Here is a 57443-nt window from a genome sequence, read left to right as displayed (position 1 = left end):
ACGCCGTCGCTACTTTCGCGCGCCGTTTCGATGCGATGTACGCGTCGCTTGATCTGCTGATTAATAATGCCGGCGTTATGGCGCTGCCGACGCGCCAGACCACCGCCGACGGCTTCGAGATGCAGCTCGGTACCAATTATCTCGGTCACTATGCGCTCACGGCGCGTCTGCTCCCGGTGCTTCGCCGCAACAAGGCGCCGCGTGTGGTCAATCTCAGCAGTCTTGCGCATCGTTCGGGCCTCATCGATTTCGACGATCTTCAGGGCGCGACATTCTACAAGCCGTGGAAAGCCTATCAGCAGTCGAAGCTCGCGATGCTGATCTTCGCGATCGAGTTGCAGCGGCGCAGCGATGCCGCGGGCTGGGGTCTGATGAGCAATGCCGCGCATCCCGGTTTCGCGCTCACCGATCTCATTCCGAACGGCCCCGGCAGAGGTGGCTTGATGGGGCTCGGAAGCCGGTTGCTGCGTCCGCTGAGCCATTCAGCCGCCGCCGGTGCCTTGCCGACATTGTTTGCAGCCACCTCACCCGATGCGAAGCCAGCTGGCTATTACGGCCCGAACGGCGTCTACGAAATGAAGGGGCCGCCGGCTCCCGCGAAGATCATGCCGCGAGCTCAGGATGCCGCCGTCGGCGCGCGGCTGTGGGAGGTCTCAGCTGCGCTCACCGGCACGTCGTTTGATCAGGTCGCAATTGCCGCCTGATTGCGTCGCGATCGACTGTCAGTCATCCAAAGGAAGTCTCATGAAAGTCATTCTGTTCGGTGCGACCGGCATGGTCGGGCAAGGCGCGCTGCGCGAATGCCTGCTCGATCCCGATGTCGAGGCGGTGCTCGTGGTCGGCCGCAGTGCGACTGGCCAGCGCAATGCCAAACTGCGTGAGATCACGCATACTGATCTTTTTGATCTGTCGGCCATCGCGCCTGACCTGACGGGCTATGACGCCTGCCTGTTTTGCCTCGGGGTCTCTTCGCTGGGCATGAGCGAGCCGGACTATCGCCGGATCACCTACGACATCACCCTCGCGGTGGCGAACACGCTGGCGCGGCTCAATCCTGGCATGACCTTCGTCTACGTGACCGGCCAGAGCACCGACAGCACCGAGCAGGGCAGCGTGATGTGGGCACGGGTCAAGGGCAAGACCGAGAACGACCTGCTCAAGCTGCCGTTCAAGGCGGCCTATATGTTTCGCCCCGGTGGCATCCAGCCGCTGCACGGTGTGCGCTCGAAGACGGCGTGGGTTCAGGCGATCTATACCGCGACCGCGCCTCTCTGGGCGCTGCTGGTCCGGATCGCGCCAAAATACGTCACCACGACGGAGAAAGTCGGCCGCGCCATGATCCGTGTGGTTCGCAACGGCTATTCCAAGCCCATTCTTGAGACGCCTGATATCAACCTAGTCGGTGTGTAAATGGGCCGATTCGGCCCTTTTTCAGATTTGCTGCCGGCCTCATCGAAAAACCGCAAATTTCGACGCTTTTGCTTTAAAGAGGCCATCCGCCCTATAGTCAGGGCACAGCAATCAGCGGGAATCGGTATGGATCGCATTCGCATCGTCGGCGGCAGCAAACTCAATGGCACGATCCCGATTTCGGGCGCCAAGAACGCGGCGCTGCCATTGATGATCGCCGGTCTGTTAACCGACGAGACGCTGATTCTCGACAACGTGCCGCGTCTGGCCGACGTCGCGCAGTTGCAGCGCATCCTCGGCAATCACGGTGTGGACATCATGTCGGCCGGCAAGCGCCCGGGCGACCATGAATATCAGGGCCAGACCCTGCATATCTCCGCCGCCAACATCATCGACACGACAGCGCCCTATGAGTTGGTCTCGAAGATGCGCGCCTCCTTCTGGGTGATCGCGCCGCTGCTGGCGCGCATGCACGAAGCCAAGGTATCTCTGCCCGGCGGCTGCGCCATCGGCACCCGCCCGGTGGATCTCTTGATCATGGCGCTGGAGAAGCTCGGCGCCGAGCTGACCATCGACGGCGGCTACGTGATCGCCAAAGCCCCCGGCGGCCTCAAGGGCGCCGAGATCGATTTCGCCAAGGTCACCGTCTCCGGCACCCATGTCGCGCTGATGGCCGCGACGCTGGCCAAGGGCACGACCATTATCAACAACGCGGCGTGCGAGCCGGAAATCGTCGACGTCGCCGACTGCCTGAACAAGATGGGCGCGCGCATCTCCGGCGCCGGCACCACGACGATCACGATCGAGGGCGTGGCCAAGCTGAATGGCACGCGCCACACCGTGCTGCCGGATCGTATCGAGACTGGCACCTATGCCATGGCCGTGGCCATGACCGGCGGCGATGTGCAACTTTCAGGCGCACGGCCTGAATTGCTACAGTCGGCGCTCGACGTACTGGTCGAGGCCGGCGCGACGGTGACGCCGAACAACGACGGCATCCGCATCTCGCGCAACGGCGCGGGTATCAAGCCGGTGAACGTGTCGACAGCGCCATTCCCCGGCTTTCCGACCGATCTGCAGGCGCAACTCATGGCGCTGATGACGACAGCCACGGGCTCCTCGCATATCACCGAGACAATTTTCGAGAACCGCTTCATGCATGTGCAGGAGCTGGCACGCTTCGGCGCGCGAATTCACCTCGACGGTGAAACCGCGACCATCGACGGTACGGCCAAGCTGCGCGGCGCGCCCGTGATGGCGACCGATCTGCGCGCCTCGGTCTCTCTGGTGATCGCCGGCCTCGTCGCGGAAGGCGAGACCATGGTCAACCGCATCTATCATCTCGATCGCGGCTTCGAGCGGCTCGAGGAAAAGCTGTCCGCCTGCGGCGCTACCATCGAGCGCATCAGCGGATAGGATTCTCTCAAAGGGGTCGCCGTGACGGGTCAACGCAAGCTGATTGCACTGGATGCCGACGACCTCGCGGTGATTTCCGCGCATGTTCAGGATGCGGCTGTCAATGTCGGCGACATTATCTGGCGGCAGAGCGAGAAGCGGCTCGTGGTCGGCATGAGCCGGCTCGACTGGGATCAGACGATTTCAGGGGAAGTCACGCCGCGCCGGCTGGTCTCGGCGCTGCGCTTCGACCGCGTGCTGGCCTGCAAGTCCCGCGATATCGATCTCGAAACGCCCGACATCGCGCTGGAACTGTTCGGCATCGAATTCCATGCCGCCGAGCCTCCTGGCGGTAGCGTCGTCCTGATCTTCGCCGGTGGGGGCGCACTCCGGCTGGATGTCGAGTGTCTCGAGGTCGAACTGGCCGATCTCGGCCCGGACGATCTGACCAGCGATGCCGGCACCGAGGCCTCCGGTCTGGACGCCTGATCCGCTATTCATCGTTTCCATGGCAGCACAGGGTTGACGGCCCTTTGTCGCCGCGCCATTGAGCAGGGGGCCTTGGCCGGCAAGGCCCCGCCGGAACACCAGAATGCCAATTCGTATCGATACCGCCAGCGCCGATTTCACCCAGCGCTTCAATGCCTTCCTGACCATGAAGCGCGAAGTCGCGGCCGATATCGAGGCGGCCACCCGCGCCATTGTCGACGATGTCGCCGCTCGCGGCGACGCAGCGCTGCTGGAGGCCACCCGCAAGTTTGACCGGCTCGACCTCAAGGCCTCGGCTCTGCGCGTGACTCCTGCCGAGATCGATGCCGCCGTGGCCGCCTGCGACGCAGAGACCGTCGAGGCCCTGACGTTCGCCCGCGACCGCATCGAGCTGTTTCACAAGCGCCAGCTGCCCAAGGACGACCGCTTCACCGATGCGCTCGGAGTCGAGCTTGGCTGGCGCTGGAGCGCCATTGAAGCTGTCGGTCTCTATGTGCCCGGCGGCACCGCCGCCTATCCATCGTCGGTGCTGATGAATGCCGTGCCGGCCAGGGTCGCCGGCGTCGAGCGCGTGGTGATGGTGGTGCCGTCGCCGGACGGCAAGCTCAACCCGCTGGTGCTGGCCGCCGCAAAGCTCGGTGGCGTCTCCGAAATCTACCGCGTCGGCGGCGCGCAGGCCGTGGCCGCGCTCGCTTACGGCACCGCGACCATCGCGCCGGTGGCCAAGATCGTCGGTCCCGGCAATGCCTATGTGGCCGCTGCCAAGCGCCAGGTGTTCGGCAAGGTCGGCATCGACATGATCGCCGGTCCGTCGGAAGTCCTGGTCATCGCCGACGATACCGCCAATGCCGACTGGATTGCGGCGGATCTCCTCGCGCAGGCCGAGCACGACGTCAATGCGCAGTCGATTCTGATCACCGACAGCAAGTCACTGGCCGACAATGTCGCGCGCGCGGTCGAAGCGCAGCTCACCACGCTGCCGCGCGCGGACATCGCGCGCGCGTCGTGGGACGAATATGGCGCGATCATTCTGGTGCAGGCGCTCGATGACGCCGTGCCGCTCGCCAATGCCATTGCCGCCGAGCATCTCGAAATCATGACGGCCGATCCTGAGGCGTTCTCGCTCAAGATACGCAATGCCGGCGCCATCTTCCTCGGCGGCCATACGCCGGAAGCGATCGGCGACTATGTCGGCGGCTCGAACCACGTGCTGCCGACGGCGCGCTCGGCGCGGTTCTCCTCGGGCCTCGGCGTACTTGACTTCATGAAGCGAACATCGATCCTGAAGTGCGGGCCGGATCAGCTGCGGGCGCTGGGACCGGCTGCGATGACGCTGGGCAAGGCCGAAGGCCTCGATGCCCACGCACGTTCGGTCGGATTGCGCCTCAATTTGCGATGAGTAATGCCCCTCCACCAGAGGATGACAGCAACAACCGCATCGTCGCGGTGACGCTCGATGAGGAATCGATCGGCCGTTCCGGGCCGGATATCGAGCATGAGCGTGCGATCGCGATTTATGACCTGATCGAGCAGAATCTGTTTGCGCCGGAAGGCGCGCATGTCGGCCCGTTTACGCTGCATATCGGCATCACCGGCAGCCGGCTGATGTTCGACATCCGCCGCGAGGACGGCACGCCGGTCGTCGCGCACCTTCTGTCGCTGGGGCCGTTCCGCCGCATTGTGAAGGACTACTTCATGATCTGCGACAGCTACTATCAGGCGATTCGCACTGCTACGCCCGACAAGATCGAGGCCATCGACATGGGCCGCCGCGGCATCCATGACGAAGGCTCGCGGACGCTGCAGGAACGATTGGCCGGCAAGGTGCGCGTCGATTTCGAAACGTCGCGGCGGCTTTTTACGTTGATCTCTGTCCTTCATTGGAAAGGCTAGTCGCTGATGGCCGCGCCGCCACGCGCGCGTACGCCGCAGGCGGTGTTGTTTGCCTGCGGCCAGAATAGCGTGCGCTCGCCGATGGCCGCCAGCCTGCTGCAGCAGATGTTTCCGCAGGCGCTGTATGTGAAATCCGCCGGGGTGAAGAAGGGCGAGCTCGATCCTTTCGCAGTGGCCGTGATGGCCGAACTCGGCCAGGACATCTCCAGACACAAGCCCATGACCTTCGAGGAACTCGAAGACTGGGAAGGGCTCAATTTCGATCTCATCATCACGTTGTCGCCGGAGGCGCATCACAAGGCGCTGGATCTGACACGCACCGATGCCGCCGAGGTCGAATACTGGCCGACGGTGGATCCCACGGGAACCGAAGGTAACCGCGACCAGAAACTGGCGGCCTATCGCGAGGTCTGCGATGGGCTGCTGCTGCGGATTCGCAAACGTTTCGCCAAAGGCGGCGCTGCCAGCGGTTAAATAACCGCACCGCGGTTGTCGAAGCAGAGCCCTTCCGATAGGTTCCGGCCGCATTTCCAGGATCATCGCCCCGCATGCTCGGCCGCCCCAAATTCGTTCTCGCCTCCGGTTCGCCCCGCCGCCTCAGCCTGCTCAATCAGGCCGGGATCGAGCCCGATGCGCTGCGTCCTGCCGATGTCGACGAGACCCCGAAGCGGGGCGAATTGCCGCGCGCCTGCGCCAATCGTCTAGCCCGAGCCAAGGCGGAAGCCGCGCTCAAGTCAGTTCAGCTCGACGACGAACTCCGCGGCTCGTTCATTCTTGCAGCCGATACCGTGGTGGCCGTCGGTCGTCGCATCCTGCCCAAGGCGGAACTGGTCGATGAGGCTTCGCAGTGCCTGCGGTTGCTGTCGGGCCGTAACCACCGTGTCTATACGGCGGTCTGCATCGTCACCCCCAAGGAAAGCTTTCGGCAGCGGCTGATCGAGACCAAGGTGCGCTTCAAGCGCCTTAACGAAGAAGACATCTCGACCTATATCGGCTCTGGCGAATGGCGCGGCAAAGCCGGTGGCTACGCCGTGCAGGGCATTGCCGGTTCCTTCGTGGTCAAGATGGTCGGCTCCTACACCAATATTGTCGGCCTGCCGCTCTACGAGACCGTCACACTCCTCGGCGGCGAGGGCTTCCCGATCCGTTTCGGATGGTTGAATGCAAGCTAAGGCGTCCAAATCCGGCGAAAAACCGTGCCCGATCTGCGGCAAGCCCGCGGTGGAGGCCTCCAAGCCGTTCTGCTCCGAGCGTTGCCGCGACGTCGATCTCAATCGCTGGCTGTCGGGTTCCTATGCGATTCCCGGCAAACCGACGGATGACGAGGACGCCGAATAGGCTTGACGGGCATTCGCGCTGTCCAAGCCGGTCCGAAGCGGTCATTTCCCATTGTTTTGACGGGAAAATCTTCGTTCACAGAAATGCCATCGGGCGGGTGGACAGGGCCGATTTGCCTGACTATAAACCGGCGCTCCCTGGACCTGATCCGGGGCGGCGCCCAGGTAGCTCAGTTGGTAGAGCATGCGACTGAAAATCGCAGTGTCGGTGGTTCGATCCCGCCCCTGGGCACCATTTGTATGTCCCCCAGCTTCCTCCTCTGTCCGCTGATGTGCTATAAGTGCTTGAATTAGAGCGCTTTCTCGTTCGCTGACATTCGCGACCGTCCGCCGGCAGCCGTTGTTTTTGTTGGTATCGCTGTTGGTATCCCGTCGATCGTGTGTTGGTAGATTGACTGCGGGGACCTAATCGATGCCGCTTTCGGATGCCGCCTGCCGTGCCGCCAAATCCGCCACCAAGCCCTACAAAATCAGCGATGGAGGCGGGCTGCATTTGCTTGTTGAAAAGAACGGGTCGCGGCTTTGGCGACAGGCGTATCGGTTCGACGGAAAGCAGAAGCTGATTGCGCTGGGCGCCTATCCGGCGGTCAGTCTCGCCGATGCCCGCGCCAGTCGGGACGCGAACAAGGTGCTTCTGGCCAAGGGCATCGATCCGTCCGCGCAGCGCAAGTTGGATCGCAGCGCGGCGCGCATCGCACGCAGCAATACCTTCCGGATCGTCGCGGACGAACTGATCACGAAGTTCGAAGCCGAGGGCGACGACCCAAAGACAATAGAAAAGAAAAAATGGCTTCTCGGCTTCATCAACGCCGATTTGGGTGATCGACCGATCGCCGAGATCAAGGCGTCGGAATTGCTTGATGTGCTTCGAAAGATCGAGAGGCGAGGGCGATATGATACGGCCCGACGTGCCCGCAGCATTAGTGGTCGTGTCTTCAAATATGCGATTAGCACCGATCGCGCCGAGCGCGACCCATCGGCTGACCTAACGGGGGCTCTCATAGCGCCAAAGGTCAATCACCGGGCCGCCATCACCGAGCCGAAGGCCGTCGGCGCGCTTCTCCGCGCGATCGACGACATGGACGGTCAGATCACAACACGCGCGGCGTTGCAGTTGATCGCCCTTACCTTCGTTCGGCCGGGCGAACTGCGGCACGCGGAATGGAAGGAATTCGATCTGCGGGACGCCGTCTGGAACATTCCGAAGGAAAAAATGAAGATGCCGCGGCCGCACAAGGTGCCGCTGTCTCGACAGGCGATTGCGATCATCAATGACCTTCGCGAAGTCACAGGCACGTCGCCCTACTTGTTTCCGCAGATCCGCTCGTGGCATCGTCCGATTTCCGATGGGACGCTAAACGCTGCGCTTCGCCGGCTTGGGTACACGAAAGCGCAAGTGACTGCGCATGGCTTCCGGTCGACGGCGTCGACACTGCTGAACGAAAGTCGCTGCTCGGATGGCAGGCGCCGTTGGGATAGCGATGCTATCGAGCGTCAGCTAGCGCACCAAGAGGAAGACGAGGTTCGTAGTGCCTATAATGGCGCCGAATATTGGGAAGAACGTGTCCCGATGATGCAATGGTACGCGGATTACCTGGATGACCTCCGCAGGTCCGGAACCGTTCTGCCGATCGCGAAGGCCCGGCGATCCCGATCGTCGTCAGCATCCTAGCCGTCGAGCCTATCTGAAGATATTCGAGGCAACTGAGGCGCCTATTCGCGCGGGCGATCGATGGTCGCATGAATTTCCGCCGTCGTTTGCCCGAGACACGCGCGCTGCGATGATCGGCACCACGAGCCCCAATGGAGAGGCCCTCAAAATGGCGAACTGGAAGACCTTCACTCGTGCTAGCGAGAACGCGACGATTCACCTTCATCGCGCTCATCATTTCATACGCATAAGCGCGAAATTTCTACTCACCCGGTGGGGCCGAATGACCTAAACCGAGCGCGCTCTGACGTTGGCTTGAAGTCAATGCCTTCCAAAAACAATGAACCTTGCTGGTCTCCATCGCGGCGAGGTCATCCATGTATCGTTTCTTTTTCAGCGTGACGTTGAAGAAAGAGGGATCATGGTCGATGCGATTTCGACGCAATCGCCAGAACACCACGAATGCTTGCTTTGGCGTTAGTTTCTTATTCGTTAGGTAATATTCCAACGCCCCCGAGAGGATCTCTGACTTCTCCGCGCGTGCAAGCTGTTGAAGAGATCTGATGCATGAATCCAAGCGCATCTTTTGCACCAACTTGTCCAGGCGTCGCTTGGCATCTGCGGGAGTTAGTCGCCTTCCATCTTCGTAGACCGCAACGTTGAACTGAAGGATACAATGAGAGCCGACCTCGAGCGAATTGCTCGTAAAGTCGTTCTGAATCTCAAAATGGTAGCGAAGGCCTTCCTGTCCGCAGAGCTGGCACGTCTCAATGGGCTGCTCATGATCGTGAGTGTGACCTGTGAAGCGCCATTCTCCGAATGCTTTCGGCAGGGTATCGGCGATTGAAAGAGGGAGAATGCTGTCCCTGACGCGTTGACTGAACGTCATCGCAGCCTTCCTTCTGTTTCTGTTTATCAACGGCTAGCTTCTCGCGAGGTCACCTAGACCCTCCAGCGTCGGTCTCAATTCAATATACACGCAAGGCGTTTACTGTCTATAATTGCAACAAGTAGGAAGCTGTCGCCAAACGAAGCGAGATGTAGGCTTCTGCGATGAAGGAGATCACCGGCTTGTCTACGGTCTCGCGCCGCAGCGGCCATACCGAGGTTTCAATCTGGACATTGGGCCGCAAGATGCCCTTGCCCTCGGCGAGGGCTTTGTAAGGCAACTGGTATTTGGTGTAACGCCCTTCATACATCGTGACGCGATGGTCTTTGTTCTCAGGATCGAAGTCAAAGCCCGCGCCCAGCAGCGCATCGGTAATTATTTTGCGCAATTTGCGGAGCTCGCCGCGCGTCGTAGCCTTATCGCGGACGATCTTAAGGTCGACATCTTCCGACATGCGCTTGGTAAGCTTGTAGGCGCGGCTTAGTGCCGTGCCGCCGCCGAACACGAGGCGGAAATCGCCGGTGTCGACTGCAGCAATGGCAGCCAACGCCTTGACGACATACCAATCCTTCTCGACAAGCGCCGGGCCCGGGAGCCCAAAATACTCCTGGACTTCGAGCAGCTGTTCGAGGGTTGGGTTATCGCTCAAGAACCAGCTCCGCGTTGCGGTAACGTAGATGACGTGAGAAGCGACCTTTGACCCGCACCACCGGGTTCACGGGGATCTGCGTCGAGCGGCCCTCATTATACGCGCGTTCGGCTTCGGTCGGCTCCCATTTAACGCCGAGCTTGTCGAGCGCCTGACGTGCCACGCCGACGAAGCCGTCACGGCTATAGAGCATCGGCTTGCCGCTCAGGCTCGAAACGGTCGCCCGCCCGTAGACGCCATAGCCGAGCCGCACTAAGCGGCCATCGTCCACGAGCTTGCGTAAGACGCGCAGGACCTGATCCTCGCCGCCGAGCGTCTTGAATTCACGCGTCAGGAACACGTCCTCGCCCTTCTTGCGGGCGATCCGCTGTTCTATCTTTTCGCGCAATGTGCGCTTGCGAGGCATATTGGTCCTCCTTGCAAAAACCCGACATTGACTATAGACAAAAACCCGACGTCATTCAAGAAATAATGTAATGAATTCAATAGTATAATTGATATCAATGACTTAGGTTAGTCATTTCACCCGCTCGGTCCGTCCAGCGCCTGCGGCACCAGCCTAGCAGAGCGAAGCCAGCGACTCGGCGTACACTGGCGCAGGCGAAAAGAAAGATTATCGGGTAGGGCGGCCAAGCGATGTCCAACAAGATCAAGGGAAACATCCTCGAAGACCTGGTTGCGATGAAGCACGAGGTGCCAGGCGATGGAGTCAACCCGCCGTTTCAAACCGCCCTGGACCGTGATCCGGGAGAATTCCAAGTGCTACACCGTCCAGGACGCCAATGGCGTGACGGTGGCCTGGCTGTATTGCCGCGACCACTCGCAGCGTTACAGCTTTGGCGCTAGCAAGCTCACGTCGGAAGAAGCTCGCCGGATCGGGAAGGCTATCAGCCGCATCCCCGAATTCATGACACAGCGTCAGGGCTTTCACCCGCGCGGGGAAGGGCTACGCTGGCGGGCCGACCGACCCCTATCACGTCGCCTTGGAAGACACCCACGTTCGCGCCCATTGGGCCGAAATCGATGTGCTGTGCAAACTCAACAGTCTGCCCTTCAATTCGACCGGCGAAACCATCCAGAGCGATGGAGTGTGGAAGGTCTATGAGTTCACCTGGCAAATGGACGCGATCCTGTTTTGGGATCGCTTCCAGGGCCGCTGGCTGCGCGGCGCAGAGTTTCATTATCCTGAACGCCGGGCCAATCTGCCATTCTTGAAACCGCTCGCAAACTGGCCGAACTTCAATCCGCGCGACACGCGGTAATGCATCGGTTGATCGCCGTACCACGAGCCCGGACCGCGTCACGAAACCAGCTTCGCCGTATGTGGTTCAGGCAGGGACGGTTATTCCGGGAGCTCTCATCACCGGCATCCGCTCAGATTTGCCCGGGCAGATCACGGCGCAGGTGACCGAAAATGTCTATGACACACCATCCGGTCGCCTGCTGCTGATCCCACAGGGAGCTCGTTTGATCGGTACCTACGACAGCCAGATCGCGTTCGGTCAGTCACGTGTGCTGCTGGTCTGGACGCGCTTGATCATGCCCAACGGCCGTTCGATCGTGCTCGAACGCCAGCCAGGCGCGGATGCAGGCGGCTATGCGGGTCTGGAGGATGAAGTCGACAATCATTGGGGCGCTCTCTTCAAGGCGGCACTCCTGTCGACGCTCCTAGCAGTTGGCAGCGAAGTGGGAGCCGGCTCCGACACCGGCAATAACGGTGACATCATCCAGGCCCTTCGCCGTGGATCGAGCGATAGCTTCAATCGAACTGGACAGAAGATCGTTGAACGCAATCTCAACATCCAGCCAACGCTGACGATCAGGCCGGGATTTCCGGTTCGCGTGATCGTCAATCGCGACCTCGTACTTGAGCCTTACAGAGGGTGAGGAATGAAGATGGCCAAGCTCAAGATCGGAGCGCTTCCGAATGACAAGCCTGTCAAGGTCACCCTTGAACTGCCGGCTGCCGTGCATCGAGATCTCGTCGCCTATGCGGGAGCCCTCGCACGTGAAACTGGTCAGCCGGTCGATGATCCGTCAAAGCTGATCGCGCCCATGCTGATGCGCTTCATGGCGACAGATCGGGGATTTGCGAAATGCCGTCGTGCGGCTCATTCACCAGTCGCTGGCGACGGGTAGCGCTCGGCCAACAGCTTTAGGAAGCCATGAAGGGCTGGGTTTTCGTTATCGCCCCGCCAATGTGCCGAAAAATCTAGGTAGCTCGGCCGTGTCCCGTCGCGCAATTCGCGATAAACCAAACCCGCAAAGCTGGCGCCGATATCGGATTCCATTACCAGGCTGATCCCGAGCTTCATACTGATTAGGCTCTTGATGATGCCCCGACTGACGTCGTGACGTTCTATTTGAGGCCTGTCCCCAGGCAACGGGAGCTTAGAAATCAGGACGTCCTCAAGTTCGTGTCCGGGGTCATAGTGGCTCAGCAAAACTGTTTGATTCCGAAGGTCGGTCCACAAAACGACGTCACGTGTCGTCAAGGGATGATCCTCTGGCAAGGCGACCAGGATCCGCTCGCTCCAAAGCGGAAGGGTCTGACTTCTTGGCAGAGGCGTCGCGCCGGTCACGACGAGAATGTCGAGTGTTCCGTTGCGTAGCGCAGTCGTCAGGCGCGTTTGCGATCGTTCGACGGTGACGAGTTCGATATTCGGAAAGTGTACCTTGAAATCGAGTAACGTCGCACGCAGGTTGCCCGCCGAAAGAGACGTGCAGAATCCGACCGCTAATTTACCGGTATCTCCGCGCTTGGTTGTTTTAGTGCTGGCAACGAGCGCATCAACTTGCTCCAAGATTGTTCGTGCCGTCCTGAGAAATTCGCGGCCCTCTGGGGTTGGCTTCACGCCTCCGCTCGATCGCTCGAACACAACGACGCCAATCGAGTGCTCGAGCTGGCGGACAGATCGGCTCAACTGCGATTGACGAAGCCGCAATACGTCCGCGGCTTGCCGAAAGCTACCAATGTCCGCCGCTGTCACGGCAAATTGCAACTGCTGTAGATCAACGGCCAGCAGTCGGGCGTCAGGTTTCCGTGTATCGTTTGCCATGGTTCTCTCTGCCATGTTTTGATATTCGATAGCTCGTAAAGGGAAATTGCGCGACGTCCGTGTCAGGCGTCGCAGGGAACGCTCGCGGAGGCTCAATAAAAGTGTCTCAGGCAGCCATAAACGCGACGGGAGCCCACAGCACGGGTCCTTGTAGGCCACCGGCAGTTTGTACGCGCGCCAAGGCATGAGACGAAACCTCGAGATAGCCCGCAACGGCCACGGTGCTGCCAAGCGGGCGAGGCTTGCCTATCCGCCGCAAAGGCCACCCGGCGCGGCGCAGGATCCGCTCCATCCGGACGTCGGTGACGGTGACGATCTCGGTAAGCTGTCGCGACAGACCGAACTCGATCATGCCCGCGAAAAGTTCGTAGGTCGCCGTTGCCAGGCCGTGAGCGCCCTTGGGCGCGTCGGCCACAACATCGAGCGCAAAGCGGCTGCTTTCCCAGATAGTGGAGCTAGCGGGAGCGGGTGCTCCGTCCAAGAGAACGGGAAAGGTATCGCGAAGCATCGTGGCGCCGGTGGACGGAAGCAAGCGCACGCAGCCTTGGATGCGCCCATCACCACCACGCTGTAGCAAGTAGCTTGGCTGAAGGGCGTCGAAGGCGTCGATCTCCATATCGCCGCTGACCCGGACGTCCCAGTCTAGTCGCTCCCTGAAAACGCGGTAGCGCAGGCGGTGCATCTCCGCAATCTCACTAAGAAAATTACCGAAGTACTCCGCCGTTATAACGTGCATCATGATCGCCTCCTCGATTGCTGATCTCTCAGCATTGGAGGCGAATTTTTGCGCTGGCGCATCCTGTGCAGATGTACAGGTTGCGCGGTGGTTAGATCAGGGCATCATAGGTCTGGAGGAAGCTAGGCGCGCGACAGCTTGGCAAATCGAATGAACGCCGAGCTTCGCTTTGGCATTTTCTAAGTGAAAGACGGTCGTGCGACGTGTGATGCCGAGGATGCGTCCGATTTCCCAAGCGGATTTGCCCTGTGCCGCCCATCCGAGGCATTCGAATTCGCGAGGCGATAATGACACGCCACCGATGATCCGATCGGGAGCGAGTTTATGCCGAACATGTGCATGAAAATACATTGCCATAAGCTGAAGCGCTTGTTTGTGTGCTTCGATGCGCCGAGTAAAGGCGGTACCGCGTCGCGTGTCTGCTGCAAAAGTAACGGCTGCTACTGGACCGCGACCATCATGAATCGGAACAGTAAAGCCACACGCGATCCCAAATCTAGCGGCGTCCTCCAACAGCTCCCGCTGCGGACGAGAGAGTATGCCAGTGCTCAAGTCGAGCCCCCATTGAAAGGGCTCAGTATCTTGAAGCGCCTGCGTGATCACGGGATCAAAGCGCTCGTAGCGATTTTTCAAATACAGCGCCGTCCATGTGGGCGGATACGTCGATAGAAGTTGCGGAACGCCGCCCTTTTCTCCTGAAATGCGCAGATAGGCGAAGCAAGACAGGTCTAACGCGCGGGTCGTTTCCTCCATGCCCTTCTGTAGTTCTGCGGCATCGGTACTTTCCGTCAGGCGATCGATAAAGGTCTGATAAATGCGATGCATTGGAGCGCTCAGGCCGGAGTTCGAAACGTCTTCGTCTCTCTTTTTCAATTTTCGGGATTTTCCATCACTTCCTTAGGCAAGCCATTGCCAGCCTAAAAAGCGGGGGATCCATATAGACTTGGGGCGCCCGCCGCTGTTTGTCCGACCAACCGATGAGCGGTTCGAGAGTCTTCTAATGGGGGCGACGTACTAATCTCGATCGACGCAACCCGAATTGTCCTCTCTCAATTCTCGCCTTCGGATTCGCTTCATTCCGTTGTGGAAGGGAGTTCGTGAGCTCTGGACACGGTTGCGAGCGGTTAATGCGAAAAGCGCGCTCCCAGGCCCCGATTGCGGATCTCTACTAGCCACAGAGCGTACTGGTAGTACAATAAAAAGCGTATTGTAACAATAAAAAAGCGTGATAGTGTGATCGAATTGTAACTCGAAATCGGGGGTCTCGCGGTGATCAAAAATGTTTTGAAAGTGACGGGTCTGGTGGCTGCTCTTTTCTCCGCGGCGCAAACACTGTCCCCGCCGTCCGCCCGCGCCCAGGAAGCGCTCAAAATCGGAGATCTGTCGTCCTATAATCGCTGGTCAGCATTCACTGTGCCTTACCGGAACGGCTGGCAACTGGCGGTAGAGCAGATCAACGCTAACGGAGGTGTGCTAGGGAAGAAGCTCGTCGTCATATCGCGTGACGACGGCGGGACACCGACGGATGCGATCCGTGTGGCCGAAGAGTTGGTGACGCGGGAAGGTGTTTCCGTGCTGATGGGAACCTTTCTTTCCAATATTTCGCTGGCGGTTGCGGATTTCGCCAAACAAAAGAAAGTTGTGTTCGTTCCGGCGAATTCAGCGACCGATGCGCTCTCGCTCGATAAGGGCAACAAGTACACGTTCCACTTCCGCGCAAATGTCTACACGTACACAAACATGCTGGCCGAGCAGGGGAGCAAGCTCGGTCTGAAGCGTTGGGCGATCGTCGCGCCAAACTACGAGTATGGCCAGTCAGCTGCGAGCGCGTTCAAACGTCTGCTCAAGCAGCGGCAACCCGACGCCGAGATCGTGGCCGAGCAGTACCCTCCGCTCGGCAAGGTGGATGGCGGTGCCATCGCGAACGCGCTGGAGGAAGCCAAGCCAGATGGCATTTTTAATGCGCTGTTTGGCGCGGATCTTGGTCAATTTGCGCGCGACGGCCTGGCACGTGGGCTTTTCGATAAGCGTACTGTTCTCAGCCTAGCATCCGGTTATCCCGAATATCTCATTCCGATGAAAGACCAGGTTCCTGTCGGCTGGATCACGCACGGGTACCCGGCGGCGGAAATTGCCGATCCTGCGCACAAGGCGTTTATTGGGGCCTATCAGAAAAAATACAATGAATTGCCGGGCGCATTCGCGATGCAGGGTTATGTCGAGATGATGTTGATCAAGGACGCGATATCGAAGGCAAACACTGTCAACCCCGATGAGCTCGCAGCCGCAATGAAGGGCATGAAGTTCGACTCCATCGTCGGTCCCCTGCAGATCCGCGCGATCGATAATAAAGTCACCATGGGGACGTGGATCGGGAAGCTCGCCGTAAAGGACGGAGTGGGAGCCTTCGTCGACTGGTCATACAAGGATGGCGCGAACTACATGATTCCGGAAGCGGAAGTGAAGGCCGCTCGGAAGGAATGACGCGATCAGCGCCGCGCAGTCGTACGTGCGCTGTTGCCTTTGCAAACAGTTGCATGTCGTAACGACGCTAAAATAGCTTGGGCGCTTCGGTCACATGTTCGACACGGAGCGCATAAGTGGATGTTCGAAGCGACCGCCAGCGACTGGAAATCGGTGTCAATTTCTGCGGCGAGCTCAGCGCAAGCCTTGGACTTGGGTCATGTCGCGGATCCTGAGGCAATGAAATGAAAAAGACGATTGATGTTCTCGTTGTTGGTTGTGGTGCGATCGGACTGTCGATCGCGCTGAATCTCGCGATCAAAGGTGCGAAAGTATGCGCTATCGATCGCGTCGGGCCAGGAAAACAGACATCCGCCCGTGCGGCAGGGCAGTCCGTCATTGCTCAGACCGATCCGGGCATGGGAAGACTGATGCATAGGAGCATCGCATCCGTCGTTGAATTCGAGCAGCGGACCGGAGTTCCGATCAGCTATCATCAGGCCGGGAGTATCAAGTATGCAATGGCCGACTGGTCGGCCGAGCAGCTCGAGCGCGAGGTGCGCAGGGCGAACGCTCTCGGCGCGGTGGTCGATTTGATCCTGCCGTCCGAGGCCGAAAAGCTCGCGCCTCACACCGACGCTAGCCACTGCCGCGCAGCATGGTATGCCCCCGACGACATCTATTTTCATCCACCCGACATGCTGGACTCTTTCCATAAGGCGTGCCTGCGATTTGGCGTCGAGTTCAGATTTGGTCCGGATGTAAGCAATGTTCTGACGAAGAACGGCGGAGTAGTCGGCGTTGCCAGCAGTGAAGGCGATATCTATGCGGACGCGGTCGTCATCGCCGCGGGACCTTGGACCAGCGGCCTGCTGCAGGGTATCGGTATCGCGCCGCTTCCGCTGCTGTTCGTCAGGCATCAATATTCGATTAGAAGCGGCATCGTGGGCATACGTCCGGACCTGCCGACTGTTCGCATTGTTGATCATGCAGTCTATGCCCGGCCGGACGGTGCAAATCTTCTTTTCGGCACGTACGAGCCGCTGCCGGAAGTAATTGATTCCGTTCCGGATAGGACCGAGGGCGTTAGCCTCGATCCAGCGGCAACCGAGATGGCCATCGACAAGGTATGCCACATATATCGGGGACTCGATCGGTCCCGTATTGAAGAGATGCGAGGGGGCGTCACTGCGATGACGCCGGACGGCCGCTATTTGATCGATGAGGCGCCTACAGCAAAGGGGCTGTTCTTTGTGACCGGTTGCAACGTCATGGGGCTTTCCGTCTCGCCGGCGGTGGGTGAAGACATGGCGGCCTGGCTGACGTCCGGGCGCCGGCCGGATGATCTTTCGCGGTTCGCGATCACGCGCTTCTCGGCGGACAGGCCGTCGAACGAAGATATCCGGAAGTCGGGCCTCAAGGAGTACGAAAGCATCTATCGCGACGCAGAAGCTTCGGAACACGTGCGGAAATACGGCCACACATCACTGGCGGCAAGCTAGATGACAGGAATTTCCACTACGAAGCTCACAGGGCGCTTCTATGAACGGCCAAAGACGATAGGTGAAGCTGTCGCGTTGTTGGATGAGGCTGACATCTGCATTTTGGCAGGCGGAACCGATCTCGTAATCATGCGGGCCGAGGGGATGGTGATTTCGTCCCATGTCGCCGACATCAAGCACATCGCTGGAATGTCGCATATTTCGACTGACGACACGGAGATCGCCATCGGCGCAGCGACTGATCTCGACGGCCTGGCGAGATACTTTGCGGTATCGCCGAACGCTATCAGTGACGGTGCAGCTTTGGTTGGCGCCTGGCAGACCCGCTGTCGAGCGACTATTGGAGGCAACATTTGCCGCGCCTCACCGGCCGCCGATACACTTTGCGGCACTCTGGTTCATGACGCCCAGTTCGAACTGGTTTCGCGGTTTGGAAGACGACTGGTGGCCGCGCGCGAATTCTTCGTCGGACCAGGCAAGACATTGCGGAAACAAAATGAACTTTTGACGCGGATCATTGTAAGCCCCGACGACGGGGCGTCGGCCTACCTGAGGTTTACCTATCGCAACGCAATGGATCTGTCGGTCGCTGGTGTCGCCGCCCATATCACCCTCGAGGGCGGAATTTGTACGAAGGCCTCGATCGCAGTTGGCGCATGTGGCCCGACCGCCTTTCTGGTCCCTGAAGCGGCGGGAGCCTTGATAGGCAAGCCGATAGAAATCGCAACTGTCCAGCGAGCTGCCGAGGCGGTGGTTGCGAGAGCCTCACCTATCGATGACGTGCGTGGCACACGAAAGCACCGGCTGCATGTCCTCCATCCGTTGACGTGCCGGGTTGTCCTGCAGGCTGCGGTCCGGGCCGCTGACAAAAAGAGTTTGCCGCAATGAGCAACTTCGCCGTCAAGTTGAATGTCAACGGAAGCATTCGTGAAGTCGCGGTCGATTCTACGACGTTGTTGATAGAAGCCATACGCTCGGCCTTTGGGTTGACCGGCACGAAGCTGGGATGCGCCAGCGGAGACTGTGGCGCCTGCACCGTTGTCATGAATGGAAGGGTGGCAAGTTCCTGTCTCGTCTACGCCATGGAATGCGATGGTACAGAGGTGCAAACCGTTGAAGGCATCGCTCAGACACCCATTGGCAGAATGATCGTTGAGGAACTGATCGCCACCGATGGGTCGCAATGCGGCTTTTGCACTCCAGGCATTGTCGTGACCGCAACTGTGCTGCTCGACCTGGGCGATCGCGACCACCTCACTGATTCCGACATCAATACGGCCCTCGCCGGCAATCTATGCCGGTGTACCGGGTACTTTCCGATCAAGCAGGCGATCCGCAGGGTTGCGGCAAGGCTTATTTCAGGGCAGTCGACATGACGATCATCGGTACCAGGCTGGTGCGCCGCGATGCGCGCGAAAGAATCTGCGGAGAGATCAAATATACAGAGGACTTCACACCTCCGAACGTTCTCCATGCTGTCATTGTCCGCTCATCGGTCGCATCGGGACGCATCCGCCATATCGATACGTCAAAGGCCGAACAGGTTGAAGGGGTTGAACGTGTCCTGACGGCGCGCGATGTTCCGGACAAGGGATACGGAAACTATCTCAAGGATCAGCCGATCTTCGCGCGTCACATTGTACGGTATGTGGGTGAACCAATCGCAATGATCGGAGCCGCGACGCTGGCGGCGGCCCTTCAGGCCGCCAAGTCTGTTGAAGTCGATATCGATCCGTTGCCGGCCGTCGTTGATCTCGACCTGGCCGCACGCAGTGACGCCCCGATGGTTCATGGCGGCACAAGCAACGTTGTCGATGTGGCACGCATTACGCGTGGCGACGTGGCAGCGGCGTTCGAGGGCGCCCATGCTGTCATCACGACGAGGATCGAGACCCACAGGGTTCATCAGGGCTATCTGGAGCCCCGGGCGGTGATAGCTGCGCCGTCCGGCGCCGGATTACAGATCATCATGAGCACCCAGCAACCATTCGGAGTGCGCAGCGTCTTGGCTGAGCTGTTCGATCTGCCGATCAGCGAAATCGAGATTCGGGTGCCGGCGGTGGGTGGTGGCTTCGGCGGGAAGCTTCATGTCGGTTTGGCCCCGCACGCCGCCGCGATGGCGTTAGCGACGCAGAGGCCCGTAAAGCTGATCTGCAGCCGCACCGAAGACATGCAGACCGGAAATCCCCGTGAGAACTCCATCGTGGAGATGACGAGCGCTGTCGAAAGGAACGGGAAATTTTTGGCGCGCCGTTGCGACGTGCAACTCGATTCTGGCGCCTATGCCCTCGATATTCAGGGACTGAATTCGATGGCGGCGTTCTTCTCGACCGGGCCGTACAATATCGAGAACCTCGAAATCACCTCGCGCGGGGTCTATACGAATACGGCGCCGACAGGGTCGTTCCGCGGCCCGACCGGGCCGCAGATGGTCTATGCCGGTGAAATGCATCTCGACGAGATCGCCGACGCGATCGGAATCGGCCGGCTCGACATCCGCCGTCGCAACTTCATTAAAAGGGGAGAGCGGGGGCCGACTGGTGACCTCATGGTCGCAGATGTCACCGTGGAACAATGTTTGGACGTCGCCGCGGCCCGCCTTGAGGCTTTCCGAGCTGATGGTCAACGGTCACCGGATGGGCGGCGCCGTGGCTACGGAATCGCATGCACCTGGTGGTGCACCCTCGGAACGCCGTCGTCGGCATTCGTCGAGGTCCATGATGACGGTAGCGCAACTTTGTCGTCGGGCGGGACCGAGATTGGCACCGGCGTTATTTCGACGACGCTGCCGGCAATAGTTGCAGAAGTGTTGGGTGTCGATGCAGGGCGTGTCACGTTAAACAACGGTAGCACGCGAGATGCACCTTTTGAGTCTGGATCGCGAGGTAGCCGGACGCTGTTTTGTACGGGCAACGCAGCGCTGCTGGCCGCCCAGGAAGCAGCCAAGCAGATCAAAGATGAAGCTGCGGAAATGCTCGGCCTCGAGCCTGAAGACCTCGTTCTGCGCGATGGACGCGTCGAAGCCAATGGGACCTCGAACGCTTCGCTGCCCCTTGCTGAGGTCGTGATGTCGGCCAAGATGCGCAGTGGTCCGGTGCTGGCGTCGGGCCGATATCGCGCCAAGCAAAGCGCCCTTCAGGGCTCCACGCTAGACAATGTGCGCTTTGCCAGGCTGGGCGAGGCGACGTTTCATTGCCATGCCGTCGAAATCGCCCTCGATGAAGAGACCGGGCGCATCGAGGTGCTGCGCTATGCTGCCGTGCATGATGTCGGCCGGATTCTCAATCCGGTCGCAGCGCGTGGTCAGGTAGAAGGCGGGATCGTCCAGGGCATTGGTTATGCTCTTACTGAAAACCTGGAACGCGGCACGAACGGCGCCGTTCGCAACGGCAATTTCCACGACTACCGGATGCCCACCATCGCGGATGTCCCGGCCGAGATCGAGACGATCTTCATCGAGACCAACGAAGGCGCGACGGGTCCTTTCGGCGCGAAGGGAGTAGGGGAGCCGCCGATCATTCTGCCAGCCGCTGCGATCGGTTCAGCGATTCGCGATCTGCTTGGCCGTCAGCCTGCGCGCCTGCCTTTCGATGCGGCCTTTATGGCGGGCTTCCTTATCGACGACAGAAGCGCTGAGCGCGAATGACCTGGCGCAAAGCGCTTCGATCGTGAGCCTCGCTCCGGACTATATGATCGTGGCTGAAAGCCTTGGCCGGCCACGCATGACTTCTTTTACCTTCATCAATTGCGTCTTGAGCAGGTCGATATCGTCTCCGCCGCCCAATGAAATCCTGATGAAATTATTGTCGGACTGTGGCGAGACGGCAAAATGAGCGGCGGGCGAAACACGCACGCCGACGGCGTGAAGCTGCGACACAAAATCGTCAAGCCGCCACGGCGAAGGGACCTTTTGCCAGACATGGTAACTCGGCAGAGACGTGCCGGGCTTCTGTTCAACGATGTCCTGGTAAAGCTCGAGCCGCCGGCCTGCCTCTTTGCGATGGGCCGCCAGACAACGTTCGGCCATGCCGTTCTCGCGCATGAATTCGAACATTTCCGCCCAAAATGTGGGGGCGGTCCACTGCAGCGATACCAGCGCGTTTTGCAGGCCAGGTACCAGCTGCTCGGGGGCGACAAGTGCTCCCAGCCGGATTCCGGGAGACAGACATTTCGAAAGGCTGCTGACGTGGATCGTCTGGGAGCTGTCAATGGCTGCAAGCGCCGGGAGTTCCTCGCCCGACAGCACGCCGTAAATGTCGTCCTCGACGACGAGCGCATCCGCTTTCTTGCAAATCGACAGGATCTCCCGGCGACGCGCCAGCGACATCGTCGCGGTGGTCGGATTCTGAACGACGGCGGTGCAGAATGCCAGCTTTGCTCCGGTCTTTTTCAGTTGGTCTCTCAAGGACGCAGGCTTGAGACCCTCTGCGTCCATCTCGACGCCTTCGATACGGACGTGGCACAGGTCAGCCAGTCGACGGATACCCGAGTAGGTCCACTCCTCGCACAGCACCGTATCCCCGGGGCGCGTCAATGCATGGAAGCATGCCGCAAGCGCGTGCTGTCCGCCATGAGTGAGCAGGATCTGCGACGGTTGAACCGAGAGTTTGCGCTTTCGAAGCCATTTCGCCATGCTGGCGCGATGATGTTCCGAGCCCACGCTCGGTTCGTAAGAGAGCAACAACTCCGACGCGTGCTTTCCACCCATATGTTCGAGGGCAGCATCGAGAAACGGCTTCGCCGGACCGGACGGGACTGTGTTGAGGCTCAGATCAGGAACAGGGCGATCGGCTTCGGGAAGGCTTTCGCCGATGCGTATAAAGGTGCCGCTGCCCGTTCGGGCAGTGACAATGCCGCGGCGGGCGGCCTCCCTGATGGCTTTAGTAATCGTCGCTATCGTGATGTCGAGTTGGCCGGCGATTTCGCGTTGCGGCGGCAACCTGTCGCCGTGTTTCAATGCGCCGCTGGCGATGTCATTTTCGAGCGCCTCGACGAGCGCCAGATATTTTGGTTTGCTCGAGTGGCCAATATTCGGTCGCCAATTCATTTGACTGTTCAGTCCTGATCCTCGCACGTCCCGACGGGCCGCCGATCGCCATTACGGCCATTGCGCCACCGTACCATAACAATTATCCGGTATTCCAGCTTCGTTTCCCAGCTGGTCAGACTATCCACCTTGAAAGGAATCTCACTGTTCAAACGGCAAGAAATGTGCCTTTTACATCTTCATCCGTCAGCAGGCTCGAAGCGGTGCCGGTATATCGGATGTGGCCCCTATCAATGATGTAAGCCCGGTCGCTTATCGCTCCGGCAAAACCGATATTCTGCTCGGAAAGCAGAACGCTTATCCCCACTTCCTTCATGCGAAGGATTGCTTCCGACATTTGGTCGACGATAACGGGGGCAATCCCTTCGGAAGGCTCGTCGAGCAGGACAGCGATTGGATTTCCCATCAGCGTTCGAGCGATCGTCAGCATCTGTTGCTCTCCGCCCGACATGAAGCCGGCTTGCCGCTGTCGCATCTCGGCCAGATTGGGAAATATTTCGTACAGTCGTTCCGGCGTCCACGCGATTCTGCCAGCTTCAGCGGAGCGTCGCCCGACCTCGAGATTTTCAGCGACGGTCAGGTCGGTGAAAATGCGGCGCTCTTCCGGCACATAGCCAAGCCTCTGGCGCGCTATCTGATAGGGCAGCAATCGTGAGATTTCGGCTTCGCGAAAGGCAATGCTGCCACTCGCTGACTGTATGAGACCCATGATCGTCCGAAGCGTCGTGGATTTTCCGGCGCCGTTGCGGCCGATCAGGGCGACGACTTCGCCGGCTCGCAATTCGAGGTCGACGTCGTACAGGATCTGGGCCGGGCCATAGCAGGCGCAGACCTTGGCAAGCTTCAACAGCAATGTCGATGGAGCTGGAGTATGTGTGGTCATCACCGTGCCTTCTTCGCTTGCTGGGCTGCAGCGGAGCCGCTTTCGCCCAGATATACTTTCTTGACGTGGTCGTTCTGTCGCACTTCCTCGGGGCTGCCTTCAGCAATGATCTGACCCCTGACCAAAACAAGAATGCGGTCGGCGTGCGTGAACACGGAATCCATATCGTGTTCCGTGAATAGCACTCCCATGTTGCGTTCTGCAGCCAGCCTCGAGACAAGGTCCATCAAACCTGCCCGCTCGCGGGGAGCCATTCCCGCGGTCGGTTCATCCATCAGAAGCAGCTTGGTTTCGCCGATCAGTGCGATCGCCAATTCTGCCCGCTTCACGTCGCCGTAGGACAACGTACTGCTGAGGCGATCGGCAAAGTCAGCCATATGCGTAAGAGACAGTATCTCCAGCGCTTCTTCGCGAAACAGTCGCTTTGCATTCGGTAGCGCGGCGCGGGATCTGCCACGATGGGCCGCCATCGCAGTCTGCACGTTTTCGACGACTGTCATCGACGAAAAGATTGTCGCAACCTGGAAGGTACGTCCGACGCCTTGCCGGAAGATGCCTTGCGGACTCATGCCGGTAACGTCCAGCCCATCCAGCCGGATGGTGCCGTGATCGGGAGTCAGTTGTCCCCCGACCATCGAGAACGTGGTGGACTTGCCGGCCCCGTTCGGTCCGATGAGCGCTACGAGCTCGCCCCGGTTCAGGTCGAAACTGACGTTCCGGGCAGCGTGCACGCCGCCATAGCTCTTCGAGAGCTCCGATACTTTAAGCAAGGTCATGGACGTCTCCTGCCGGAATCGTTTTGTGCCGTTTCGTGGTCCACTGCCCGACGAGGTCGTGGAGCTGGTGGAAGGCGCCGGCGACTCCTTGCGGCATGACGACAATCAGGATGATGATCGCGGTGCCGAGAAACAGGCGCCAGTAGTCGGTCACCGCGATGAACTCCGTCTTCAGCTCGTGCAACAGAAAGGCGCCCGCAATGGCACCGCCCGCGGTCTGCAAGCCGCCCATCAGAAGCATGATGAGGGCATCGACCGAGGTAGAAACCGACAGAAGCGTCGGGTCGACAGACCCGTTCATGAAGACGTGAAGCCCACCGGCAATGCCGGCAGCTGCCCCGGCAATGGTGAAGGTGAGCCACCGGTGGACCATGACGTTGATGCCCACAGCTGCGGCACGGGTCTCGCTGTCTCGTGTCGCTCGCAAGGTAAAACCGAAGGGCGAGGCGACCAGATGGCGCAATGTCGCGATGGAGGCGACGACAATCGTCAGCACCAGGGCGTAGTAGGCGGCGCGGCTTGAAGCCCAGGCCGAAGGCCAGATGCCGATCAGGCCATTGTCGCCACCGGTAAAATCCGTCCATTGGAAAGCCACAGCGTAGCAGATCTGTGCAGCCGCCAGCGACAACATCGCCAAGTATGTACCCTTCAGACGGACGATGAAGTATCCGAATAAAGCGGCGCCGAGCAGCGCGACGACGGGAGCCGCGATCAGCGCGAACTCCATCGGCATCTGCAGATGTCGGACGAGCAGTGCCGCGCCGTACGCGCCAAGTCCGAAATATGCGGCATGCCCGAAGCTGATCAGGCCGCCGGTAACGACGAGCAAATGCAGGCTCACCGCGTACAGGCTCATGATCAGGATTTCGGTCACGACCTTCAGAGCGTAACCGTCCGAGAAGAACGGCAGCGCAATCAGCACGGATAAGAAGATGGCAAATGCGGCGCTATGGTAGGGAGTCCATGGAAGCGCCCGCTCTTCCGTTACGGTGTGTGCTTGCGAAGATGTTTCGGGGCGACCCAGAAAGCCCTGCGGACGGACTACGAGAACGATGGCCATCAGCAAGAAGACCAGCACGAGCGTGATCCCCGGAAGAACCAAGATGCCGAACGCCTGTAGCTGACCGATGAGAAGTGCGGCAAGGAAGGCGCCGGGAATGCTCCCCATGCCTCCGACCACCGTCACGACGAAGCATTCCGTAATGATCGCGATATCCATCTGGGAGTTCGCGGGCAGGCGTGGTGTCTGAAGCGCACCGCCCAGCCCTGCGAGGAACGAACCTGCAAACAGGATCCCCGTAAACAGCAGGGCCTGATTGACCCCCAGAGCGCCGACCATCCCCCGGTCCTGGGTCGCGGCGCGAATAAGAACGCCAAAGCGTGTCTTCTTAAGAAGAAGGTGAAGGATCAGCAGGATCGCCGGCCCGAGCGCGATGACGAGCAGGTCGTAGCTTGGAAACTTGCGGCCAAGGATTTCGACGGCGCCCTCCAGGCCCGGCGCCTTCATTCCGAAAATGTCGTCGCGGCCAAAGACAAGGTTGACGAGGTCGCTCATGATGAGGACGGCGGCGAATGTGGCCAGAAGCTGGTAGAGCTCTGAGATCCTGTAGATGCGGCGCAGCACGACCAGTTCAAAGATCACGCCGACGACCCCGACCACCGCCGCGGAAATCAGTATCCCGCTCCAAAATCCCAAAGCGGGCGACAGCGTCTGGACAAAGGGAGGGATCAGGGTGGCGGCGAGGTACGCTCCCAGCATGTAGAAGGACCCGTGTGCAAAGTTCACGATCCGGGTCACGCCGAATACCAGGCTGAGCCCGCTCGCCGTGATGAACAGCGTAGAGGCCGATGTCAGGCCGTTGAGCGCCTGAATGATGAGGAACGAACTGTTCAAATGCTGTCTCCACCGAATAATAACCGCGAACACCGGATCCGACCGAAGCCCCGGCAGGGCCGCACGTCCACATGAAGCTGGATCGTACTAATGTGTAATATTACGATTTATAAAAGTCTAACTCTGCGGAGATGTAAAGCGACTATTTTACGGCCAGAATCTGCACAAAATTTCGCGCCGGCGCGCTTTGATCGCGCAATTAATCTTGGAAACGGATTTTGCGGTATTCTAATATTGAATTGTATGACGACTAGCTTGCCTGCTGGAAGGACAAGCAACTTGCCCGGTGGGGACCGGGCGCGCACGGCAATGACGGTCCGGCATCGGCGCTTGTGATGCTCTCGATTACGATCGTGCCGGTTGCGATCCTCTGGCAGAGCGCACTCGGTCGTTCGCTAGTAGGACGAGGCCGAATTTTCGGAAAGGCTGTGCCGCTCGTGACCTTCAATTGGTGGATTGAAGATACTCACAATGCGCATTTCTGTTTTCGCATGCAGTACGGTCGGTTCGTGCTCGTTCATCGCGTAGAAGGTGCCCGGAGCGACCGGGTGACGGCGTCCGGAGACTTCGATCTCGCCATGGCCGACAATGCAATAGCAAGCAACGAGATGGTTGCGATATTCGAGGCGCGAAGATGTGCCGGCATCGACCTGGGTATCAGCGACCGCAAATCCCATTCCGTCGGAGGCTGTCAACAGCCGCCGGCTCTGGCCATTGCCCCACGCCACATCCCGTTCAGTCCCGGCCACATCGTCGAGCGATCGAAAGATCATTGATCTGTTTCCATTTGCACAAGCTGTTCAGGTTGCGAGGCAGGCGTCGAAGCGGGCGCCAAGTCCGCACGCATCGAATTGGCCTTCGATCCCGATGACCACCAGGTTGGATCGGGAAGGGAGCAAAGGCGGAGTGGTCGTGACTGCCTTCTCGATGCTCCATCGGGCGCCCACCACTTGCAGCACGGCGGTTTGTCCGGGGTTGCTTGAAAGCATGAGGATGCCCTTGGCACGGAGAACGCCGGGGGGGAGTGTTCCAGCGAACGCTCCGAGCTTGACCTCGTCGATAAGGCCCGTGACCGTATAAGTCGCGCTTGCGAACGCGTTGCGATGATCGTTAGTGAGGTCCGTCGCTCGGAATTCCCGGTACGTGCTGGATAATCCCAGCGCGATTTCGACGGGAAGATCGCCGAAGCTGGTCTCCAGAATGCGCGCGTTAGGAGCTATGGCGGAGACCGTCGTGCGGATCTCTGCCAACACCTGGGTGGTCATCAGATCAGTCTTGTTGAGGAGCAGCAGATCGGCAGCAGCGGCCTGCCGCTCGACGGTGAACCTTACGGCTGGGTCGAGGAGATGGGCAAGAATCAATTCGGAGTCGACTACGGTGATAATGCCGCTCAGACTCAATGCTGGATTGCTCAGCGCGATCTGAACGACGCCGTGCGGCTCCGCGACTCCGCTGGATTCGAGAATAATGGCCTGCGGCGGCGCGTCGCCTGCCAGCAGATCGGCGATCGTCTGCGACAGGCCATTGGCGAGGCTGCAGCAGACGCATCCGTTTGACAGGCTGATAGTATTGGCATCCTGGTTTTGCAAAAGTGACGCATCGATGTTGATTGCGCCGAAATCGTTCACGAGGACGGCAAGTCGAAAACCATGAGGCTGACTGAGGAGCGTATTGAGAAGCGTGGTTTTCCCTGAGCCAAGGAACCCCGAAATCAACGTAAAGGGGGTTTGTTGTTCCGGCCGCCGGCGAGGTATCGATGCGATCGACGTCGCCTGTCCGATTCCGAGCAGCATCTCCCATGTCTCAGCGAGACGTTCGCTGTAGTCGGGCGGGATGGATTGCTGTTCGACGTGGTTATCGTTCATCGGGTATCGTGACATCCGCGGGTTCAGGCTGGCTGCTTGCGGCCGCTGAGGACCGTGCCCCAAATTGGAATATCCTTCAGGCGCTCGATGTCGACGGTCGTTGGATCTTCATCCAGAATCGCAAAGTCAGCAAATTTGCCGACCTCGATGCTTCCCACTTCCGTCTCCAGACGCAGGACGAAAGCGGCATCAATGGTGATGGCCCGTAGTGCTCGTTCGATGCCGATCCGTTCGCCGGGCGCCTGAACGGTCTTGCCGTCTGCGCCAAGGCGGGTGACGGCGACCCAGGCCGCGGTCAGCGGATGCAATGGCACGACGACGAGCGCATAGTCCGAGTGAAGCGTGAACGTCACGCCGGCACGCTCGAGCGATCCAAGGCGCGCGGTGGTTTCGGCACGGTCGGGTCCCAAGCCCTGCTCACTCTGCACTTGGCTTCGATAGTGGACAAGGTAGTTGTTGACGCTCGCAACGCCGCCCAACGCGCCCAGGCGGCGCGCCTGGGCCGGCGTGCTCACGCAATAATGCTCGACCGTAAAGCGATGATCGAAGCGGGGCAGGCGCCGTTGCAGTTCGGCCAGCGCGTCGAGCACGGCATCGACGGCCTGGTCGCCATTGGCGTGGGCATGAATCTGGATGTCCTGTTCCCAATACGGCATCATGGCATCGGCGAGCTCTTCCCAGGGCGTGTCGCCGCGCAGGCCGTTTTGCCCGTCGAGATAGCCCGGAAAATTGAGCCGCAGCGACATCGCCTGATACGAACCGTCGCTCCAGAACTTGATTCCGTGAAATCGCAGCTTATCGCGATTCTGCTTCTTGAGGCCCTTGACGAACGCGACAGCGCCCGCGCCATGCGCTTTGCGCACGCTGTGTTCTGCGGGGGTGAGCACCATGCGCAGCGGGAAATGATCTTCCGGCACAATGCTGTCGTGGTCTTCCCATTCTGATTCGAAGTTGGTCGAGCCGAAGCCTAGATCGGCTGTCGTTGTGACGCCCGCGCGCTTGGCCGTCTCTGCGAGCATTCTGAGCCCTTTGCGCGATCGATCTGGATGCATGACTTCCTGTCGAAATGGCTCCAGGGCGAAGCGTGTCGCCTCCATTTCAATGAACATGCCGTTCAGCCGGCCGTCATCGTAGCGCCCCAGCCCATGCATATTCATGGCCTCGGTGGCGCCGAGCCGGTCCAGCATCGCGCTGTTCACATAAAGAAAGTGTACGGCGTAAGCCAAAATCCACAGCGGACGGTCGCGCGAAATCTCGTCGAGTTCGTCGCGATGCAGATGCCCGCCCTGCAGTGCAGGATCGAAACCCCACGCGAACAGCGGCTCTTTCGGATCAATCAGCGTTTCATGAAGCCCTTTCAGGCGGGCGATAACTTCGGATCGTGTGCGGACGGCGCGATCGATTCCGTTGGGCGAGTCGATAGGGCCGATATAGTGCAGACCGATCAGCGCACCGGACCAGCGAAAGTGCGTATGCGGGTCGATCAATCCCGGCATGATGATCTTGTCGGCGAACGTTTCGTCGATACGGAATGTATGCCGCTCTAGCCATGGCTTCATGGTCTGCAGCGTACCGACAGAAAGGATGCGCCCGTCTTTAACCGCAACGGCGGTCGCAGTCGGGCGTCCCTCATCCATCGTGATGATCTTACGCGCCGTAAACACCGTGACTTCCGACATGACGTTTCCTTCGACGAACCTTCGGTCGCGAGGCCGCAGAGGCCTTGGACGTGGTGTTATGGTGTATATAAGTAATTGTAGTGATACAATATTTGAGTTTTGATAATTTGGTTTAGAAATAGCCGTTTGTTTTCAATTGATTGCCTTAAGGGTCGCCTTAATTAACGGTAGAAGATCGGAAGATGGACATTTTCTTCTAGACGAAATCAAAATTGTAACATTACGATGGCTGGATGAGGATTGGAGAAATTTTGATGGCGCGCATGAGGTCAGTGGTTCTGTCGGCAACTCTTGTCAGCACAGTTTTCACAGTGGGGGCAGCCGGAGGCTGGTTTCAGGCCCGCGCGCAAGGCGGCACCATCAAGTTTGGCGAGTTGAATTCGTATAATCGGTATGCGGCGAATACCGTGCCGGCGCGATATGGATGGCAGCTGGCGCAAGACGAGATCAATGCATCCGGCGGCATCCTCGGCCGCAAGCTTGAAATCGTCTCGCTCGATGATGGTTCGACGCCGACCGATGCTTTGCGAGCCGCCGAACAGCTCATCACCCGGGAAGGCGTTTCCGCGCTGTTTGGCGCCTGGCAGTCCAATGTGGGGATCGCCATCGGTGGTTACGCCAACCGGCAGAAGGTGCCCTACATTGCAACGATACCGATCAGCAATTCGCTCACGATGGAGAACGGCAATCCGTACACGTTCCGGCTTCGTCCCAGCTTGCATATGCAGATCGAGATGCTTGGCGACGAGATCGCGAAAGTCGGGCCGAAGCGTTGGGCGATTGTCGCTCCTAACTATGAATTTGGCCATTCCGCCGCTGAGACCTTCAAGAGGGTCTTGCGTGAACGCTCGCCGAATGCCGAAGTGGCCGTTGAGCAATATCCCGCCCTCGGGAAGATCGACGCCGGCGCGTTAGCGAATGCATTAGAGGCCGCGAAGCCTGATGCGATCTTCAGCGCGCTGTTCGCCGCCGATACGGCGCAATTCGCCCGCGATGGCAAATCGCGCGGCCTGTTCGAAGGAAGGACCGTCATCAGCCTTGCCACCGGCGAACCTGAAGTCCTGCGCGCGCTTGGCGCCGATGTTCCGGAAGGCTGGATCGTAACGGGCTATCCTTACGACCAGATCACGACGCCGGCTGCCCACAAGGCTTTCATCGACAATTATATGAGCCGGTTCAAGGAAGCTCCGACATCGAATTCGATGCTGGCGTATATCTCCGTCTATACGCTGAAGGCCGCCGCTGAAAAGGCGGGCAGCGCCGATTCGCAGGCTCTCGCCAAGGCATTGCGGGACATCCGGGTCGACACGATTGCAGGACCCATTCGCATGCGAGGGTTGGATAACCAGTCCACGCTTGGCTACTGGATCGGCAAGACGACGACCAGAGAAGGTAAGGGCGCCATGACCGATTGGACGTATGTTGGCGGCGAGAATTTTTTGTTTCCGGAATCCGAGGTGCGCGCTGTGCGTAAGGAGTAGCGAGCGCGGCGATGGCTTCGTGCCGCAGGGGCTGGGGAAGCATGGACTGCAAGCTCTCGCGCTCTCTTCAGATTTCCGGGATCATGCAAAAGACCGCAAGCCGATGGTTCCACTCTTGATGCCCGCACCAACCGAAGAGGGCGGAGGAAAGCCGGACCTTCCGGAGCGCTGGATTGTGCCGTTGGCGATATTGGCATTTGCGATGAACGTTGCGTTCGTTTGCGCAATATATTTTTTGCGATAGCGATGCCGCTGACCGCCGGTCGCGTTACGAGCTTCGGCGCAGCGGGCCGCCCATACCCCCGCCGAATTGCTCGCGTTTTGCGAGCGGAATAGCGCGCCTGTGGTTGCGTTGACGTACATCCCGCCTACGCCACGACGCGTGAAAAACATAAATCGTACTACTGTACAATCTAATTGTACTGCGACATACACAAAATGTATCGTGATCGAGATTATGCGCTCGAATATATTGCAACTTGAGGAAGCTCAGATGGTTAGCGTAGTCGCCCCCGCCCTTGTCGAAAACGAGCCTTATACGCCAGGTCTTTCAGGCGAATACGTGGCCCAGAAATTCAGCATCGCATTGGCCGAAGTTGCCAAGCTCGGCTCGGCGGAAAATCCGTTCGGGCCGTCTCCCAAGGCATTCGCCGCCGTGCAAAAGGGCCAGGCCCGGCTGTCGCTGTATCCCGAGTGGACGTCGCAGTCCCTTCGGGTAGCAATCGCAAAGAAATACGGTTTCGAAGCTGACAGCGTCGTTTGCGGCTCCGGCGAGACCGAGGTCATCTCGTTCATCCTGAGGGCCTATGCCGGGCAGGGCGACAAGGTCCTGATGTACGAGCCGTGCTTCCCGATCTATCACATGTTCGCTGAAAACGAAGGTCGGGTCGCCGTTGGGGTGCCGATGGGGGCGGACTTCGGCTTCGCTATCGGCGATTACATCGCCAAGATGAAAGAAGTGTCTCCGAAAATCGCGTTCCTGACCAATCCGCACAGCCCGAGCGGTCGCTTGATGTCGGAGCAGGAAATCAGGGCGGTGTGCGATGCCGCCGGTGACGATACGCTGGTCGTGCTGGATGAGGCCTACATTCACTTCACCCAGACGCCGGGATCGATGCATCTCACGCGCGAGTACAACAACCTCATCGTTTTGCGGACCTTCTCCAAGGCATTTGGCCTCGCCGGCTTGCGGCTCGGTTTCGGCATCGCGGCGAACAAGGCCCTCGTTACGCCGTTGCTCAACCTCAAGCCAACCTGGAATCTGGGAGCCATGCAAGTGGAGGCCGGCATTGCCGCGCTGGACGACGATGAACATGTGGATCGAACGGTCGCAATGATCGCCGAGATGCGCGATTATCTGTACGCCGAAGCGGCGGGCCTGAACCGGTTCAGGATCGTCCCAAACTCGCGCAGCAATTTCTTCCTGATCGAAGTCCTGGACGAGACGCTGGATTCAACCATCGTGTTCGAAGAGTTGCTGAAGCGCGGCGTGATTGTAAAAGACGGCTCCGTCTCGTTCAGGGGGCTCGGAAATCGCTATCTTCGGAGCGACTTCAGCCTCAAGAAGCATATGGATCGTCTTATCTGGGCACTTAAAGAAATCGACGCGGCCCCAGCAACCTGATTGTTTGACCTGTCATGAGCGATTTACTCATAGGCATCGATGTCGGTGGCACCTTCACGGATGCCATCGTCTTCGATCGCAGCAGCGGAAAATTGTTGGCCGCGTTCAAGGTGCCGTCCTCGACCGGCGAGCCTGGCAAGGCCGTGATTGCGGCGATCGACAAGATCGCTCAATCGGTGGCGGTCAATGACGCGGTGGTATGTCACGGCACGACGGTGGGCACAAATGCGCTGATCGAGCGGAAGGGAAGTCGAACCGCGTTGCTGTCAACGGCCGGGTTCTCGGACGTGATCGCGCTGCGCCGTCAGGATCGACCGATCCTGTACAGCTTCAATGTCGAAATCTCCGAACCTCTGGCGCCTCGCGAGCTGCGCTTTGACATCGCCGAGCGGCTCGCCGCCGACGGCACCGTCGTGCGGCCACTCGATTCGTCCGGTGTCGTGCAGAAGCTGAAGGACGCCGGTGTCGAGGCGGTTGCGATCAGCCTGCTCCACTCGTACGTGAATGACGCGCATGAAGTCGCGTTGTCCGCGGAGATCCAGCGCGCTTTGCCCGCAATCTTTGTTACAAAATCGAGCGACGTGTGTCCCGAATTCCGCGAGTACGAGCGGTCGAGCACCACGCTAGTGAACGCCTATCTCGGAAAAACCGTCAGCAACTACGTTTCGGAGCTCGATCGGGCCGTGCGGGACAGGGGCATCCAGCGGCTGATGATCGTCAAGTCAAATGGCGGTCTGACGTCACCGAAAAATGCATCGCGCTACCCGGTCCATCTGATCGAATCCGGGCCTGCTGCGCAGCTCACCGCCGCCGCCGCCTTCGCCCGCGCCACCGGCCGGCCAAATCTGGTCGCTTTCGACATGGGCGGCACGACCGCGAAAGCGGGCGTCATCCGCAATGGTCAGCCGGAGATGGTCTCCGAGTTCTATGCAGACCGTCTGGTCGACGGGCGCGAAGTCGGAGGCTATGCGATCCGCAGTGCGGTCTTGGATCTGGTGGAAATCGGCGCCGGGGGCGGCTCGATCGCCTGGATCAATGAAGCGAGTGTTCTCAAGGTAGGTCCGAGAAGCGCGGGCGCCATCCCCGGACCTGCTTGCTACTCCCGCGGCGGCACGTTGCCGACCGTGACCGATGCGCATGCCGTGATAGGCACCCTGACGGCCGAACTGTTCGGCGAATCCGGTGTCGATTTCGACCGGGATCGGGCCGTCGCTGCGATCCAGGAGCATATCGCCGCGCCGCTGGGATGGACCGTGGTCCGCGCAGCATATGCGATCATCGATATAGCCATTGCCAACATGGCTCAAATGGTGCGCCTCGCCACCACTCAACGCGGTCTCGATCCGCGCGATTTCGCGCTGCTTGCTTCGGGGGGCGCCGGTCCGCTGCATGCCGCGGCGGTCGGTGCCGAGATCGGCGCCCGTGAGGTCATCGTTCCGCCTTATCCCGGGATGTTCAGCGCTCTGGGCGCTACGCTGGGGGCGATACGACACGAGGTTACGCAAACGCTGCTGCGAAACCTGGGCGATATCGACCTGGCCGACCTGAAGTCGGCTTTCGCTCAATTGTCCAGCCGCGCGGAGGTGCTTCTCGCCGCAGAGCCCGCAGGGCTCGCACCGCCGAACTTCGAGCGCATCCTGGAGGCGCGTTTCGTCGGTCAGCTTTTCGAATTGCGCATACCTGTCGGTAGCGATAGTGACGCCCTGCCGTCGATCGAGCAGATCGAGCTCCGCTTCCGCGAACTCTATCTGGCCGAATACGGCTTCGATCTGCCCGATGCTAATATCCAGATCGTCAATCTCCGTCTGGTCGCCACAATCGATCTCGGTCAGAGCGGCGACATGATCTTCAGCCGGCAGGAGCACGAGGACAGGACGCTTACGCCGCTCCGGCGGGCAACCATCACGGAGCGTGATGGCTCGGAAACCAGCGTGCCTGTCTACGCGGTCAGCGCGTCGGCCGGAGGAAACATCGCCGGGCCGGCCATTCTCGAGCATGCCGGCGCCACCGTATGGGTGCACGTCGAACAGTCGGCCAAAATCGAATCGAACGGCCAGGTCATCGTCACGATTTTGGGGGCGTCAAAATGACCAGCAAGCCTGCGTCGATCATCGATCGTGATCCCGTGACGTTTGAGGTGGTGCGGAGCGCGTTGTATGCGATCTGCGCGGAGATGAAATCGGTGATCATGCGGACGTCGTTTTCTCCGCTCCTCAGCCTGTCAGCGGACTTGTCCTGCGCGTTGCTGGACGCCCATGGCAAGGTTGTCGCGCAAGGCCGGGACATTCCTGTGCATCTCGGAGCGGCCCCCTTTACCGTGCGCGCCGCGTTCAAGGCGTTTCCGATAGACGCTTGGAAAGAAGGCGACGGCGTCCTGCTCAACGACCCGTACTCCGGCGGCACGCATCTGCCCGACATGTCGCTGATCATGCCGATTTTCCACGGCAAGACCTTGTGCGGCTTTTCGCTGAGCCGGGTCCACTGGCCGGACGTTGGCGGCATCGCGGCCGGAAGTTCGAGCGTCTCGGACGAGATATTCAAGGAGGGAATCCGGATTCCTCCTCTGCTGATTATCGAACGGCACAAGCCGCGGGCCGACATCCTGGCTCTGATTCTTGCCAATGTGCGCGTGCCGCAGGATCGACATGGCGATTTCCGTGCGCAGATCGGCGGCGCCTACCGCGCCGACCTTCGTGTCCGCGAACTAGCGGAACGGTATGGCGTCAACCTTTTGTCCGAGGTCATGTCGGACGCCCAGACCTACTCCCAGCGCATCGTCCGCCGACGGCTGGAAAGCCTTCCCGACGCAATTGTCGAGCATGAGGAAATGCTCGATGGCGACGGCATCGATCCGGACGCAAGACCGTTGATCCGCGCCAGGATCGAGAAGCGAGGCGACGCCTTCACGGTGGACTTCACAGGCTCGTCGCCTTGCGTGCGGGGACCTGTCAATTCGCCGCTCGCCGTCACCGCGTCGTCGGTTTACTACACGTTGATGGCGCTGGTCGGCGGCGAGGTTCCGCCGAACAATGGCGTCTATGACGTGGCGGAGATCATCGCCCCGGAGGGCACAATCGTGAACGCGACTTACCCGTCGCCGGTTGTGGGAGCGAATACCGAGACCTCCAACCGCATGGTCGATGTCCTGCTGGGTGCCCTTGCGAAGTGCTACCCCGAGCGGGTTCCGGCCGGAAGCTACGGCTCGGCATGCGTCTATACGCTCGGCGGCATCGATCATCGCACCAATCGTCGGTTTGTTCATTACGAGACAGTCGGCGGCGGCGCCGGCGCGACCGCGACCGGTGAGGGCGCGGGGGGCATTCGCGTGCACATGGGCAACACCATGAATCTGCCTGTCGAGGCCGCGGAAGCGGCGATGCCGATCCGCTTCACGGCGTATGAACTCGTGACCGATAGCGGAGGCCGCGGCCTACATCGCGGCGGCTCCGCTGTAAGGAAAACGATCGAGGTTCTGGTCGATGGCGTCGAAGCGTCCATTCTCGGCGAACGGACCCTTTCAGCGGCGAGCGGAGTGTCCGGTGGAGGTCCCGGGACCGTCGCAAGGTTCACGTATCGCAGTGTAGATGGGCGGGAGCGGACACTGCCGGCGAAAAGCGGGCCGCACCGACTTTCAAAAGGCGATCAGCTTGAAATGATTACTGCCGGTGGCGGCGCATGGGGAAAGGTTGCAGATGACAAATAGCCAACAGCCGATTAGCCGTTCGAAGGACAAGCGCAAGCGTATTGCCCTTCTCGTGCCTTCGTCGAACACCGTCATGGAAAATGATCTCCACAGCGCGTTGTCGCGTGACCATTTCACCGTCCATACCGACCGCATGTTCTTGATCGAAACGACCCGGGAGGCCGAGATCCGCATGATCGAGGATTACGCTTCCGCCGCGGCGAAGGATCTCGGCACGCTCAATCCCGACCTGCTGGTTTTCGGCTGCACGTCGGCCGGTTCGCTGTTCGGTCTCGAATACGACGCGAACACCTGCCGCAAACTCGGTGAGCTCGCAGGCTGTGCGGCCTTGGGCGTCGTAAATGCAGTCTCTGAAGCGCTCAAGCGCATCGATGCACGAAAGATCGCGGTTATCACGCCGTACATCGACGATCTGACCCGGTCGGTCGCCGACGCGATCAAGACTGACAAGAGGCAGATCGTGGCGGCGCACGGCATGGGCATCAGTGTCAACGTGGAGTTGGCCGATCCCGCACCGAAAGACATCATGCGTTTTGCGGAAGAACGGCTTGCTGGCGTCTCGTTCGACACCCTCTTTGTTTCCTGCACGAATTTTCGTGCCCTCGAAGCCAAGAAAGATCTTGAGGCCCTTTTCGGCGTCAATGTCGTGACTAGCAATAGCGCAACGGTCGATGCGATCGTTCGACAATTTTCCCTTGAAACCGTCAGGTAGTGAAGTCATGAGCGAAGCAAGTCTGTTCGAAAAAGGCCTCAAGGTCCGCAAGGAGGTCCTCGGGGAGGACTACGTCAACAAGTCAATCGCTGGCGCGGATGAGTTCACGCGCACCATGGCGGAATGGTCGACTGAGTTCTGCTGGGGCGCGCTCTGGACTCGGCCCGGTGTGGATCGCCGCACCCGCAGCATCGTGAACCTGGCGATGATCGCCGCCATCAATAGGCCGCACGAGCTCAAGCTGCATGTGAAGGCGGCGCTGAAGAACGGCCTTTCCAAGGATGAGATCAAGGAAATCTTCCTTCAGGTCGCCGTCTATTGCGGCGTTCCTGCGGGCATCGACAGTTTCCGCATCGCGAAGGAAGCTTTTAAGGAGGTCGAGGGAGCCTGACGGCGCCTCTCGGCTGCCGGATATTCATCATCTAGCCGCGCGGCCGCTTTTCCAGGCGTCGTCCGGTCAACGTCTCGGGACGCTCCGCGTGAATGGATGCGCGGCGCCGGCATCACAACCTTGATGCCGGCCGCCCGCCGGATGCGTCCTTACAGGGCTATATTCCATGACATTCAACGTCCTTCTCCATATCGACGGAATCTGGCGCGAAGGCACCGACCGGACGACCATTGCGGTGGTCAACCCTGCCACAGAAGAAGTGGTCGGCAGGGTCTCGCAGGCAACGCGCGTCGATCTCGACGAGGCGCTTGTTGCCGCAAAGAAGGGGTTCGACGTCTGGCGTAGGATCTCGCCCTACGAACGCTCGAAGTTCATGCGCAAGGCAGCGGAGCTGATGCGCGAGCGGTCTGCGACGATCGCGAGGCTCATCACACTCGAGCAGGGAAAGCCGCTGGCGGAGGCGCTGATCGAGGCACGGAATGCGGCTGATGTTATCGAATGGTTTGCGGAGGAGGGGCGCCGGGCGTATGGCCGTGTGATCCCGCCGCGAGTGGAGGGGGTGTATCAACTTTCACTCCGTGAACCGGTTGGACCGGTCGCCGCGTTCACGCCATGGAATTTTCCGCTCAACCAGGTCGTTCGCAAGATTTCGGCGGCATTGGCGGCGGGCTGTTCTATCGTCGTGAAGGCGCCCGAAGAAACCCCAGCCTCTCCGGCCGAACTCATTCGTGCGTTCGTCGATGCCGGGATTCCTGCTGGAGTCGTCGGGCTGGTCTACGGAGTGCCTGCGGAAATCTCCGAATATCTAATTCCGCATGCGACCATTCGCAAGATTTCCTTCACGGGCTCTACGCCAGTCGGAAAGCAACTCGCCGCACTCGCCGGTCAACACATGAAGCGCTCAACTATGGAGCTCGGGGGCCATGCACCGGTCATCATCTTCGAAGACGCCGATCTCGATAACGCAGCCCAGGTCCTGGCGGCTGCCAAATTTCGAAATGCTGGCCAGGTTTGCGTCGCGCCGACTCGTTTTCTCGTGCAGGAAGCGGTCATGTCGGCCTTTGTAGACAAGCTGGTAGGTGTAGCTCGTGCGATCAAAGTCGGGGATGGATTGGAGCCGGACACCACGATGGGCCCCCTCGCCAATGAGCGTCGCTTGCAGGCGATGGAGACGCTTGTTGCTGATGCCGTACAAAACGGAGCGACGCTCGAAACTGGCGGCCGTCGTATCGGCAACAAGGGATATTTTTTCGAGCCGACCGTGATTAGCCATCCGTCGCTTGGCTGTCGCGCGATGAACGAAGAGCCCTTCGGTCCACTGGCGCTTGTCGTCCCGTTCAGCAAATTCGAGCACGCCGTAAGCGAGGCCAATCGCCTGCCTTTCGGACTGGCGGCATATGCCTATACGCGCTCCGTCAAAACCGCATCAGCGATCGGCGCCGTCGTCGAGAGCGGCATGGTCACCATCAACCACAACGGACTCGGGCTTCCTGAGACCCCTTTTGGCGGCATCAAGGATTCCGGCACTGGCTCCGAAGGCGGAGTCGAGGGACTGGAAGCCTACATGACGACGAAGTTCGTCACTTTCGCTTGAGCGCGCAAGTCTGACGGCACGACATTCCAAAACGTCAAATGATACAATATAATATTGTACTACTACGAAATATAAATATACTTGACAATCTGCGTAAGGTGACGCAAGATGCAGCTACAGTGGGAGCGCGCAGCGACCCGTCGAAAAGCATGGAGCCAGCATGAAAAAGTCCATTAGCCCCGAAGAGAACGCTCTGGTCGATGTCGCTCGGACCGTGTTGCCTGCTGGAAACTTCGGCAACATGGCGACCGATATCGTCATCCGTAAGGGTTCGGGCGGGCGGGTTTGGGATGTTAGCGGCAACGAGTATGTCGATCTCTTGCTTGGCTCTGGCCCCATGCTGGTCGGACACGCCCATCCAAAGGTCAATGCTGCGGTGCGCGACCAGTTGGAACTGGGTTCGACGTTTTTCGCTAACAACGAGCACGGCATTCGTCTCGCCGCTGAGATCGTCGCGGCAATGCCGTGTGCTGATCAGGTCCGTTTCGTTTCGACGGGCACGGAAGCTGATGCGTATGCGATCCGGCTGGCCCGCGCCTATCGTAAGAAAGACAAGATTCTGAAATTCGAGGGCGGCTATCATGGGATGAGCGACTGGGGCCTCATGAGCACGTGGCCCAACAAGCCGAATAATTCGGGGATCGCGATTTCGGATACCGCTGGCGTGCCGTCTCACCTTCAGGATGATGTGCTCGTCGTTCCATACAACGACATCGCCGCCGCCCGCGAAATGATCCGTACGCATCGGGACGATCTAGCTGGCGTCATCGTCGAGCCGATGCAGCGCTTGATCCCTCCCGTGCCAGGGTTTTTGGAAGGATTGCGCGAGATCACATCTGAATTTGGCATCGTGCTGATTTTCGACGAAGTCGTAACGGGGTTCCGGCTCGCATATGGTGGAGGCCAGACCTACTACGGCGTGACGCCGGACCTTTGCACTCTCGGTAAGGTCATCGGCGGTGGCTATCCGCTTGCGGCTATCGCCGGCCGTGCAGAGATCATGAACCACTTCGACAACGCAAGGGTCGGCAAGGAGCGCTTTACTCCTCAGGTCGGGACCCTCAGCGGCAATCCGATCGCGGCTGTTGCAGGCCTCGCAACCCTCGCGCTTCTCAAGCAACCCGACACATACGAAAAGCTATTCACAACGGGACGTGCGCTTTGGAAGGGGATCGAATCGGCACTCAAGGCGGCTGATCTGCCGGCGGTGCTCGTGGGCGAGCCGCCAATGTTCGAGGCGCTGTTTACTCATCGCGAGAGGGTCGTCAATCACCGCGATATGATCGATGTCGACACGGCGCTGACAAAGCGGATGCATGCGTTGCTGCGCGAGCGGGGGGTCTTCAAGAGCGAGAACAAGATTTATGTCTCGTTGGCCCACGATGAACGGGACATCGCGAACACGGTCAGCGCATACGGTGCCGCTGCGAAGTTGGTGAAAAAAGAGGGCGTCTCGGCGGTGCCGGCTTGAATGAGAATTGCGTTCCCTCACGAGCGCGGACTTCTCGTTGAAGTGTCGGACGAACTTGCGATCCATAAATGCTCGGGTTGGGGTGTACCCGACCCGGCTAGTGAGCATCTCGTTGCCTGCGTACAATAATCACGGCGCGTGACCGCGTCTTGAGGTGTTTAGTTTCTCCCAGACTTGGGCCGTTTCTTCGGAGCGGCTCATTTTTTTGGGCTTCACCGATATACTCTTTCTGTCCATCGCGCGCGATATTCCAGGAGGTGATCTTGCTCAATAGATTGTCAATTCGAACAAAATTGTGGGCGCTGGTGTTTGCCGCCGCGATTGGGTTCTGTTGCGTTGCCGCTGCGGCGCTCTGGTTCAGCTATCAACGAATGTATGATGATCGGATCGCAAAGCTGAAGGCAGTCGTTGAGGTCGGTGTTAGCTTGGCAAAGCGGTTCGAGACCCAAGTCGCCGAAGGAAAAATCACCCGCGAAGAGGCCCATGCACGTTTCAAGGACGCCTTGCAGGCAGTCCAATACTCCGGCCAGGAGTATGTCTTCGCTGATACCTATGACTGCGTCGTCTTCGCCCACCCCAATCCTACGCTGCAGGGCAAGGACATTTCCGCTATGAAAGATTCCGACGGTCAGCTTTTTATGCAGGTGCTGTCCCGGATCGCCAGGGCGAATGGAGAAGGCGCTCATACCTATGGCTGGCAACTTCGCCCTGATGACCCCATGACTGGGCGAAAGCTTGCCTATGTGAAGGACTTTGCGCCCTGGAGCATCTTCATCGGCACCGGTGTTTTTATAAATGATATCCGCGCCGATTTTCTAGCAATGGTTTCGAAGGTCCTCGGCGTCATGCTGGCACTCGCGTTACCTGCAATCGGCCTCATCGCGTGGGTAGGCGCAAGCGTAAGCGGACGCGTTCGCAAGGTTTGCACGAAGATGCAGGCGCTAGCCGATGGAGATTTGTCGATCGGAGTACCAGAGGCAATAGACGGTGACGAAATTGGCTTGATGGCGCGCACCGTCGCTGTATTCCGCGACCGATTGACCGAATCTCGACGAATGCAGAAGGAACAGGAGGCCGCCAAGGCCCGTGCCGGCGACCAGCGTCGTCGCGACATGGAGGAACTTGCCAGGCATTTCGAGAACGCGGTCGGCAGCATCATCGAGACCGTGTCCTCTGCGGCGAGAGAACTCGAAGTGTCCGCTGATACGATGTCAGCGACGGCGGAGCGGTCGCAGGCATTGGCGGTTACGGTGACTGCGGCTTCCCAGGAGGCCTCCAGCAATGTGCAAGCTGTAGCCTCTGCGACCGAGGAGATGACCTCCACGGTGGACGAGATCGCCCGGCAGGTTCAGGGCTCAGCGGTAATCGCAAGCGAAGCGGTAAAACAGGCCCGCATGACAGACTCTCGGATCGCGCGTCTGGCCCAGGCCGCTTCGCGTATCGGCGCGGTCGTCGAATTGATCAACACCATCGCCGGGCAAACCAACTTGCTCGCGTTGAACGCCACTATCGAGGCGGCACGGGCTGGCGATGCGGGGCGTGGGTTTGCGGTGGTCGCCGCAGAAGTGAAGACGTTGGCGGAGCAGACAGCGAAGGCAACCGGCGAAATCAGTGCGCAGGTCGCCGAAATTCAGTCAGCCACGAACGAGTCCGTCATCTCGATAAAGGAGATCAGTGCCACCATCGGGCGCATCTCGGAGATCGCCTCAACCATCGCCGCGGCGGTGGAGCAACAGGGGGCTGCGACCTGTGAAATCTCGCGGAACGTTCAACAGGCGGCGGCGGGTACTACGAAAGTGTCGCACAGCATTTTTGAGGTGCGCAGCGGTGCGGGAGAGACCGGACAGGCTTCGCGACGGGTCCTATCAGCCGCGAAGTCGCTCTCCGATGAGAGCGGTCGGCTGAAGAGCGAACTTGGCCTATTCCTTGATTCTGTTCGAGCCGCCTGAAGAATGCATTGCCGGATGGGAATTCCAGCCAAACTGCCGTCGCGTCCGTAATCCTCACTTGTGCTACCAGACAGGCAGGACAGTCCTTGGAGCGCCGTGGGCGAAATCATAACGATCTGAGAGCCACTTAACGAAGCGCCAAGCCGGTGCTGACCAGGAGTCCAGGATGCACGTAGACGGAAAATGCCATTGTGGCTATGTGACCTTCGAGGGCGAGATAGACCCGGACCAGGTTTCGATTTGTCACTGCACTGATTGCCAAGACATATCTGGATCGACCTTCCGGGTAAACGTCCCAGTTCTCGCCAAAGACTTTAAGATCACTGCGGGCAAGTGCGCGGTGTACGTCAAGCACACGGCGGAAAGCGGAAAGCCACGAGAGAACGCATTTTGTCCGAAGTGCGGGTCAGCGCTCTATGCAGCGCCTCATAGTGATAAGCCCGAAAGCACCATCTTCATGCTTCGCGTGGGGGCATTGGCCCAGCGCGGTCAACTTCCGCCAAAAGTGCAAAATTGGGTACGGTCCGCTCAAGCGTGGACGCGCGACGCATTTTCGATACCAAAGCATGAAAAAATGTGAGGTCGCTCGGGTGCAGGCTGCACTATCGTCTCTCCTTCTTCCCTCAAAGCTAGCGCAGCCAATTGGACGTCCGCGATGCGTGCTGGATGAATGGCGAGAATGAGGACTGAGCTGCTGCCGGTTTGATGGACACCAAGAAACTCTTTCACCCATTTGCGCAGCACGTTCTCATGGACGTCCAGATCCCGGCCGGCTTGCGCCACCGACACGCCGCGCTACCTCACAAGCTTGACCGCCTCGACCTTGAACTCTCGATTGAATCTTCGTCTCTGCATGACCACCTCCGGTTCTACGAAACACCCAAACTTGGAGCCGCTCGATTCGCGAGTTGACCTTTTTTTGATCCATCGCGCTCCGCACCGCAATTCGCCCGCCTGCATCTGCTGGCAGGTGTTTAGCCATCTCGGGGGATAAACACCCTAGGCGGCGATAGTCTGTATCACCTCGATCAGATTGTGATGCAGGAATGCTCCCAGGGCTTACCGAGAGGGCGGTTGCCAGCTTTCTCAGATGCTAAGGCTTTATCATCAAGTCAGTTATCCGGCCAACGGCTGCCCTTGGCGGTCCATTCTACAGAGTAGTTGAGAGTTGCCAAAACGCCCTGCGGTGTCGTGGGAGTTTCATTAACTAGAGCAACCGCTGGGTCAGCCTCAGCATCACCTAGCGCCTCTAGACGCTCGTCGTGGGTAGGTGCGCGCGCTCCAGGGCGTCTCGTAGATCGCGCCCAACTCATTTGTTTTCATCGTGGAGAGTAAAGGATCGAACGGGCGGACCGCGTCGGATCTGGAACCGAAGCTATATCGAGATGAGAGAGGAGGCGCCGAGGAATAGAGCTGTTTTGGTGTCGAGCTACCGGTGAATGACCTTCTTGAGGATTTCAGCGAGCGTCCGGTACTCGGCCTGTGTCAGGGGCGCAAAAGTTTCGCTGGAAATTTCTCCAATGGTCTCAATCGCAGCATCGGCGATCCGCCTGCCCTTGTCGGTCAGGTCAATCTCCCGCCGTCGGGGATCCAAAGGATCCTCATAGCTCTTGATAAGGCCGCGTGACTTGAGACGCGTGATCACGCCCGTGATCGTCGCTGAATCATAATGAATAAGCCGGCCGAGATGGTTCTGGGAGCAGGGGCCGACCTCTCGCAGTTTCGCCAGCGTCGAGAACTGGGGCGCCGTCAGGCCTTCGATCATCTTCGCGGCAAAGAACGCTGTATGGGTCCGCAGCGCCACTCGCAACAGGAAGCCTGGCGCGTCATCCAGGGTGTATGAACGGGCGGCTTCCCTGGCTTTTTCGGCCGAGCGAGACTTTGTTTTAGGTTGCAAACGTTCCCCCTTTTGCGATCTGGCACTCAAACGCTGCGGCCATGACGTGGCGCAAAAGCCGTTGAGGCAGCTCACGTATTTACCGTCGTTGATCCCAGGAATCCATCTTTCTTCAGATTTGTCGGGAGGCTGGCAGTTCCTGCCGTTGCGCGAGCTTTCCTGCGCACCAGGCGCAGGACCGGCCGTGCTGCTTACGATTTGGACGGTCGTGCACAAGCGCAGCGCTTGCATACGAGTGATAAATGCCGTAGCTCTTTGTCACACATCTTTGCAGGGCGCATGGGAGAGCGCGCGTCCTTGGAGAGCACCGAAATTTCACGCGGATTGACGGATGTCGAAGACGATTGACAGCTTGAGTTCCGTTCGACCCGACCTCCTGGAGAAGGTGACGGGGCGTGCGGAATTCATCACCGATCTGACGGTGCCGGGCATGTTGCACGGGTTCGTGGTCCGCTCGCCGGCGGTCCACGCACGGATCGTCGCTATCGATACCAGCGCTGCCGTTGCGATGGATGGCGTCGTGGACGTGTTGATCGGTGCCGACGTCGCGCATTTCGGCTGCTGGGGCCTCGTGCTCAAGGATCGGCCGATCATTGCGATCGATCGCGTGCGTCATGTGGGTGAGCCCGTCGCCGTGGTCGTCGCGGAGACGGTTGAGATAGCGGAAAACGCAGCCGAATTGGTCGATGTCACATACGAAGAGCTGCCGCGGGCAACGACGATCCAGGAAGCCACGGCGGAGCATGCGCCGCTCATCCATGAACACCACGAGAATCTGCAGGACTTCTACTTCAAGGGCGGTGCGCGGCCGACGCAGGGTAGCAACATATTCCACACCTATCGGAACGATGTCGGCGATGTCGACGCGGCCGAAGCGACCGCCGCCTATGTCCATGAAGATCACTTCACCTTCCCCGGAATCTCGCACTTCGCGATGGAGCCGCACACCGTCATTGCGGATTTCCAGGGAGATTCCCTGACGGTCTGGGCTGGTGCGCAAACCCCGACCGCTGTCCAGAAAGTGTTGTCTCGTCTGTTTGGTCTGCAGCTCGCGCGGATCCGCGTCATCGTCCCATTCGTCGGCGGCGGCTTCGGCGGAAAAGCGTCGGTCAAGATCGAGCCACTCGTCGCTGCCGCGTCCTGGAAGGTGCAGCGCCCAGTTCGCATCGCCCAATCCCAGGTGGAGTCGATGCTCACGTGCCGCAGACTGGGCGCCGACATCACGATACGCACCGCCGTAGATGCAAAAGGCCGCATCGTCGCCAAGACCGCAAAGCTCTTGCTCGATGGCGGGGCCTATTCCGACACGGGCTCGGCGGTCGCCACCAAGTCGGCGAATCGCATCATGGGCCCATATGTGATGCCCAATCTGCGTCTCGAAGCTTCAGCGGTGTATACGAACACCATCCCGGGCGCCGCATTTCGTTCGATCGGCGGCCCGCAAGCCGTCTGGGCCAAGGAGTCGCACATGGACAATGTCGCGGCAGCCATCGGCATGGATCCGACGGAGTTTCGGCTGATCAATCTCGCGTCCCGCGGCCAGCGCACCCGGCCGGATTTGCGCGCGCTCGACGTGGACATGAGCGAGCTGATGGGCCGGGTGAGCCAATCATTCGGATCGGAAGCACAAGGTTCCAACAGACAATCGCGCGGGCTCGCGGTCGCGGCAACGGATCCGGCCAATACGCCGATCAGCAATGCCATTGTGCGACTCAAGATTGATGGCTCGATTCTCGTCTCGGTCTCGGCCATCGAAGTGGGGCAAGGATCTCATGCAACCATGGGGCGGATCGCCGCGCAGACGCTGAAGCAGCCTGTCTCCGCGGTCACTGTGTTGCGCACGGATACCGCGGTCGCGCCGTATGACTGGGGCACGGGCGCGAGCCGGTCCACAATCGTGGTCGGCCTGTCGGTCGAAAACGCCGCACTCGACGCGGCCGATCAGATTCTGGACATGGTCGCCGATGTCTGGGAGCTACCAAAGGAAAGCCTGTCTCTTATCGAGGGCGGCGTCTCTACGGGAGCAGAGCGTCTCACCTTTCACGAGATATTCCATCGAACGCTGGGCGTCGACTCGGGCGAAGTCATCGGTCGCGGCGCCATCACGCCGCGCTCGAAGAACGGTGCCCTGGCGGAGTCGCCGCTGTTCTGGGAGACGTCAGCGGGCCTCGCGGAGATAATCGTCGATGAAGATACCGGCGAGATTCACATCCCGCATTACGCCAGCGCCGCCGATGTTGGCCGGGTCATCAACCGCACTGCTGCCGAAGGGCAGGACGAGGGCGCGGCGGTGATGGGCTTCGGACACGCGCTTCATGAGCAGCTGGAATTCGAGGACGGTCAGCCGGTCAATGCGAATCCGATCGACTATTTCATCCCGCGGATGTCCGACGTGCCGCCGGTGTTCGACACCATCCTGATCGAAAATGGCGATGGTCCTGGCCCCGGCGGCGCCAAGGGAATGGGCGAAGGCGCTATTCTTCCCGTCGCGCCGGCGATCGCCAACGCGCTGTTCTCCACCTACGGCATACGCATCACCGACCTCCCCATGACGCCGGAAAAAGTGTGGCGCGCTCTGCAAAAAAGGAAGTGAGTTCATGGAATTCAAGATGTCGATGGTGGTGCCCGCGACGCCCGCCGAGCTCTGGAGCACGCTGCTCGATGTGCCGCGCATTTCGGCGTGCATTCCGGGATGCGACCACATCGAGGAAATCGAGCGGTTGGCGACTTACAAAGCTACGGTCAAGCAGAAGATCGGTCCGTTCAAGATCGAAGTGCCGGCGGACATCGTCGTTGAATCAATCACAGAGCCGTCGCATGTCCGCACTCGCGCCACGGGGCGCGACAAGTTCACAGGCACGCGGCTTGTAGTGGTTCTCGACGTAACGGTTACGCCGGAGGAAGCCGGCTCAATATTCTCCGTCGATGCGAAGATCGACGTGCAAGGGCGCCTTGCCACCATGGGTTTCGGTATCATCAAACGCCGTGTCGATCAAAATTTCGAAGAGTTTGAAAAGAAGCTCAAAGAAATGCTGGACGCGGCCTGATCATGTTGCCGCTTCCCTTTGCATTCGAAAGGCCATCGACGATCGACGAGGCGCTCGGCGCCGTCGGCGAGGATGGCGAAGGCATGTTCTATTCCGGCGGCACCGAGTTGCTGCTGGCGATGAAGATGCGCGTGATCCATACGGAACGGCTTGTCGATATCAAGGGAATCTCCGGCCTCGATGGCATTGCGATGAACGGTGCGGACGAGATCGAGATCGGCGCGCGCTGCACGCACAAGAAAATCGCAGGCGATGCGGTCATTCGCAAGCATGTGCCGGCCCTGTCCGCGCTCTGTGCGGATGTGGCCAACATCAGGGTCCGCAGCGTCGGGACGATCGGTGGCAACCTATGCTTCGGAGAGCCGCATGCGGATCCGCCGACCATGCTGGCAGCACTCGATGCGCGGCTGATGCTGCAAGGCCACGGCGGCATGCGCACCGTCCATGCGGACGACTTCATTCAAGGCGAGTTGGAGACGGTGCGCGCGCCGGACGAATTGCTGACTACCATCACGTTTCCGCGGCCCAGCGGCTCCGTGACTTACCGGCGTTTCAAGCATGGCGAGCGGCCCTCGGTGAACGTCGCCATGGCCTGGTCGCTGGGCGAGCGCGATACGATCATTGAACGCGTCCGCATTCGCGTTGGCGCGCTGAGTTTCCGTCCGCAAGCGTTGACTGTCGTCGAGGACGCACTTCGAGGATTGCCAGTGGTCGAAGCGCGCGGTGCGATCTCAGCGGTACTGCCGGACGCGCTCGATGCGCTCGATGTCAACGAGGACCGGCATGGTGGTGCCGATTACAAGCGGCATCTCGCCGGCGTCCTGCTCCTGCGAAATTTGGACGAAGCGCTGGAAGGCAGCAGGAGCGACGTGAAGTGACAAATCTTCTACCCATTTCCTTCTCGCTGAACGGTCAGGCCATCGCGATCGACGTGCCGACCCACACGCTGCTGGTCGACCTGATCAGGGATCGCATCGGCCTCAAGGGCACGAAGCGGTCCTGCGACATGGAGGTCTGCGGGGCCTGCACCGTGCTGCTCGACGGCGCACCGATTTCGAGCTGCACGACGCTCGCGGTGGATGTGGATCGTCACGAGGTCACGACTATCGAGGGCGTGACCCCGACCGACGGCCTGTCGCGCATCCAAAAGGCCTTCGTGCTTCACGGCGGACTTCAGTGTGGCTTCTGCACACCAGGCTTCATCATGGCGGTAACCGCGCTCTTAGAAGCCAACCCGCATCCGACCGACGAGGAGATCCGCCATCACCTGCACGGCAATCTGTGCCGTTGCACCGGATACATCAAGATTTTTGAGGCGGTGAAGAGCCTTGCCCAGGGGCATGTCTCGGAAGAAGCCGCCTAACCATCGCGCCACACCACAACTCTTGTCCGGAGATATCATGAGTATTGAACAGGTCAGTAAGTCGAGCGTCCTCATCGCCGGCGCCGGTATCGGCGGCTTGGCGATGGCATTGTCGCTGCTTCGCCGCGGCATCGATTGCGACGTGTTCGAGCAGGCGCCCGAACTGCGCGAGGTCGGTGCGGGTTTGTGGATTTCCATGAATGGTGTGCGCGTTCTCAAGGATCTCGGCCTGACGGAGCAGGTCGAGCAAAACAGCATCGCGGCCGAACGGCGCGACATCCGCCTGTGGAGCAATGGCGACAGCTGGCCGCTCTATAACCGGGCGTCCGACGTTGCGGGCAATCAGCCATATCTTCTGCTGCGCGCGCATCTGCTTAAGATCCTGACTGATGGCGTCCGCAGCTTGAAGCCAAGCGCCATTCATCTGAACGCGCATGTCGTCGGGTTCAGTCAGAACGACGGGGGTGTCCGCGCGAAGCTTGCTGACGGCACCGAGATCGATGGTCGCGCACTGATCGGGGCCGATGGTGCGCATTCGAAGGTCCGTTTCGGAATCATGGGTCAAGTCGAGAGCCGGTACACCAACGTCATCGCCTGGCGCGGTCTGGTGCCGGTCGATCGCCTGGCGCCACACCAGCGCGAGCATGTGGTATCCACCTGGATCGGGCCGACCGCGCATGTCACGGCCTATCCGGTGCGTTGGCAGAACACGGAAATGATGACCTTCTCCGGCCAGGTCGATCGCGCGGATTGGTTGTTGGAATCCTGGTCTGAGAAGGGATCGGTCGAAGAGTGTCTTAATGATTTCATCGGCTGGCATTCCGATATCATCGAGCTCGTCAAGAACGTCGATACGCTGAACAAATGGGGCCTGTTCGTGCGGTCATCGCTGAAGACATGGTCGCAGGGCCGCGTCACCCTTCTCGGCGACGCCTGTCATTCGATGCCACCCTATCTCGGTCAGGGCGTGAACATGGCGCTCGAAGACGCGGCCGTGCTGGCGCGATGCTTCGATGAACAGCCCAACGATCTGGCCAAAGCATTCCAGGCCTATCAGGGGCTTCGGCTTGATCGCACCGGCAAGGTGGTCGATTCCGCGATCGGCATGCTGCCGATCTTCCACAACAAGGCGCTCAGCACGGTCCAGACCGCGGGTGAGTACATCAAGACCCAGTGGTCACCAGAAGCATCCAAGGCGCGCTTCGACTGGATCTACCAGTACGACGCGACCACCGTGCCGCTTCACTGACTTTGCAACGACAGGAGTGCAGCCGTGATCACCAAGCAGCCCTGGGACGACGTCATTCCATTGGAGGAGCGCGAGACCTACGCGATGGCAGGGCTCGGCGGCGCGGCCGGTTTCGGCAAACGCCCTGCACTCCTCGTCATCGACGTACAATATCGCTCGGTCGGCGACGGGCCAATGCCGATCCGCGAAGCGATCAAGCAGTATCCGACCAGTTGCGGTGAAGCCGGTTGGGACGCCATCCCGCATATCGCCGATCTTGTAAGGGTGTTTCGCGAGAACAAGTGGCCGGTGATCTTCCCGCATGTCGCCCGGAAGATCGGCCATGACCACGGCGCATTCTCCGCCAAGATTCCGGGCGTCATGCGGATCCCTCCGGCGGGCTACGATTTCGTCAAGGAAGTCGCCCCGGAGCCCGGCGAGTTGTTGCTGCCGAAGACACAAGCGAGCGCCTTCTTCGGCACGCCGCTGGCGACCTATCTGATCGGGGGCGGCGTGGATTCGCTTGTCCTCACGGGCTGCACCACCAGCGGCTGCGTTCGTGCATCGGTGGTGGACGCCTGTGCTCTGAATTTCAAATCCATCGTGCCGAGTGACGCGGTCTACGATCGGTCTCCGACCTCACATGCCGTCAACCTGTTCGACATCGCCAGCAAATATGCGGACGTACTGTCGACGCTGGACGTCATCGAGAAACTACGGGCATTGCCGACGGAGCAGACGACGTGAACGGCGTCATGGCGTCCTGCCTACCCTACGGCGCCCATGTCCGCGCCAATGGCATTCGACAACATTATCTCAGATTCGGCGGAAGCGGGCCTGTCGTGATTGTTGTCCCGGGAATCTCGACCACGGCGGCGCAATGGGCTTTTGTCGCGGAGCGACTTTGTGGAGGCCGCGACATCTATGTTCTTGATGTCCGCGGCCGCGGCCTCTCCGAAAGCGGGCCGCATCTCAACTACTCACTCGATGCCTGTGCGTCCGACCTCGTCGCATTCGCAGATGCGCTCGGCATCGAACGATACACGATACTGGGTCACTCCATGGGGGCACGCATCGGCATACGTGCCTCGCGCTGGCGACCGTCGTCCATCGAGCGTCTGATCATGGTGGACCCACCTGTCTCGGGACCCGGACGGCGCGCCTATCCGATTCCGATCGAGCCGATTCTCAGATTGCTCTACAGCGCGCAGCGCGGGGAGGTCGATATGGCGCTGCGCGGTCCTGATGCGCCGAAATGGTCGGAGAGGCATATAAGAACGCGGGCCGAGTGGCTGCACACCTGCGACGAGCGTGCCTTGATCGAAAGCCACAAGGGCTTTCATCACGACGACGTCCACTTCGATCTCGGCAATCTCGACGTTGCCGCCGCATTGATCGTCGCCGGCAGAGGCGGCGTCATTCGAGCCGAAGATGAAGCCGAAATCCGCCGGCTGCTGCCATCCATCGCGATCCGGCGCCTGGATGGCGCCGGTCATCAGATGCAGATCGACGATACCGAGGGATTCCTCGCTATCGTCGAAGAACTTCTCGCGCCGCTGCGCTTCCAGCAGCTCGATGTGTCCACTTATCGCTAACAGGAGTCTGTCATAATGTCTCGACAACGCGTTGATGTTGAAATGCTCGATCTGTTCAAGGCCGAGCTCGAACTCTGCAAGGTCAAGAAGGGTGAGGTCGTGGTCGTGCTGAGCGGCGGCGAGGACCAGCCGGAATATGCCCAGACTTTCATGCTGGCTGCGCAGAGCCTTGGCGCAACGACCTTTCATCTCAACGTGCCGAAATACGGTCAGAGCAAAGTCGCTGGCCAGCAGGGTCGGCACGCGCTTACAGGTATTCAACTTGCCATCGATACGCTCAAGCGCGCGGATATGGTGGTCGATCTGCTTGGTCTGCTGTTCTCCAAGGAGCAGGCTGAAATCCAGGAGGACGGTGCGCGCATCCTGCGCGTGATGGAGCCTTTCCATATTCTCAAGAAGATGTTCCCGACCGAGGATCTACGCCGCCGCACCGAACTGTCGCGCAAGCTGCTGCAGTCGGCGAGCAAGATGCGCATCACGTCGCCCGGGGGAACGGACGTGACCTACGGGCTGAAGCAGTATCCGGTCATTTCGGAATATGGCTACACCGATGAGCCCGGCCGCTGGGATCATTTCCCGTCGGGTTTCGCCTTTACGCAAGCCACGGACGGCGATGTCAACGGCACGGTGGTTCTGATGCCCGGCGATATCCTCTGCGCGTTCAAGCGCTATATCCAGTCACCGGTCACGCTGACGGTGAAGGAGGGTTACATCGTCGATATCCAGGGTGAGGGCACTGATGCGATCCTTATCAAGAACTATATCGATAGCTTCGGCGATCCGCGCGGTTGGGCGATCGCACATATCGGCTGGGGCTCCAACGAGCGTGCCCAGTGGCATCACATCGCCGCCTCACAACAACTATCCTCGGAGCACATCATGAACGCGCTCTCGTTCTATGGAAACGTGCTGTTTTCTACCGGTCCGAATTCGGAGCTCGGCGGCACCAACGATACGCCGTGTCATCTCGACATCCCCCTTCGTGGCTGTAGCTTGTGGCTCGATGACATCCACATCCTGGACAAAGGCGAATTTGCCTATCCGGAGTTGAGGGCACCCGGCCGATAGGCCCCGGACGTGATCATTCGGCGGACTTCGAGCGATCGAAGCCCGCCGGAAGAATTTAGCCTCTCAGCCAGATTGCCAAGACATGCCAGCGCCGATTTCAGCATCGAACGAATACACCGCAGGCCAGCGCTATGCGATCATGATTTCGGCTATGCTGGGATACATTCTCGATTTCTATGATGTGCTGATCTTCCCGTTTCTGCTTCCCGCCATCCAGCGCTCGATGTCCCTGTCGCTGACGGAGGTGGGGTCGCTGCAGGCGCTGACACTGTTTGGATCGGCGATCGGAGGCGCGCTGTTCGGCGTCGTCGGTGACCGGTTCGGGCGAAAGACGTCGCTGCAGTTGACGATCATCCTGTTTTCCGTCGCGGCGCTCGTTTCCGCGTTCGCATGGAATTACTGGTCGCTTGCAATCCTTCGACTGATCACGGGTATCGGCCTCGGCGGCGAATATGGCGTCGGCATGGTTCTGTTCAACGAGGCCTGGAAGAAAGGAAGCCGTGGTTTCGGTGCGGCGGCACTTCAGGGATGCGCCGTGATTGCGTCGTCGACCGCGTCGATCGTCGGCATCTGGTTGATTGCAACCTTCAGCGATGAGTGGAGTTGGCGAATTGGTCTCCTCACCGGTGGTGCCCCGATTCTCCTCACCATCTTCATTCGGTTCTTCATGCCGGAATCCAAGATCTGGCAGGAATATGATGCCGAGCGCCGCGCCGGTCGCGATATGGCAAAGCCGCAAACGCTGCCGCTTGCGGACATTTTCCGCAACGGACTGGCACGCCAAACCATCGTGGCATTCGTCTGGATGATGAGCTACATGCTCTGCTACTACAGCGTCGTCTCGTTCATCCCGACGCTCCTGCTGCGCGACATGCATACGCCGGGAGACGTCGTCCGGACCACTGCCGTCCTGTTGTCCGTCGTGAGCGGTCTCTGCTATCTCGCCAACGGCTTCTTCAACGATCGCGCCGGTCGCCGGGCAGGAGCGATCGTGCCGGCGCTGTTCTGGGTCGGATCTCTGCTCGGCATGGCAATGTGGGGCAGCCAGCTTTACGCGGGATCGAAGACCGAGTGGCCGATGTTCTGGCTCTATATTGCATTCGGCATGGGCAATGTCGCACTCGGGGTTACCGGAGTGTGGATCTCTGAACTCTACCCGGTCAATCTGCGCGCAACCGCAGTGTCGACCTTCTATATGGGTGGCCGCGGGCTCGGTAGCATTGCGCCGGTGGTCGTACCGCTCGTGGCGGCGCATCTCGGCGGCGGCCTCATCAATGGCATGGTAGCCGTCGCGTTGCCGGCCGCGGCCGTCTTCATCGTCGCGTCGATGCTGTTGCCCGAGACCCTGGGCCGCGACTTGTCCGCCAAGGGTTTCGAGGCGGATACGGATGTCGAAGCGACAGCGGTCATTACGGATGCCGCTTCGGTATCCCGTTTGTAGCGCTTCGCACCGGCGAGAACGGGGCGGCCTCAGCTGTCATGCGACTTCTCTTTCGCGCCCGTTTCTGACTCGTTGTCTGATGTCAGAAAGACCATCCGGCCTGTCGCTAGGAGGCGGTTCTCTCGATTGAAAACGGACCCATCCACGGTGGCCAGGGTGCGCCCGAAGTGGAGCACGCTCGCATCGACCATCAATTCCGATTCTAAGCCCGGTCGCAAAAAATCGACCCGCATATCGACTGTTTGCGCCGGCCTGCCGAGCAGTGTCGCGACCGCATATGATCCGGCCGTGTCCAGAAGCGTCGCCAGGATGCCGCCATGCGCGAAGCGACGGTCGGGATTGGAGATGAATTCGTCCCGCCAGGGAGACGCCAGCCGGATCTGTCCGGCGGTTGCATGAACAACCGTCAAGCCCATCCAGTTCGCGAGATGGTTGCGCGACAGGCGACTCTGTAGCTCACCCGGAGTGAGTTGCATGGGGCGGTCGGACATCAGGGCTTCGGCCTATCAAGGATGTGCGGAAAGTAAGTCCGGCACTATCTCAGGATCACTTTTTTCAGAAGGGCCGTCAGCGTTGCATGTTCGCTTGGAGACAGCGGCGAAAACGTCTTCCTGGATATCTTCTTGACCGCTGCGATGGCTTCGTTGGCGATCGCCCGGCCGGCTTCCGTCAGATCGATGGCGACGCGGCGGCGATCGAGAGGATCGACGATGCTTTCGATCAGGCCGCGGTTCTTCAGCCGGTTGACCACCCCCGTGATGGTCGCCGAGTCGTAGTGGATGAGGCGACCGAGATAATTCTGCGAGCAAGGCCCGACTTCCTTGAGCTTTGCCAGTGTGGAGAACTGCGGGGCGGTGAGGCTGTCGATCATATTCGCGGTGAAAACCGTCGTGTGGGTCTTCAGTGCCACGCGCAACAGAAATCCGGGTTGATCGTCGAGCCCATAGGACGCCTCCGGGTCCGGAGCGTCACTATCCACGTGTGTCTTCCTTGACGATGCAATGGTCATCGGGCTCCCGCGCCTGTCGAAAAAGGCTGCGCAAGCTCTTTGAGACCTGACAACCGGTATATTGGCATCTCTACCTCATTTATTCGCTTGCTTGCAAGTTGTGCGCTTGCGAACAAGTTTTGTGCTTGCATACGAGTGATAGTCAAAATATCGTCTTGTTTGATAAAAGTCGGTGGAAGCGTCTTGCCCGGACGGATATGTGCGTCCGGAGCCCGAAGCACGGGATGTGCCCGGCCGCCGATGTTTGTTTGATCACTCGACGGGGTAGCTCACGATGCGCAAAATTGCAGGAATCGCCTTCGCCAGTCTCGCTCTCGCCGGTTCTTGCGCCTATGGCGCAGATGAACCGTTTCCCACCAAGCCGATTACCTTGACCGTCAATTACGGAGCCGGCGGCGGTTCGGATGCAATTGCGCGTGCGCTTGGAAAGGCACTCGAAAAGCCTCTGAGGCAACCTGTGACGATCGAGAACGTGGCGGGAGGCGCCGGCACGCGCGGCGTCACGGCCGTCGTGACGGCGGAGCCCGACGGCTACCAGATAGGTGTCGCGACCAACAGCCCGATGACAATCGCCGTTCATTCGGTCAAGGGACTGCCTTGGGGAGACCCCGGCACCTACGATATCCTGGGCGGCATCGGCATCGTCCACAATGCCGTCTGCATTCAGGCCGACTCGCCGTTCCAGACCTTGGACGACGTGGTGAACTATGCACGCCAGAATCCCGGCAAACTGAAGGTCGCCAGCATCGCCGGCGGCATCAATCAGTACACCTGGGACGCCTTCGCCAAAAAGGCCAATATCAATATCAGGTTCGTGCCCTATAGCGGCGATGCCGATGGCGTGGCGTCGTTTCTCGGCAAGAACACCGAACTCGCGGCGCTCACATGGCCAGGCCTGAAGGCGCAGGTTGAGGTCGGTAAGGCACGGCCTCTGGCGGTGTTCGGCCCTGAGCGGATGGCCACGAATCCGAATGTCCCGACCTTCAAGGAACTGGGGTACGACGTCGTCACCACCAGTGACTACGTTGTCTACGCTCCAAAGGGGATTCCCGAGGCCAAGCGAAGCGTCTTGGTCGAGGCCGTCAAGCAGGCGGTGTCGGATCCAGACTTCAGGCGTGTGCTGGTTGCCCAGAATATTCAAGTCAAGTTCACCGATAGCCAAGAGATGATCCGGCAGTTCACAGAGGTCTTCCGCGGCACTGCGCCGTCCGCGCAGGCTGGAAAGTAGGCCGCAGATGGTCGATGCGACAGCAATTGACGTCGATGCTCCGGCATCGACCAAAGGATCGCAGCTGACGTCGCTGATCCTGACCGCTGCAGGCCTCTTCTATCTGTATCAGTCTCTCCAGCTTTCCATGGGAGATCCCCTGGGCACTGGTGTCGGTGCGATGCCCGCGCTTGTCGCCGTCTGCTGGGTGGCGTTCGGCGTGTTCGTGACGGTCCGAAATCGCCCTGCTGCCGACGTCGGTCCGTGGCCTAGGGGGCGATTGGCGCTGCGCGTCGGATATTCGCTGCTTCTGTGCATAGCCTTCATCGTGGCGCTGCCCGTCTTCGGAGTTTTCCTGACGACGGCAGTCTTTCTTCTCCTGATGGCACGGCTGGTCGACGCGACCTGGAAGAATGCATGCATCGTGGCCGTGACAATGCCGATCGCATTCTGGGTCGTCTTCTCCCTCGGCTTGAAAGTGTCGCTTCCTTACGGCGTGCTTCTCACCACCATTTTCAGGAACTGATGATGGATCTGCTCGCTCATATGTTCGGCGGCTTCGCAGTCGCGCTTCAGCCTGTCAATATCGGCGCCGCACTGCTGGGCGCGCTGGTCGGTACGGCAACCGGCGTCTTGCCCGGTCTTGGCGTGCTTGGCGCCATGGCCATCCTGATGCCGATCACGGTGCACTTCTCCGCAGTAACTGGTCTGATCATGTTGGCCGGCATCTATTACGGGGCCATGTACGGTGGGTCGACCACGGCCATCCTCCTCAAGATTCCGGGCGAGGGTGGATCAATCGTCACCACCATCGACGGCTACGAGTTCGCGCGGAAGGGACGAGCGGGCGCCGCCCTGATGATCTGCGCCGTCGGATCCTTCATCGCCGGCACGATCAGCATTGTCGGGCTTAGCCTGTTCATGACGATCCTGGCCGATCTCGCGTTGCACTTTTCGTCTCCGGAATTCTGCCTCCTGGCGCTGCTTGGCGGGCTGACGCTGGTGCGTATCACAGGCAGCGATCCGGCGCAGAACATGTTGATGCT

At 59.8% G+C, this 57443-nt stretch carries 55 protein-coding genes, 1 tRNA gene and 2 pseudogenes (2 of these 58 only partly in view); 41 read left to right on the top strand and 17 right to left on the bottom strand.

Annotated elements, in window-relative coordinates:
• From AB8B20_RS13825 to AB8B20_RS13775, 11 genes are all read left to right on the top strand, one after another.
• Positions 1–704, top strand: partial view of an SDR family oxidoreductase gene (locus tag AB8B20_RS13825; protein WP_439072908.1) — the 3' portion only. 232 nt of this gene lie to the left of the window's left edge; the window shows 704 of its 936 coding nt (coding positions 233–936); its start codon lies off the left edge, out of view; its stop codon occupies positions 702–704.
• 40 nt (positions 705–744) lie between these two features.
• Positions 745–1410, top strand: coding sequence for an epimerase (locus AB8B20_RS13820; protein WP_439072907.1), 666 nt, complete (start codon positions 745–747; stop codon positions 1408–1410).
• 126 nt (positions 1411–1536) lie between these two features.
• Complete coding sequence (murA, locus tag AB8B20_RS13815) at positions 1537–2826, top strand: UDP-N-acetylglucosamine 1-carboxyvinyltransferase (RefSeq protein WP_093756957.1); 1290 nt, start codon at positions 1537–1539, stop codon at positions 2824–2826.
• Positions 2827–2847: 21 nt separating this feature from the next.
• Positions 2848–3294: a DUF2948 family protein gene (locus AB8B20_RS13810; RefSeq protein ID WP_089266100.1), complete on the top strand. Its 447-nt coding sequence runs from the start codon at positions 2848–2850 to the stop codon at positions 3292–3294.
• Between the two features lie 103 nt (positions 3295–3397).
• Positions 3398–4693, top strand: coding sequence for a histidinol dehydrogenase (hisD, locus tag AB8B20_RS13805; protein ID WP_439072906.1), 1296 nt, complete (start codon positions 3398–3400; stop codon positions 4691–4693).
• Complete coding sequence (locus AB8B20_RS13800) at positions 4690–5187, top strand: UPF0262 family protein (RefSeq protein ID WP_089266102.1); 498 nt, start codon at positions 4690–4692, stop codon at positions 5185–5187. The genes hisD and AB8B20_RS13800 overlap by 4 nt, the downstream gene beginning before the upstream one ends.
• A gap of 6 nt (positions 5188–5193) precedes the next feature.
• Positions 5194–5661 (top strand): arsenate-mycothiol transferase ArsC, encoded by a 468-nt coding sequence (locus AB8B20_RS13795; RefSeq protein WP_068734774.1) that lies wholly within the window; start codon positions 5194–5196, stop codon positions 5659–5661.
• Between the two features lie 74 nt (positions 5662–5735).
• On the top strand, positions 5736–6359 hold the full coding sequence (locus tag AB8B20_RS13790; RefSeq protein ID WP_184511824.1) for a Maf-like protein: 624 nt from the start codon (positions 5736–5738) through the stop codon (positions 6357–6359).
• Positions 6349–6525, top strand: coding sequence for a DNA gyrase inhibitor YacG (gene yacG / locus AB8B20_RS13785; RefSeq protein ID WP_175366280.1), 177 nt, complete (start codon positions 6349–6351; stop codon positions 6523–6525). Before AB8B20_RS13790 ends, yacG begins: the two co-directional genes overlap by 11 nt.
• Before the next feature lie 158 nt (positions 6526–6683).
• Positions 6684–6759: transfer RNA gene (locus AB8B20_RS13780), tRNA-Phe, on the top strand.
• Positions 6760–6936: 177 nt separating this feature from the next.
• On the top strand, positions 6937–8196 hold the full coding sequence (locus AB8B20_RS13775; protein WP_439072905.1) for a tyrosine-type recombinase/integrase: 1260 nt from the start codon (positions 6937–6939) through the stop codon (positions 8194–8196).
• A 241-nt stretch (positions 8197–8437) separates the two neighbouring features.
• Here AB8B20_RS13775 and AB8B20_RS13770 read toward each other — a convergent pair whose 3' ends face one another.
• From AB8B20_RS13770 to AB8B20_RS13760, 3 genes are all read right to left on the bottom strand, one after another.
• Positions 8438–9064, bottom strand: coding sequence for a hypothetical protein (locus AB8B20_RS13770; RefSeq protein WP_439072904.1), 627 nt, complete (start codon positions 9062–9064; stop codon positions 8438–8440).
• A 106-nt stretch (positions 9065–9170) separates the two neighbouring features.
• Positions 9171–9713 carry a nucleotidyl transferase AbiEii/AbiGii toxin family protein gene (locus tag AB8B20_RS13765; protein WP_439072903.1) on the bottom strand — a complete coding sequence of 181 codons (543 nt, stop codon included), beginning with the start codon at positions 9711–9713 and terminating at the stop codon, positions 9171–9173.
• Positions 9703–10119: a DUF6088 family protein gene (locus AB8B20_RS13760; RefSeq protein WP_439072902.1), complete on the bottom strand. Its 417-nt coding sequence runs from the start codon at positions 10117–10119 to the stop codon at positions 9703–9705. The genes AB8B20_RS13765 and AB8B20_RS13760 overlap by 11 nt, the downstream gene beginning before the upstream one ends.
• A 577-nt stretch (positions 10120–10696) precedes the next feature.
• Between AB8B20_RS13760 and AB8B20_RS13755 the strand changes: the two genes are divergently transcribed.
• From AB8B20_RS13755 to AB8B20_RS13745, 3 genes and pseudogenes are all read left to right on the top strand, one after another.
• Positions 10697–10975: a hypothetical protein gene (locus tag AB8B20_RS13755; protein ID WP_439072901.1), complete on the top strand. Its 279-nt coding sequence runs from the start codon at positions 10697–10699 to the stop codon at positions 10973–10975.
• A pseudogene (locus tag AB8B20_RS13750) lies at positions 10974–11600 on the top strand (TrbI/VirB10 family protein); the annotation flags it as partial. The gene AB8B20_RS13755 and the pseudogene AB8B20_RS13750, both read left to right, overlap by 2 nt.
• Positions 11601–11609: 9 nt before the next feature.
• The gene (locus tag AB8B20_RS13745; protein ID WP_439072900.1) at positions 11610–11852 is read left to right on the top strand and encodes a DUF2274 domain-containing protein; all 243 of its coding nucleotides are present in this window, start codon (positions 11610–11612) and stop codon (positions 11850–11852) included.
• Here AB8B20_RS13745 and AB8B20_RS13740 read toward each other — a convergent pair.
• From AB8B20_RS13740 to AB8B20_RS13730, 3 genes are all read right to left on the bottom strand, one after another.
• Complete coding sequence (locus AB8B20_RS13740; RefSeq protein ID WP_439072899.1) at positions 11825–12772, bottom strand: LysR family transcriptional regulator; 948 nt, start codon at positions 12770–12772, stop codon at positions 11825–11827. The two genes, AB8B20_RS13745 and AB8B20_RS13740, sit on opposite strands and share 28 nt — an antisense overlap.
• Before the next feature lie 106 nt (positions 12773–12878).
• A complete protein-coding gene (locus AB8B20_RS13735; protein WP_439072898.1) occupies positions 12879–13511 on the bottom strand; it encodes an acyl-homoserine-lactone synthase in 633 nt (210 codons plus the stop codon).
• A gap of 93 nt (positions 13512–13604) precedes the next feature.
• A complete protein-coding gene (locus tag AB8B20_RS13730) occupies positions 13605–14333 on the bottom strand; it encodes a helix-turn-helix transcriptional regulator (protein WP_439072897.1) in 729 nt (242 codons plus the stop codon).
• 444 nt (positions 14334–14777) lie between these two features.
• On the opposite strand from AB8B20_RS13730, the gene AB8B20_RS13725 reads away from it, so the two are divergent.
• The 5 genes from AB8B20_RS13725 (at position 14778) to AB8B20_RS13705 (ending at position 21119) form a co-directional block, all read left to right on the top strand.
• Positions 14778–15992 (top strand): ABC transporter substrate-binding protein, encoded by a 1215-nt coding sequence (locus tag AB8B20_RS13725; protein ID WP_439072896.1) that lies wholly within the window; start codon positions 14778–14780, stop codon positions 15990–15992.
• Between the two features lie 224 nt (positions 15993–16216).
• Positions 16217–17473, top strand: coding sequence for an NAD(P)/FAD-dependent oxidoreductase (locus tag AB8B20_RS13720; RefSeq protein ID WP_439072895.1), 1257 nt, complete (start codon positions 16217–16219; stop codon positions 17471–17473).
• Positions 17474–18361 carry an FAD binding domain-containing protein gene (locus AB8B20_RS13715; protein WP_439072894.1) on the top strand — a complete coding sequence of 296 codons (888 nt, stop codon included), beginning with the start codon at positions 17474–17476 and terminating at the stop codon, positions 18359–18361.
• On the top strand, positions 18358–18849 hold the full coding sequence (locus tag AB8B20_RS13710; protein ID WP_439072893.1) for a (2Fe-2S)-binding protein: 492 nt from the start codon (positions 18358–18360) through the stop codon (positions 18847–18849). Before AB8B20_RS13715 ends, AB8B20_RS13710 begins: the two co-directional genes overlap by 4 nt.
• On the top strand, positions 18846–21119 hold the full coding sequence (locus AB8B20_RS13705; RefSeq protein WP_439072892.1) for a xanthine dehydrogenase family protein molybdopterin-binding subunit: 2274 nt from the start codon (positions 18846–18848) through the stop codon (positions 21117–21119). The genes AB8B20_RS13710 and AB8B20_RS13705 overlap by 4 nt, the downstream gene beginning before the upstream one ends.
• 39 nt (positions 21120–21158) lie before the next feature.
• Here AB8B20_RS13705 and AB8B20_RS13700 read toward each other — a convergent pair whose 3' ends face one another.
• From AB8B20_RS13700 to AB8B20_RS13670, 7 genes are all read right to left on the bottom strand, one after another.
• The gene (locus tag AB8B20_RS13700) at positions 21159–22520 is read right to left on the bottom strand and encodes a PLP-dependent aminotransferase family protein (protein WP_439072891.1); all 1362 of its coding nucleotides are present in this window, start codon (positions 22518–22520) and stop codon (positions 21159–21161) included.
• Positions 22521–22668: 148 nt separating this feature from the next.
• Positions 22669–23373: an ABC transporter ATP-binding protein gene (locus AB8B20_RS13695; protein ID WP_439073077.1), complete on the bottom strand. Its 705-nt coding sequence runs from the start codon at positions 23371–23373 to the stop codon at positions 22669–22671.
• A gap of 29 nt (positions 23374–23402) precedes the next feature.
• Entirely contained in the window at positions 23403–24179 is a 777-nt protein-coding gene (locus tag AB8B20_RS13690) for an ABC transporter ATP-binding protein (RefSeq protein WP_439072890.1), read from the bottom strand.
• Positions 24166–26073 carry an ABC transporter permease gene (locus AB8B20_RS13685; RefSeq protein ID WP_439072889.1) on the bottom strand — a complete coding sequence of 636 codons (1908 nt, stop codon included), beginning with the start codon at positions 26071–26073 and terminating at the stop codon, positions 24166–24168. Before AB8B20_RS13685 ends, AB8B20_RS13690 begins: the two co-directional genes overlap by 14 nt.
• A gap of 395 nt (positions 26074–26468) precedes the next feature.
• Positions 26469–26846 carry an ectoine synthase gene (locus AB8B20_RS13680; protein WP_439072888.1) on the bottom strand — a complete coding sequence of 126 codons (378 nt, stop codon included), beginning with the start codon at positions 26844–26846 and terminating at the stop codon, positions 26469–26471.
• Positions 26847–26873: 27 nt separating this feature from the next.
• Positions 26874–27938 (bottom strand): CobW family GTP-binding protein, encoded by a 1065-nt coding sequence (locus AB8B20_RS13675; protein WP_439072887.1) that lies wholly within the window; start codon positions 27936–27938, stop codon positions 26874–26876.
• A 23-nt stretch (positions 27939–27961) separates the two neighbouring features.
• Positions 27962–29434, bottom strand: coding sequence for an amidohydrolase (locus tag AB8B20_RS13670; protein WP_439072886.1), 1473 nt, complete (start codon positions 29432–29434; stop codon positions 27962–27964).
• Between the two features lie 437 nt (positions 29435–29871).
• Here AB8B20_RS13670 and AB8B20_RS13665 point away from each other — a divergent pair, with 437 nt between their 5' ends.
• The 10 genes from AB8B20_RS13665 to AB8B20_RS13620 all read left to right on the top strand — a co-directional run bounded on the left by AB8B20_RS13665 (position 29872) and on the right by AB8B20_RS13620 (position 43122).
• Complete coding sequence (locus AB8B20_RS13665; RefSeq protein WP_439072885.1) at positions 29872–31098, top strand: ABC transporter substrate-binding protein; 1227 nt, start codon at positions 29872–29874, stop codon at positions 31096–31098.
• Between the two features lie 343 nt (positions 31099–31441).
• Complete coding sequence (locus AB8B20_RS13660) at positions 31442–32722, top strand: pyridoxal phosphate-dependent aminotransferase (protein WP_439090593.1); 1281 nt, start codon at positions 31442–31444, stop codon at positions 32720–32722.
• Positions 32723–32736: 14 nt separating this feature from the next.
• Positions 32737–34812 (top strand): hydantoinase/oxoprolinase family protein, encoded by a 2076-nt coding sequence (locus AB8B20_RS13655; RefSeq protein ID WP_439072882.1) that lies wholly within the window; start codon positions 32737–32739, stop codon positions 34810–34812.
• On the top strand, positions 34809–36425 hold the full coding sequence (locus AB8B20_RS13650; protein WP_439072881.1) for a hydantoinase B/oxoprolinase family protein: 1617 nt from the start codon (positions 34809–34811) through the stop codon (positions 36423–36425). Before AB8B20_RS13655 ends, AB8B20_RS13650 begins: the two co-directional genes overlap by 4 nt.
• Positions 36388–37137, top strand: a complete 750-nt coding sequence (locus AB8B20_RS13645) for a maleate cis-trans isomerase family protein (RefSeq protein ID WP_439072880.1) — start codon at positions 36388–36390, stop codon at positions 37135–37137. The genes AB8B20_RS13650 and AB8B20_RS13645 overlap by 38 nt, the downstream gene beginning before the upstream one ends.
• A 7-nt stretch (positions 37138–37144) precedes the next feature.
• Entirely contained in the window at positions 37145–37528 is a 384-nt protein-coding gene (locus tag AB8B20_RS13640) for a carboxymuconolactone decarboxylase family protein (protein ID WP_439072879.1), read from the top strand.
• 166 nt (positions 37529–37694) lie between these two features.
• Positions 37695–39122, top strand: coding sequence for an NAD-dependent succinate-semialdehyde dehydrogenase (locus AB8B20_RS13635; RefSeq protein ID WP_439072878.1), 1428 nt, complete (start codon positions 37695–37697; stop codon positions 39120–39122).
• Between the two features lie 160 nt (positions 39123–39282).
• Positions 39283–40593, top strand: coding sequence for an aspartate aminotransferase family protein (locus AB8B20_RS13630; RefSeq protein WP_439072877.1), 1311 nt, complete (start codon positions 39283–39285; stop codon positions 40591–40593).
• 263 nt (positions 40594–40856) lie between these two features.
• A complete protein-coding gene (locus tag AB8B20_RS13625) occupies positions 40857–42542 on the top strand; it encodes a cache domain-containing protein (RefSeq protein ID WP_439072876.1) in 1686 nt (561 codons plus the stop codon).
• A 166-nt stretch (positions 42543–42708) separates the two neighbouring features.
• Positions 42709–43122: a GFA family protein gene (locus tag AB8B20_RS13620; RefSeq protein ID WP_089266124.1), complete on the top strand. Its 414-nt coding sequence runs from the start codon at positions 42709–42711 to the stop codon at positions 43120–43122.
• Here the strand turns inward: AB8B20_RS13620 and AB8B20_RS13615 are convergent.
• Positions 43071–43397, bottom strand: a pseudogene (locus tag AB8B20_RS13615) (transposase). The gene AB8B20_RS13620 and the pseudogene AB8B20_RS13615 overlap by 52 nt on opposite strands.
• 574 nt (positions 43398–43971) lie before the next feature.
• Complete coding sequence (locus AB8B20_RS13610) at positions 43972–44670, bottom strand: MarR family winged helix-turn-helix transcriptional regulator (RefSeq protein ID WP_244558450.1); 699 nt, start codon at positions 44668–44670, stop codon at positions 43972–43974.
• 100 nt (positions 44671–44770) lie between these two features.
• Here AB8B20_RS13610 and AB8B20_RS13605 point away from each other — a divergent pair, with 100 nt between their 5' ends.
• From AB8B20_RS13605 to AB8B20_RS13565, 9 genes are all read left to right on the top strand, one after another.
• Positions 44771–47032 carry a xanthine dehydrogenase family protein molybdopterin-binding subunit gene (locus tag AB8B20_RS13605; protein WP_089266125.1) on the top strand — a complete coding sequence of 754 codons (2262 nt, stop codon included), beginning with the start codon at positions 44771–44773 and terminating at the stop codon, positions 47030–47032.
• Positions 47033–47054: 22 nt separating this feature from the next.
• Positions 47055–47486 (top strand): CoxG family protein, encoded by a 432-nt coding sequence (locus AB8B20_RS13600; protein WP_244558451.1) that lies wholly within the window; start codon positions 47055–47057, stop codon positions 47484–47486.
• A gap of 2 nt (positions 47487–47488) precedes the next feature.
• Positions 47489–48364, top strand: coding sequence for an FAD binding domain-containing protein (locus AB8B20_RS13595; protein WP_089266127.1), 876 nt, complete (start codon positions 47489–47491; stop codon positions 48362–48364).
• Entirely contained in the window at positions 48361–48849 is a 489-nt protein-coding gene (locus AB8B20_RS13590) for a (2Fe-2S)-binding protein (RefSeq protein ID WP_089266128.1), read from the top strand. The genes AB8B20_RS13595 and AB8B20_RS13590 overlap by 4 nt, the downstream gene beginning before the upstream one ends.
• A 37-nt stretch (positions 48850–48886) precedes the next feature.
• Complete coding sequence (locus tag AB8B20_RS13585; protein WP_089266129.1) at positions 48887–50098, top strand: FAD-dependent monooxygenase; 1212 nt, start codon at positions 48887–48889, stop codon at positions 50096–50098.
• Positions 50099–50122: 24 nt separating this feature from the next.
• A complete protein-coding gene (locus tag AB8B20_RS13580; protein WP_244558452.1) occupies positions 50123–50824 on the top strand; it encodes an isochorismatase family protein in 702 nt (233 codons plus the stop codon).
• 8 nt (positions 50825–50832) lie between these two features.
• Positions 50833–51672, top strand: coding sequence for an alpha/beta fold hydrolase (locus AB8B20_RS13575; RefSeq protein WP_439073076.1), 840 nt, complete (start codon positions 50833–50835; stop codon positions 51670–51672).
• Positions 51673–51687: 15 nt separating this feature from the next.
• On the top strand, positions 51688–52740 hold the full coding sequence (locus AB8B20_RS13570; protein WP_439072875.1) for a leucyl aminopeptidase: 1053 nt from the start codon (positions 51688–51690) through the stop codon (positions 52738–52740).
• Between the two features lie 82 nt (positions 52741–52822).
• Positions 52823–54181 (top strand): MFS transporter, encoded by a 1359-nt coding sequence (locus AB8B20_RS13565; RefSeq protein ID WP_439072874.1) that lies wholly within the window; start codon positions 52823–52825, stop codon positions 54179–54181.
• Between the two features lie 29 nt (positions 54182–54210).
• On the opposite strand, the gene AB8B20_RS13560 is transcribed toward AB8B20_RS13565, so the two are convergent.
• The gene (locus tag AB8B20_RS13560; protein WP_089266131.1) at positions 54211–54672 is read right to left on the bottom strand and encodes a PaaI family thioesterase; all 462 of its coding nucleotides are present in this window, start codon (positions 54670–54672) and stop codon (positions 54211–54213) included.
• A 44-nt stretch (positions 54673–54716) separates the two neighbouring features.
• Positions 54717–55160, bottom strand: coding sequence for a MarR family winged helix-turn-helix transcriptional regulator (locus AB8B20_RS13555; RefSeq protein ID WP_244558454.1), 444 nt, complete (start codon positions 55158–55160; stop codon positions 54717–54719).
• 304 nt (positions 55161–55464) lie between these two features.
• Between AB8B20_RS13555 and AB8B20_RS13550 the strand changes: the two genes are divergently transcribed.
• The 3 genes in view from AB8B20_RS13550 to AB8B20_RS13540 are tightly spaced (at most 7 nt apart) and all read left to right on the top strand, a layout consistent with a single transcriptional unit that may run on beyond the window.
• Positions 55465–56418 carry a Bug family tripartite tricarboxylate transporter substrate binding protein gene (locus AB8B20_RS13550; RefSeq protein ID WP_089266133.1) on the top strand — a complete coding sequence of 318 codons (954 nt, stop codon included), beginning with the start codon at positions 55465–55467 and terminating at the stop codon, positions 56416–56418.
• 7 nt (positions 56419–56425) lie between these two features.
• On the top strand, positions 56426–56923 hold the full coding sequence (locus AB8B20_RS13545) for a tripartite tricarboxylate transporter TctB family protein (RefSeq protein ID WP_089266134.1): 498 nt from the start codon (positions 56426–56428) through the stop codon (positions 56921–56923).
• A gap of 2 nt (positions 56924–56925) precedes the next feature.
• A protein-coding gene (locus AB8B20_RS13540; protein ID WP_439072873.1) for a tripartite tricarboxylate transporter permease crosses the window boundary here: on the top strand, positions 56926–57443 show its 5' end (the start). It continues 991 nt past the right edge of the window; 518 of the gene's 1509 nt are visible here — the first part of the coding sequence; it begins with the start codon at positions 56926–56928; its stop codon lies beyond the right edge, outside the window.

Source organism: Tardiphaga sp. 866_E4_N1_4 (assembly GCF_052076075.1).
Classification (GTDB): domain Bacteria; phylum Pseudomonadota; class Alphaproteobacteria; order Rhizobiales; family Xanthobacteraceae; genus Tardiphaga; species Tardiphaga robiniae.
This window is presented reverse-complemented; position numbering and strand designations above follow the sequence as displayed.

What these genes read in the sequence shown, in the direction of transcription:
- AB8B20_RS13595 (WP_089266127.1), top strand. Translation starts at nt 47,489, where the DNA reads ATGTTGCCGCTTCCCTTTGCATTCGAAAGGCCATCGACGATCGACGAG.
- AB8B20_RS13560 (WP_089266131.1), bottom strand. Translation starts at nt 54,672, where the DNA reads ATGTCCGACCGCCCCATGCAACTCACTCCGGGTGAGCTACAGAGTCGC.
- AB8B20_RS13550 (WP_089266133.1), top strand. Translation starts at nt 55,465, where the DNA reads ATGCGCAAAATTGCAGGAATCGCCTTCGCCAGTCTCGCTCTCGCCGGT.
- AB8B20_RS13620 (WP_089266124.1), top strand. Translation starts at nt 42,709, where the DNA reads ATGCACGTAGACGGAAAATGCCATTGTGGCTATGTGACCTTCGAGGGC.
- AB8B20_RS13600 (WP_244558451.1), top strand. Translation starts at nt 47,055, where the DNA reads ATGGTGGTGCCCGCGACGCCCGCCGAGCTCTGGAGCACGCTGCTCGAT.
- AB8B20_RS13700 (WP_439072891.1), bottom strand. Translation starts at nt 22,520, where the DNA reads ATGAATTGGCGACCGAATATTGGCCACTCGAGCAAACCAAAATATCTG.
- AB8B20_RS13655 (WP_439072882.1), top strand. Translation starts at nt 32,737, where the DNA reads ATGAGCGATTTACTCATAGGCATCGATGTCGGTGGCACCTTCACGGAT.
- AB8B20_RS13635 (WP_439072878.1), top strand. Translation starts at nt 37,695, where the DNA reads ATGACATTCAACGTCCTTCTCCATATCGACGGAATCTGGCGCGAAGGC.
- AB8B20_RS13565 (WP_439072874.1), top strand. Translation starts at nt 52,823, where the DNA reads ATGCCAGCGCCGATTTCAGCATCGAACGAATACACCGCAGGCCAGCGC.
- AB8B20_RS13640 (WP_439072879.1), top strand. Translation starts at nt 37,145, where the DNA reads ATGAGCGAAGCAAGTCTGTTCGAAAAAGGCCTCAAGGTCCGCAAGGAG.
- AB8B20_RS13675 (WP_439072887.1), bottom strand. Translation starts at nt 27,938, where the DNA reads ATGAACGATAACCACGTCGAACAGCAATCCATCCCGCCCGACTACAGC.
- yacG (WP_175366280.1), top strand. Translation starts at nt 6,349, where the DNA reads ATGCAAGCTAAGGCGTCCAAATCCGGCGAAAAACCGTGCCCGATCTGC.
- AB8B20_RS13570 (WP_439072875.1), top strand. Translation starts at nt 51,688, where the DNA reads ATGTCTCGACAACGCGTTGATGTTGAAATGCTCGATCTGTTCAAGGCC.
- AB8B20_RS13575 (WP_439073076.1), top strand. Translation starts at nt 50,833, where the DNA reads ATGGCGTCCTGCCTACCCTACGGCGCCCATGTCCGCGCCAATGGCATT.
- AB8B20_RS13630 (WP_439072877.1), top strand. Translation starts at nt 39,283, where the DNA reads ATGAAAAAGTCCATTAGCCCCGAAGAGAACGCTCTGGTCGATGTCGCT.
- AB8B20_RS13795 (WP_068734774.1), top strand. Translation starts at nt 5,194, where the DNA reads ATGGCCGCGCCGCCACGCGCGCGTACGCCGCAGGCGGTGTTGTTTGCC.
- AB8B20_RS13705 (WP_439072892.1), top strand. Translation starts at nt 18,846, where the DNA reads ATGACGATCATCGGTACCAGGCTGGTGCGCCGCGATGCGCGCGAAAGA.
- AB8B20_RS13670 (WP_439072886.1), bottom strand. Translation starts at nt 29,434, where the DNA reads ATGCCGGGATTGATCGACCCGCATACGCACTTTCGCTGGTCCGGTGCG.
- AB8B20_RS13605 (WP_089266125.1), top strand. Translation starts at nt 44,771, where the DNA reads ATGTCGAAGACGATTGACAGCTTGAGTTCCGTTCGACCCGACCTCCTG.
- AB8B20_RS13760 (WP_439072902.1), bottom strand. Translation starts at nt 10,119, where the DNA reads ATGCCTCGCAAGCGCACATTGCGCGAAAAGATAGAACAGCGGATCGCC.
- AB8B20_RS13720 (WP_439072895.1), top strand. Translation starts at nt 16,217, where the DNA reads ATGAAAAAGACGATTGATGTTCTCGTTGTTGGTTGTGGTGCGATCGGA.
- AB8B20_RS13740 (WP_439072899.1), bottom strand. Translation starts at nt 12,772, where the DNA reads ATGGCAAACGATACACGGAAACCTGACGCCCGACTGCTGGCCGTTGAT.
- AB8B20_RS13665 (WP_439072885.1), top strand. Translation starts at nt 29,872, where the DNA reads ATGGCGCGCATGAGGTCAGTGGTTCTGTCGGCAACTCTTGTCAGCACA.
- AB8B20_RS13610 (WP_244558450.1), bottom strand. Translation starts at nt 44,670, where the DNA reads ATGCAAGCGCTGCGCTTGTGCACGACCGTCCAAATCGTAAGCAGCACG.
- AB8B20_RS13820 (WP_439072907.1), top strand. Translation starts at nt 745, where the DNA reads ATGAAAGTCATTCTGTTCGGTGCGACCGGCATGGTCGGGCAAGGCGCG.
- AB8B20_RS13730 (WP_439072897.1), bottom strand. Translation starts at nt 14,333, where the DNA reads ATGCATCGCATTTATCAGACCTTTATCGATCGCCTGACGGAAAGTACC.
- AB8B20_RS13715 (WP_439072894.1), top strand. Translation starts at nt 17,474, where the DNA reads ATGACAGGAATTTCCACTACGAAGCTCACAGGGCGCTTCTATGAACGG.
- AB8B20_RS13650 (WP_439072881.1), top strand. Translation starts at nt 34,809, where the DNA reads ATGACCAGCAAGCCTGCGTCGATCATCGATCGTGATCCCGTGACGTTT.
- murA (WP_093756957.1), top strand. Translation starts at nt 1,537, where the DNA reads ATGGATCGCATTCGCATCGTCGGCGGCAGCAAACTCAATGGCACGATC.
- AB8B20_RS13735 (WP_439072898.1), bottom strand. Translation starts at nt 13,511, where the DNA reads ATGATGCACGTTATAACGGCGGAGTACTTCGGTAATTTTCTTAGTGAG.
- AB8B20_RS13710 (WP_439072893.1), top strand. Translation starts at nt 18,358, where the DNA reads ATGAGCAACTTCGCCGTCAAGTTGAATGTCAACGGAAGCATTCGTGAA.
- AB8B20_RS13745 (WP_439072900.1), top strand. Translation starts at nt 11,610, where the DNA reads ATGGCCAAGCTCAAGATCGGAGCGCTTCCGAATGACAAGCCTGTCAAG.
- AB8B20_RS13775 (WP_439072905.1), top strand. Translation starts at nt 6,937, where the DNA reads ATGCCGCTTTCGGATGCCGCCTGCCGTGCCGCCAAATCCGCCACCAAG.
- AB8B20_RS13690 (WP_439072890.1), bottom strand. Translation starts at nt 24,179, where the DNA reads ATGACCTTGCTTAAAGTATCGGAGCTCTCGAAGAGCTATGGCGGCGTG.
- hisD (WP_439072906.1), top strand. Translation starts at nt 3,398, where the DNA reads ATGCCAATTCGTATCGATACCGCCAGCGCCGATTTCACCCAGCGCTTC.
- AB8B20_RS13680 (WP_439072888.1), bottom strand. Translation starts at nt 26,846, where the DNA reads ATGATCTTTCGATCGCTCGACGATGTGGCCGGGACTGAACGGGATGTG.
- AB8B20_RS13585 (WP_089266129.1), top strand. Translation starts at nt 48,887, where the DNA reads ATGAGTATTGAACAGGTCAGTAAGTCGAGCGTCCTCATCGCCGGCGCC.
- AB8B20_RS13770 (WP_439072904.1), bottom strand. Translation starts at nt 9,064, where the DNA reads ATGACGTTCAGTCAACGCGTCAGGGACAGCATTCTCCCTCTTTCAATC.
- AB8B20_RS13800 (WP_089266102.1), top strand. Translation starts at nt 4,690, where the DNA reads ATGAGTAATGCCCCTCCACCAGAGGATGACAGCAACAACCGCATCGTC.
- AB8B20_RS13545 (WP_089266134.1), top strand. Translation starts at nt 56,426, where the DNA reads ATGGTCGATGCGACAGCAATTGACGTCGATGCTCCGGCATCGACCAAA.
- AB8B20_RS13790 (WP_184511824.1), top strand. Translation starts at nt 5,736, where the DNA reads ATGCTCGGCCGCCCCAAATTCGTTCTCGCCTCCGGTTCGCCCCGCCGC.